This is a genomic window from Anoxybacillus sp. EFIL (assembly GCF_013096955.1).
Lineage (GTDB): Bacteria > Bacillota > Bacilli > Bacillales > Anoxybacillaceae > Anoxybacillus > Anoxybacillus ayderensis.
Map to the genome: position 1 here is coordinate 172,035 of NZ_SDLH01000004.1, position 54,047 is coordinate 226,081.

59 protein-coding genes and 1 riboswitch (1 of these 60 only partly in view) are annotated in these 54,047 nt (G+C 41.7%); of the genes, 7 read left to right on the forward strand and 52 right to left on the reverse strand.

Annotated elements, in window-relative coordinates; all coding sequences use genetic code 11:
- From fni to ES017_RS08610, 6 genes are all read right to left on the reverse strand, one after another.
- Positions 1–733, reverse strand: the 5' portion of a protein-coding gene (fni, locus tag ES017_RS08585) for a type 2 isopentenyl-diphosphate Delta-isomerase (RefSeq protein WP_042535549.1). It extends 317 nt beyond the left edge of the window; only the first 733 of its 1,050 coding nucleotides appear in the window; it begins with the start codon at positions 731–733; its stop codon lies off the left edge, out of view.
- 12 nt (positions 734–745) lie between these two features.
- A complete protein-coding gene (gene rpsA / locus ES017_RS08590) occupies positions 746–1,885 on the reverse strand; it encodes a 30S ribosomal protein S1 (RefSeq protein WP_042535547.1) in 1,140 nt (379 codons plus the stop codon).
- 148 nt (positions 1,886–2,033) lie between these two features.
- The gene (locus tag ES017_RS08595; protein WP_042535545.1) at positions 2,034–2,615 is read right to left on the reverse strand and encodes a lysophospholipid acyltransferase family protein; all 582 of its coding nucleotides are present in this window, start codon (positions 2,613–2,615) and stop codon (positions 2,034–2,036) included.
- The gene (gene cmk / locus ES017_RS08600) at positions 2,615–3,292 is read right to left on the reverse strand and encodes a (d)CMP kinase (RefSeq protein WP_042535543.1); all 678 of its coding nucleotides are present in this window, start codon (positions 3,290–3,292) and stop codon (positions 2,615–2,617) included. Before cmk ends, ES017_RS08595 begins: the two co-directional genes overlap by 1 nt.
- Before the next feature lie 75 nt (positions 3,293–3,367).
- Positions 3,368–3,547 (reverse strand): YpfB family protein, encoded by a 180-nt coding sequence (locus ES017_RS08605; protein ID WP_042535542.1) that lies wholly within the window; start codon positions 3,545–3,547, stop codon positions 3,368–3,370.
- A gap of 51 nt (positions 3,548–3,598) precedes the next feature.
- Complete coding sequence (locus ES017_RS08610; RefSeq protein WP_042535540.1) at positions 3,599–4,258, reverse strand: flagellar brake protein; 660 nt, start codon at positions 4,256–4,258, stop codon at positions 3,599–3,601.
- A gap of 128 nt (positions 4,259–4,386) precedes the next feature.
- Between ES017_RS08610 and prsW the strand changes: the two genes are divergently transcribed.
- The 3 genes from prsW to ypeB all read left to right on the forward strand — a co-directional run bounded on the left by prsW (position 4,387) and on the right by ypeB (position 7,346).
- Positions 4,387–5,061 carry a glutamic-type intramembrane protease PrsW gene (prsW, locus tag ES017_RS08615; protein ID WP_042535538.1) on the forward strand — a complete coding sequence of 225 codons (675 nt, stop codon included), beginning with the start codon at positions 4,387–4,389 and terminating at the stop codon, positions 5,059–5,061.
- Positions 5,062–5,153: 92 nt separating this feature from the next.
- On the forward strand, positions 5,154–5,987 hold the full coding sequence (gene sleB, locus ES017_RS08620) for a spore cortex-lytic enzyme (RefSeq protein ID WP_021095026.1): 834 nt from the start codon (positions 5,154–5,156) through the stop codon (positions 5,985–5,987).
- Between the two features lie 12 nt (positions 5,988–5,999).
- Positions 6,000–7,346, forward strand: coding sequence for a germination protein YpeB (ypeB, locus tag ES017_RS08625; protein WP_075039690.1), 1,347 nt, complete (start codon positions 6,000–6,002; stop codon positions 7,344–7,346).
- A gap of 11 nt (positions 7,347–7,357) precedes the next feature.
- On the opposite strand, the gene bioA is transcribed toward ypeB, so the two are convergent.
- The 4 genes from bioA to ES017_RS08645 form a co-directional block, all read right to left on the reverse strand.
- Positions 7,358–8,722: an adenosylmethionine--8-amino-7-oxononanoate transaminase gene (gene bioA, locus ES017_RS08630; protein ID WP_042894173.1), complete on the reverse strand. Its 1,365-nt coding sequence runs from the start codon at positions 8,720–8,722 to the stop codon at positions 7,358–7,360.
- Positions 8,698–9,366 carry a dethiobiotin synthase gene (gene bioD / locus ES017_RS08635; RefSeq protein WP_171335002.1) on the reverse strand — a complete coding sequence of 223 codons (669 nt, stop codon included), beginning with the start codon at positions 9,364–9,366 and terminating at the stop codon, positions 8,698–8,700. The genes bioA and bioD overlap by 25 nt, the downstream gene beginning before the upstream one ends.
- Positions 9,367–9,597: 231 nt before the next feature.
- Positions 9,598–10,578 carry a YpdA family putative bacillithiol disulfide reductase gene (locus tag ES017_RS08640; RefSeq protein WP_021095030.1) on the reverse strand — a complete coding sequence of 327 codons (981 nt, stop codon included), beginning with the start codon at positions 10,576–10,578 and terminating at the stop codon, positions 9,598–9,600.
- A 69-nt stretch (positions 10,579–10,647) separates the two neighbouring features.
- Entirely contained in the window at positions 10,648–11,913 is a 1,266-nt protein-coding gene (locus ES017_RS08645; protein WP_006319394.1) for a Glu/Leu/Phe/Val family dehydrogenase, read from the reverse strand.
- Positions 11,914–12,097: 184 nt separating this feature from the next.
- On the opposite strand from ES017_RS08645, the gene ES017_RS08650 reads away from it, so the two are divergent.
- The gene (locus tag ES017_RS08650) at positions 12,098–12,784 is read left to right on the forward strand and encodes a PIG-L deacetylase family protein (protein ID WP_021095031.1); all 687 of its coding nucleotides are present in this window, start codon (positions 12,098–12,100) and stop codon (positions 12,782–12,784) included.
- Positions 12,785–12,810: 26 nt separating this feature from the next.
- Here the strand turns inward: ES017_RS08650 and ES017_RS08655 are convergent, their stop codons facing one another.
- The 9 genes from ES017_RS08655 to ES017_RS08695 all read right to left on the reverse strand — a co-directional run bounded on the left by ES017_RS08655 (position 12,811) and on the right by ES017_RS08695 (position 19,722).
- Entirely contained in the window at positions 12,811–13,398 is a 588-nt protein-coding gene (locus tag ES017_RS08655; protein WP_021095032.1) for a genetic competence negative regulator, read from the reverse strand.
- Between the two features lie 81 nt (positions 13,399–13,479).
- A complete protein-coding gene (locus ES017_RS08660) occupies positions 13,480–14,400 on the reverse strand; it encodes a MerR family transcriptional regulator (protein WP_171335003.1) in 921 nt (306 codons plus the stop codon).
- An 82-nt stretch (positions 14,401–14,482) separates the two neighbouring features.
- Positions 14,483–15,244: a metallophosphoesterase gene (locus ES017_RS08665; RefSeq protein ID WP_021095034.1), complete on the reverse strand. Its 762-nt coding sequence runs from the start codon at positions 15,242–15,244 to the stop codon at positions 14,483–14,485.
- Between the two features lies 1 nt (position 15,245).
- Positions 15,246–15,620 (reverse strand): hypothetical protein, encoded by a 375-nt coding sequence (locus ES017_RS08670; RefSeq protein WP_171335004.1) that lies wholly within the window; start codon positions 15,618–15,620, stop codon positions 15,246–15,248.
- A 45-nt stretch (positions 15,621–15,665) separates the two neighbouring features.
- Positions 15,666–16,103, reverse strand: a complete 438-nt coding sequence (locus tag ES017_RS08675; RefSeq protein WP_042535533.1) for a YpbF family protein — start codon at positions 16,101–16,103, stop codon at positions 15,666–15,668.
- A gap of 60 nt (positions 16,104–16,163) precedes the next feature.
- On the reverse strand, positions 16,164–16,685 hold the full coding sequence (locus ES017_RS08680) for a LysM peptidoglycan-binding domain-containing protein (protein ID WP_021095037.1): 522 nt from the start codon (positions 16,683–16,685) through the stop codon (positions 16,164–16,166).
- Positions 16,678–17,268: a CPBP family intramembrane glutamic endopeptidase gene (locus ES017_RS08685; RefSeq protein WP_021095038.1), complete on the reverse strand. Its 591-nt coding sequence runs from the start codon at positions 17,266–17,268 to the stop codon at positions 16,678–16,680. The genes ES017_RS08680 and ES017_RS08685 overlap by 8 nt, the downstream gene beginning before the upstream one ends.
- Complete coding sequence (locus tag ES017_RS08690; protein WP_084555739.1) at positions 17,265–18,707, reverse strand: RecQ family ATP-dependent DNA helicase; 1,443 nt, start codon at positions 18,705–18,707, stop codon at positions 17,265–17,267. The genes ES017_RS08685 and ES017_RS08690 overlap by 4 nt, the downstream gene beginning before the upstream one ends.
- Entirely contained in the window at positions 18,700–19,722 is a 1,023-nt protein-coding gene (locus ES017_RS08695; protein WP_021095040.1) for a YpbB family protein, read from the reverse strand. Before ES017_RS08695 ends, ES017_RS08690 begins: the two co-directional genes overlap by 8 nt.
- 200 nt (positions 19,723–19,922) lie before the next feature.
- Between ES017_RS08695 and ES017_RS08700 the strand changes: the two genes are divergently transcribed.
- From ES017_RS08700 to serA, 3 genes are all read left to right on the forward strand, one after another.
- Positions 19,923–20,171 (forward strand): ferredoxin, encoded by a 249-nt coding sequence (locus tag ES017_RS08700; RefSeq protein ID WP_003394452.1) that lies wholly within the window; start codon positions 19,923–19,925, stop codon positions 20,169–20,171.
- Between the two features lie 118 nt (positions 20,172–20,289).
- On the forward strand, positions 20,290–20,790 hold the full coding sequence (locus ES017_RS08705; RefSeq protein ID WP_021094541.1) for an inorganic diphosphatase: 501 nt from the start codon (positions 20,290–20,292) through the stop codon (positions 20,788–20,790).
- 170 nt (positions 20,791–20,960) lie between these two features.
- Complete coding sequence (gene serA / locus ES017_RS08710) at positions 20,961–22,535, forward strand: phosphoglycerate dehydrogenase (RefSeq protein ID WP_021094540.1); 1,575 nt, start codon at positions 20,961–20,963, stop codon at positions 22,533–22,535.
- 28 nt (positions 22,536–22,563) lie between these two features.
- On the opposite strand, the gene ES017_RS08715 is transcribed toward serA, so the two are convergent.
- The 33 genes from ES017_RS08715 to ES017_RS08875 form a co-directional block, all read right to left on the reverse strand.
- The gene (locus ES017_RS08715; RefSeq protein ID WP_021094539.1) at positions 22,564–23,376 is read right to left on the reverse strand and encodes a histidinol-phosphatase; all 813 of its coding nucleotides are present in this window, start codon (positions 23,374–23,376) and stop codon (positions 22,564–22,566) included.
- A gap of 224 nt (positions 23,377–23,600) precedes the next feature.
- On the reverse strand, positions 23,601–24,302 hold the full coding sequence (locus tag ES017_RS08720; RefSeq protein WP_171335005.1) for an ATPase: 702 nt from the start codon (positions 24,300–24,302) through the stop codon (positions 23,601–23,603).
- Positions 24,295–24,765: an ECF transporter S component gene (locus tag ES017_RS08725; protein WP_035063088.1), complete on the reverse strand. Its 471-nt coding sequence runs from the start codon at positions 24,763–24,765 to the stop codon at positions 24,295–24,297. Before ES017_RS08725 ends, ES017_RS08720 begins: the two co-directional genes overlap by 8 nt.
- The gene (locus ES017_RS08730) at positions 24,765–25,349 is read right to left on the reverse strand and encodes a cob(I)yrinic acid a,c-diamide adenosyltransferase (RefSeq protein ID WP_021094536.1); all 585 of its coding nucleotides are present in this window, start codon (positions 25,347–25,349) and stop codon (positions 24,765–24,767) included. The genes ES017_RS08725 and ES017_RS08730 overlap by 1 nt, the downstream gene beginning before the upstream one ends.
- Positions 25,350–25,359: 10 nt before the next feature.
- Complete coding sequence (locus ES017_RS08735) at positions 25,360–25,785, reverse strand: bifunctional adenosylcobinamide kinase/adenosylcobinamide-phosphate guanylyltransferase (RefSeq protein WP_021094535.1); 426 nt, start codon at positions 25,783–25,785, stop codon at positions 25,360–25,362.
- Positions 25,737–26,333, reverse strand: coding sequence for a histidine phosphatase family protein (locus tag ES017_RS08740; protein WP_021094534.1), 597 nt, complete (start codon positions 26,331–26,333; stop codon positions 25,737–25,739). The genes ES017_RS08735 and ES017_RS08740 overlap by 49 nt, the downstream gene beginning before the upstream one ends.
- Entirely contained in the window at positions 26,291–27,040 is a 750-nt protein-coding gene (locus ES017_RS08745; protein WP_035063087.1) for an adenosylcobinamide-GDP ribazoletransferase, read from the reverse strand. The genes ES017_RS08740 and ES017_RS08745 overlap by 43 nt, the downstream gene beginning before the upstream one ends.
- On the reverse strand, positions 27,019–27,570 hold the full coding sequence (locus ES017_RS08750; protein ID WP_021094532.1) for a bifunctional adenosylcobinamide kinase/adenosylcobinamide-phosphate guanylyltransferase: 552 nt from the start codon (positions 27,568–27,570) through the stop codon (positions 27,019–27,021). The genes ES017_RS08745 and ES017_RS08750 overlap by 22 nt, the downstream gene beginning before the upstream one ends.
- Positions 27,567–28,616 carry a threonine-phosphate decarboxylase CobD gene (cobD, locus tag ES017_RS08755; RefSeq protein ID WP_021094531.1) on the reverse strand — a complete coding sequence of 350 codons (1,050 nt, stop codon included), beginning with the start codon at positions 28,614–28,616 and terminating at the stop codon, positions 27,567–27,569. The genes ES017_RS08750 and cobD overlap by 4 nt, the downstream gene beginning before the upstream one ends.
- The gene (gene cbiB, locus ES017_RS08760) at positions 28,591–29,523 is read right to left on the reverse strand and encodes an adenosylcobinamide-phosphate synthase CbiB (protein WP_021094530.1); all 933 of its coding nucleotides are present in this window, start codon (positions 29,521–29,523) and stop codon (positions 28,591–28,593) included. Before cbiB ends, cobD begins: the two co-directional genes overlap by 26 nt.
- On the reverse strand, positions 29,520–30,971 hold the full coding sequence (locus ES017_RS08765) for an adenosylcobinamide amidohydrolase (protein ID WP_021094529.1): 1,452 nt from the start codon (positions 30,969–30,971) through the stop codon (positions 29,520–29,522). Before ES017_RS08765 ends, cbiB begins: the two co-directional genes overlap by 4 nt.
- Positions 30,968–32,014: a FecCD family ABC transporter permease gene (locus ES017_RS08770; RefSeq protein WP_035063084.1), complete on the reverse strand. Its 1,047-nt coding sequence runs from the start codon at positions 32,012–32,014 to the stop codon at positions 30,968–30,970. The genes ES017_RS08765 and ES017_RS08770 overlap by 4 nt, the downstream gene beginning before the upstream one ends.
- Positions 31,980–32,936: an ABC transporter substrate-binding protein gene (locus ES017_RS08775; protein WP_021094527.1), complete on the reverse strand. Its 957-nt coding sequence runs from the start codon at positions 32,934–32,936 to the stop codon at positions 31,980–31,982. The genes ES017_RS08770 and ES017_RS08775 overlap by 35 nt, the downstream gene beginning before the upstream one ends.
- Positions 32,937–33,055: 119 nt before the next feature.
- Positions 33,056–33,247, reverse strand: a riboswitch (cobalamin riboswitch).
- A 67-nt stretch (positions 33,248–33,314) separates the two neighbouring features.
- Positions 33,315–35,078, reverse strand: coding sequence for an ATP-binding protein (locus ES017_RS08780; RefSeq protein ID WP_021094526.1), 1,764 nt, complete (start codon positions 35,076–35,078; stop codon positions 33,315–33,317).
- On the reverse strand, positions 35,075–35,791 hold the full coding sequence (locus ES017_RS08785) for a response regulator transcription factor (RefSeq protein ID WP_021094525.1): 717 nt from the start codon (positions 35,789–35,791) through the stop codon (positions 35,075–35,077). Before ES017_RS08785 ends, ES017_RS08780 begins: the two co-directional genes overlap by 4 nt.
- A gap of 351 nt (positions 35,792–36,142) precedes the next feature.
- Positions 36,143–37,318, reverse strand: coding sequence for a c-type cytochrome biogenesis protein CcsB (ccsB, locus tag ES017_RS08790; RefSeq protein WP_021094524.1), 1,176 nt, complete (start codon positions 37,316–37,318; stop codon positions 36,143–36,145).
- A 12-nt stretch (positions 37,319–37,330) separates the two neighbouring features.
- On the reverse strand, positions 37,331–38,947 hold the full coding sequence (gene resB, locus ES017_RS08795; RefSeq protein WP_021094523.1) for a cytochrome c biogenesis protein ResB: 1,617 nt from the start codon (positions 38,945–38,947) through the stop codon (positions 37,331–37,333).
- A 12-nt stretch (positions 38,948–38,959) separates the two neighbouring features.
- Complete coding sequence (gene resA, locus ES017_RS08800) at positions 38,960–39,481, reverse strand: thiol-disulfide oxidoreductase ResA (protein ID WP_021094522.1); 522 nt, start codon at positions 39,479–39,481, stop codon at positions 38,960–38,962.
- Positions 39,482–39,575: 94 nt separating this feature from the next.
- Positions 39,576–40,313, reverse strand: coding sequence for a 23S rRNA pseudouridine(2605) synthase RluB (gene rluB, locus ES017_RS08805; RefSeq protein ID WP_021094521.1), 738 nt, complete (start codon positions 40,311–40,313; stop codon positions 39,576–39,578).
- Between the two features lie 523 nt (positions 40,314–40,836).
- Positions 40,837–41,370, reverse strand: coding sequence for a spore maturation protein (locus tag ES017_RS08810; protein ID WP_021094519.1), 534 nt, complete (start codon positions 41,368–41,370; stop codon positions 40,837–40,839).
- Positions 41,370–41,963: a nucleoside recognition domain-containing protein gene (locus ES017_RS08815; protein WP_021094518.1), complete on the reverse strand. Its 594-nt coding sequence runs from the start codon at positions 41,961–41,963 to the stop codon at positions 41,370–41,372. The genes ES017_RS08810 and ES017_RS08815 overlap by 1 nt, the downstream gene beginning before the upstream one ends.
- Positions 41,956–43,068: a D-alanyl-D-alanine carboxypeptidase family protein gene (locus tag ES017_RS08820; RefSeq protein WP_021094517.1), complete on the reverse strand. Its 1,113-nt coding sequence runs from the start codon at positions 43,066–43,068 to the stop codon at positions 41,956–41,958. The genes ES017_RS08815 and ES017_RS08820 overlap by 8 nt, the downstream gene beginning before the upstream one ends.
- A 69-nt stretch (positions 43,069–43,137) precedes the next feature.
- Positions 43,138–43,914, reverse strand: a complete 777-nt coding sequence (locus tag ES017_RS08825; RefSeq protein WP_021094516.1) for a superoxide dismutase — start codon at positions 43,912–43,914, stop codon at positions 43,138–43,140.
- Between the two features lie 58 nt (positions 43,915–43,972).
- The gene (locus tag ES017_RS08830; protein ID WP_021094515.1) at positions 43,973–44,461 is read right to left on the reverse strand and encodes a YpuI family protein; all 489 of its coding nucleotides are present in this window, start codon (positions 44,459–44,461) and stop codon (positions 43,973–43,975) included.
- Positions 44,462–44,474: 13 nt separating this feature from the next.
- The gene (locus ES017_RS08835; protein WP_035063082.1) at positions 44,475–44,894 is read right to left on the reverse strand and encodes a hypothetical protein; all 420 of its coding nucleotides are present in this window, start codon (positions 44,892–44,894) and stop codon (positions 44,475–44,477) included.
- Positions 44,895–45,057: 163 nt separating this feature from the next.
- The gene (locus ES017_RS08840) at positions 45,058–46,197 is read right to left on the reverse strand and encodes an RNA-guided endonuclease InsQ/TnpB family protein (RefSeq protein WP_021094513.1); all 1,140 of its coding nucleotides are present in this window, start codon (positions 46,195–46,197) and stop codon (positions 45,058–45,060) included.
- Complete coding sequence (locus ES017_RS08845) at positions 46,175–46,798, reverse strand: IS607 family transposase (RefSeq protein ID WP_021094512.1); 624 nt, start codon at positions 46,796–46,798, stop codon at positions 46,175–46,177. Before ES017_RS08845 ends, ES017_RS08840 begins: the two co-directional genes overlap by 23 nt.
- A gap of 228 nt (positions 46,799–47,026) precedes the next feature.
- Positions 47,027–48,136 (reverse strand): ArsR/SmtB family transcription factor, encoded by a 1,110-nt coding sequence (locus ES017_RS08850; protein ID WP_021094511.1) that lies wholly within the window; start codon positions 48,134–48,136, stop codon positions 47,027–47,029.
- 27 nt (positions 48,137–48,163) lie between these two features.
- Entirely contained in the window at positions 48,164–49,360 is a 1,197-nt protein-coding gene (locus tag ES017_RS08855; protein ID WP_021094510.1) for an ATP-grasp domain-containing protein, read from the reverse strand.
- A complete protein-coding gene (locus ES017_RS08860) occupies positions 49,353–50,582 on the reverse strand; it encodes an ATP-grasp domain-containing protein (RefSeq protein ID WP_021094509.1) in 1,230 nt (409 codons plus the stop codon). Before ES017_RS08860 ends, ES017_RS08855 begins: the two co-directional genes overlap by 8 nt.
- Entirely contained in the window at positions 50,579–51,781 is a 1,203-nt protein-coding gene (locus tag ES017_RS08865; RefSeq protein WP_021094508.1) for an MFS transporter, read from the reverse strand. Before ES017_RS08865 ends, ES017_RS08860 begins: the two co-directional genes overlap by 4 nt.
- On the reverse strand, positions 51,771–52,832 hold the full coding sequence (locus ES017_RS08870; protein WP_021094507.1) for a threonine aldolase family protein: 1,062 nt from the start codon (positions 52,830–52,832) through the stop codon (positions 51,771–51,773). The genes ES017_RS08865 and ES017_RS08870 overlap by 11 nt, the downstream gene beginning before the upstream one ends.
- 182 nt (positions 52,833–53,014) lie before the next feature.
- Positions 53,015–53,881: a transposase gene (locus ES017_RS08875; protein ID WP_021094506.1), complete on the reverse strand. Its 867-nt coding sequence runs from the start codon at positions 53,879–53,881 to the stop codon at positions 53,015–53,017.
- Positions 53,882–54,047 lie beyond the last annotated feature (166 nt).

Consider the following 54,047-nt stretch of genomic DNA (forward strand, 5'->3'; position numbering starts at 1 on the left):
CTTCGGCAATCGATGCCGTCGTTGTTATTCCCCACTCGTTAAAATAAGCAAGCTGTCTTTCGCGTCGCTTATTTTCAATTTGCGCAAAATTTGTGCCTCCAAAACCGCCAACATCAACGGCACATACCCCTACGTTTTCTAACTGTCGTGCCGTTTCTTTACTCATTCCAAATCCGACTTCTTTTACGATAACAGGTACATCAACAGCAGACACAATTTGTTCAATGCGTGAAAGCGCCCCGCAAAAGTTGCGATCTCCTTCGGGCATAACGAGCTCTTGAACGACGTTTAAATGAATTTGAAGGGCATTCGCCTCGATCATATCGATCGCTCGTTTTGCTTGTTCAACCGTTGCTTCGCTCCCTAAGTTCGCAAATACAATGCCACGTTTATTGACTTGGCGAATAATTGTAAACGATTGTCGCTCTCGTTCATCTTTTAAAGCGGCCATTTGCGAACCAACAGCCATCGCAATGCCGCATTCTTTCGCAACATAAGCGAGCTGCTCGTTAATTTTTGTCGTCCCCTCGCCTCCACCGCCTGTCATCGCATTAATAAAAATCGGCGAACGGAAAGAAAGTTCGCCGATTTTTGTTTGCAAGTCAATATGGGCAGTGGAAATATTCGGCAAGCTATTATGCACAAATGTAATATCTTCAAAACCATGCAAGCGACGTTGTCCCGTTGAGAGCGCATATTCAATATGTTGTAGTTTTCGTTTTGCACGTTCCACTGCCATCACCGTTTATTTTAATTTTTTTAACTGGTCTCCGATGACTTCACCAATTTGAAATCCTGTCGTCGTCTCTGTTGACGTTGTATATTCATGATAGTCTTCTTCCACATCTTCTTCAAGCAACTCACGAATGCTTAACGATAATCGTTTTTCTTGTTCGTTTACTGCAAGCACTTTCACTTTGACGACATCGCCTTCTTTCAACACTTCATGCGGCGTGCCGATATGCTTTGTTGAAATTTGCGAAATATGAACGAGCCCTTCAACGCCCGGCAATACTTCGACGAACGCTCCAAACGGGGCTAAACGTTTCACTGTCCCTTCTAATACATCGCCTTCTTTTATTTTTTGTTCGATTCCATCCCAAGGAGCTGGCAATGCTGCTTTCACAGACAAAGAAACGCGGCCGCTTTCTTCATCAATCGCAAGCACTTTTACTTTGACGACATCGCCTTCTTTTACAACATCTGACGGATGATCTACACGCGTATGGGCAAGTTGAGAAATATGTACGAGACCATCAACCTCGCCGATATTGACGAATACGCCGAAGTTCGTCATGCGCACGACGGTCCCTTCAAGCACTTGACCAACTTGAATTGATTGTAATGCGGCTTTCTTTTTCGCAGCCTCTTCTTCTTCTACAACTGCCCGATGTGATAAAACGACGCGATTTTTTTCACGATCGAGCTCAACTACTTTTACAGTTAATGTACGTCCTTTATAGTCTGAGAAATCCTCGACAAAATCTTTTTCCACAAGCGACGCTGGGATAAATGCGCGAACACCGACATCCGCAACGAGCCCACCTTTTACAATATCTTTCACGACTACATCAAACGTTTCACCGTTTGCAAGCTTCTGTTCAAGCACTTCCCATGCTTGTTCTGCATCTGCTGCTTTTTTCGATAAAATAAGCGCTTCATCTTCTACTTTTTTCACTTTTGCGACGACTGCATCTCCGACTGACAGAACATCGCTTGCTTTTTCGATATGAAGACTTGATAGCTCGCTGATCGGGATGATGCCGACAAGCTTGCTTCCTTCCACATCAATGAGCACTTGTTTGTCTTCTACTTTCGTTACTTGACCTTTCACCGTGTCGCCTACTTCATAGACGCGCACATCGACTTGATTCATCTCTTCCATAGTGAATACCTCCTTACACTCCACACCTGCTCGACGACAGAAATATATGTTCAATGGGCGAACAACAATATGCTCGTCCATTTGACACAAAGAAAAAACTTCCTTTTTTACTAATCTGTATTAAAACATTCATTTTGTCAAGTCATAACTATTGATGCGCATGTAAAAGTTTTTGAATATGTTCCATAATGACTGCGGTCACTTCATCGGCACTCGCCTTTCTTTCGCGCCATGGTGTAAAGTCAATCGGGGCACCGTATACAACTTTTAACTTCTTTCCGATGCGATAAGGACCGACGATAGCACAAGGCACGACAACCGCATCGCTACGCAATGCAAAAAATCCTGCTCCGGCTAGCCCTTTTTTCAACTTTCCATCCTTACTTCGCGTTCCTTCAGGAAATAGCCCGAGTACATGTTTCTCTTTTAATAAGGCTAATCCTGTTCGCAACGCTTCACGATCACCCATTCCGCGACGAACGGGAAACGCATGTAAGCGAGAGACGAGTTGTTTAACGATAGGTGTGCGAAACAGTTCTTCTTTTGCCATAAAATGAACCGGGCGCGGGCATGTAATACCGACAACTGGCGAATCTAAGTTGCTAATATGATTGGCGCAAATGATAACCGCACCTTCTTTTGGAATATGTTCGACTCCACTAACTTCAATACGATAAAGTGGAGTAAGCACTTGTTTCACAAGCGCGCGGGCAAACGTGTAAAAACTCACTACCCCTTCACCCTTTCTTGGACAATGCGCATAATGCGATCAACAACTTCATCAATGGATAGCGATGTTGTATCAATTTCAATGGCGTCTTCTGCTTTTTTTAACGGAGCGACGCTACGTTCAGAGTCAATTCGATCACGCTGAGTAATTTCCTCTTTTAGTTGTTCTAAATTAGAAGGAATGCCCCGCACCATATTTTCTTCATGGCGACGTTTTGCCCGCTCTTCTACAGAGGCGAGCAAAAAAATTTTTACTTCAGCGTGTGGCAACACGTGCGTACCAATATCGCGACCGTCCATCACAACACCGCCATGCTGCCCTAACTCGCGTTGGCGTTTCACCATTTCTTCTCGCACTGCCGGATGTTTAGCAACGTACGACACGTTGTTTGTCACATCGTTTTTCCGAATGGCCTCCGTTACATCTTCACCGTTGGCAAACACAAGCTGTCCAATTGGAGACGGCTTTAATTCAATATATGTATCATGAAGGACGTTCATTAATTGTTTTTCATCATGAACATCTACTCCGCGCTGTAAAGCGCAATATGTTAAGGCGCGATACATCGCTCCTGTATCAATATAAACATAAGATAATGCTTCAGCTAATCGTTTCGCAACCGTGCTTTTTCCAGCCGCTGCCGGTCCGTCAATCGCGATCGAAATTTTCTTTTCCATAATGCCTCCCATACATCGTTTTGTTTTCAACAAAAAAGCAGGAACACTCCTGCTTCTTATATTGTATCATACCGTTTATCGTTGGTCGAATGTTTCAACCGTTTTCGTAGCGGAATTTTTCATTACCCCTTCGTAATGAATGACTTTCACAATATAAGGGGCAATGGACGAATGGGAAACGATAAGTTGGGCGATAAATAAAAAAATAAATTGAATGATCGCTAGCTTCCATAACATTCGTTCAACCGTTTTCATTCGTTTCTCCCTCTCTTTTTTATTTTTTATTATGGGAGAAAACGGTTATATTTATGCGTCCAATTGCTCCTTTTTTCTCATCTCAAGCTGCTTTTCAAAACTGTAACGAATCAATGTCAGACGGTCTACATCGTTCACTTCCAAAAATTGCAAAGATGCTTTTAAAACATTTTCTTCAAAAATGCGAACAACGCGCGCAAGAAAACGTAAATAGTGATAATCTCCTGAACGCATATGGAGTGCGAGCCAAATTTCAATGGTCATCCCGTGTTTTAATCCTGTTTCATCGTTTGGCAATACAATCGCTGCACCACCCGCACTTATATCGCTTGTCACAGTCGTAAATGGGACAAATTCGTCATTGAGCGGATGAACAGCCACGTCTACAGTCGCATCGACACGTACAAACTGACGACGTTGAATACGAATGAGATGTTGATCCCCAGGATACGACAAAACAAGAAGCGGAATATTGCGCTTTGTTCGGCCTAACACTTCTGCTTCAAACGCATAAACAGCTTCATCTTCCCCGACAAAACTTACTTTTAATTGCGTTCCGTCGATCAAAAACGCAGTGCGATTCGTGCTCATATCAATCGGATAATCAATATAAATTTTCCCATCTTCCATTTCTGCTACTTTACATTTGTATTTTTCCATTTTTTCGCTATATTTCGGTTCAAGCGTTAACGGCACCCCAATTTTAATCAACGTATAAATCCCCCTCGCTAAAAACAGTTCTTTCTTTATTGAAAAATACACCTTATAGCATTTTCAATTTGACAATAACATGATACCATCAAAATGAAAAGAAAAGAATTGGGAACGAGGAAAAAATGATGTGGGCTATTATTTCTGCAGGGATTGCTCCCGGATTAGCGCTGCTCAGTTATTTTTATTTAAAAGATGAATACGAAACGGAACCGTTATCACTCGTTTTACGCATGTTTTTATACGGTACGTTTTTAGTGTTTCCACTCATGTTTATTCAACACGTATTAAAAGTCGAGCATATGCTCCCAAACGCCTTTGTTGAAGCGTTTTTATCAACAAGTTTGCTAGAAGAGTTTTTCAAATGGTTTGTTTTTTACTATGCGATTTATGACCATCGAGAGTTTAACGAACCATATGACGGCATCGTTTACGGGGTAAGTGTATCGCTCGGATTTGCTACGCTTGAAAACATTTTATATTTATTTGCAAATGGCGTTGAATTTGCGGTTACGCGCGCCCTTTTACCTGTATCAAGCCATGCGTTGTTTGGTGTCATTATGGGCTTTTATTTAGGAAGGGCAAAATTCGGTTTACCTAAAAAAGAAAAAAACTATATATGGTTATCTTTTCTCCTTCCGTTTTTATTTCACGGCATATACGACTATATTTTATTAACGCAAGAACGTTGGATATATTACATGCTTCCGTTTATGATTTTTTTATGGTGGCTCGCTTTGCGAAAAGTCAAACTTGCGAGAGGCATGACGGTCGAGATTGCCCAATCATCAAGCCAGGCGTAACGCTTGGCTTTTTTATTTATGTGTATAAAAACGTTATTGTGACAAAAAATAGCGTCAAAAGGTATTGTTTACACATCAAGGGAGGAGTCACAATGCGCAAATGGTTCATTTGTTTATTTTTGATTTTTTCGTTTAGTTATACATCGCAGGCGCACGCGTTTTCGAAACAAGTCATCCAACGCGGAGCTGTCGGCGATGATGTCATTGAACTACAAGCACGATTGCAATATCTCGGCTTTTACAGAGGGAAAATTGATGGAGTGTTCGGTTGGCGGACGTATTGGGCGCTAAGAAAGTTTCAATACAAATTTAAGTTGCCTGTCGATGGGCTAGCAGGAGAAACAACGAAACAAAAACTCGTACGCGCTTCAAAATATTACAAATCATTTGTTTATAACAATTTACGAAAAGGAAATACGTTTACTCATTACGGCGGCGTTCCGTTAAGCAAACAAGTGAAAGCACGTCAAACAAAAACGAAAAATCAAGCAACCGCTGCAAAAGCAACAAATACAAAACAAATGGCCGTAAAACGCGTCAAATCCGCTGCAGTGAACGTTCCAAACGGATTCTCACAAAATGATATACAGCTTATGGCAAACGCTGTACACGGTGAAGCACGCGGGGAACCGTATATCGGACAAGTGGCTGTTGCCGCAGTCATTTTAAATCGCATCAATAGCCCTTCGTTTCCAAACACTGTCGCGGGCGTCATTTTTGAGCCAGGAGCGTTTACAGCTGTCGCAGACGGACAAATTTGGCTTACCCCAAACGAAACGTCTCGCAAAGCCGTACTTGATGCCTTAAACGGATGGGATCCATCAAGTGGAGCGTTATATTATTTTAATCCACATACAGCGACAAACGGGTGGATTTGGAGCCGTCCGCAAATTAAAAAAATCGGAAAACATATTTTTTGTAAATAGGAGGGGAGTTTTTTGCTACGAATTTTACTTATTGGAGCACTATCGATCGGCATCGCTGGCACAGCCTATTGGGGATACCGCGAGCACCAACAAAAAAATGCGATTTTAATTCATGCGGAAAACAATTATCAACGCGCATTTCATGATTTAACATATCAAATTGACTTACTTCATGATCAAATTGGAACAACGCTCGCGATGAATTCTCGCCAATCGCTGTCACCAGCACTGGCGGAAGTTTGGCGTCTTGCGTCAGAAGCACACGCGACAGTCGGACAACTTCCGCTCTCACTTTTACCGTTCAATAAAACAGAAGAGTTTTTGTCTAATATCGGCTCATTTAGCTACCGTGCTGCCATTCGCGATTTAGATAAGCAGCCATTGAACGCTGAAGAATATAAAACATTACAACAACTATATAAAAAATCTGCTGACATTCAACAAGAGTTGCGAAATGTACAACATCTCGTATTAGAAAATAACTTACGCTGGATGGATGTCGAGTTGGCGCTCGCGACAAACAATCGCCCAAATGACAACACCATTATTGATGGATTTAAAACGGTAGAGAAAAACGTCCAATCTTATAACGAAACCGACTTTGGCCCTTCGTTTACAAGCATCGAAAAGAGAACGAAAGGGTTTGAACATATTTCTGGGAAAAAGATTACAAAAGAAGAAGCAAAGCAAATTGCAAAAACGTTTCTCGGTTTAAAAGGAAATGAAGACATACAAGTCGTGCATAGCGGAGAAGGAGCAAGCGACGCCTTTTATAGTGTGACAATTAAACACCCGAAAACGAAAAACGAAACGTATATGGATATTACCGAAAAAGGAGGATATCCGATTTGGGTCATTGAAAACCGCCCGGTCAATAAACAAAACATTAGTTTAAATGAAGCAACGATGCGCGGGCTGCAGTTTTTAAAACAACATAAATTTAACAACTTCGAATTGTACGAAAGCACGCAGTATGATCACGTCGCTGTTCTCACATTCGTTACAGCACAAGATGGCGTTCGTATTTATCCTGAATCCATTAAAATGAAGATTGCATTAGACGATGGAAACATTATCGGCTTTTCCGCTCGCGATTACTTATCGTCGAAACGCGAACGGAAGATTCCAAAACCATCTATTTCTATTGAACAAGCACGAAAAAAAATGAACCCAAATGTCACCATTATGGAAGAAAGAAAAGCGATCATTATGAACAATATGAACGAAGAAGTGCTTTGCTATGAGTTTTTAGGAACGCTCGGGGATGACACGTATCGCATTTTTATTAATGCGCAAAATGGAATGGAAGAGAAAGTGGAAAAACTTCAAAATCCTGAACCTATATATGGTGAAATATAAGGGGCTGACCATTAGCCCCTTTTTTCTGTCGTTTCAATAATCGCCTCTTTCATGATCGCAATCATCGCCTCTAGCTGCTCAAACGTACTCGCTAACGGTGGCATGAAGACGATGACATCGCCAAGCGGACGTGTTAACATCCCTTTTTCTCTCATTTTTAACGTTGTTTTATATCCCATCCGTTCCGTCCATGGATACGGTTCATCGGTATGACGATCGCGCACAAGCTCGATGCCGCACATGAGCCCAAGCTGTCGCACATCACCGACATGATTGAGTTCATTAAACGATGCGAGCTGTTCGGCGACAAATGTCGCTTTTTGCTCAATTTGTTCAATGAGTCGCTCGCGCTCAAAAATTTGTATATTGGCTAAAGCAGCGGCACAGCCAAGCTGATTTCCTGTATAAGAATGTCCATGAAAAAACGTTTTAAACTCCGTGTAATCGCCATAAAACGCTTCATAAATCGTTTCCGTCGTCAACGTAGCGGCAATCGGCAAATAACCGCCCGTAATTCCTTTTGCAACTGTCATAATATCTGGTTTCACGTCTTCATGTTCAATCGCAAATCGTTTTCCTGTCCGTCCAAATCCAGTCGCCACTTCATCGACAATGAATAAGATGTGATAGCGGCGACATAATTGTTCGACTCCTTTTAAATACCCCGCTGGCATGACATGCATGCCACCCGCTCCTTGAATCATCCCTTCGACAATAATCGCAGCAATTTCTTCATGACGTTCGGCTAGTAGTGTTTCTAATGCATGCAACGCTTCATCGCGCACAACGTTTGGATCGTTGCTCGGATGGCGATAGACGAGCGGAAACGGTGCTTTATAGCTTGTAAACATAAGCGGTTCGTATACGGTATGAAAAAGATCAATTGCTCCGACGCTAATGGCGCCGACTGTATCTCCGTGATAACCATTTGTCAATGTGACAAATTTTTGTTTTTTATGTTCCCCGATGTTTCGCCAATATTGAAAGGCGATTTTGAGCGCAATTTCTACAGCTTCCGCTCCGCTGTCTGAATAAAACACGCGCGTTAAATGACTTGGCGTCCATTCAATTAATTTTTCTGCCAATGCAATCGCAGGAATATTCGCTGCGCCTAAAAGCGTCGAATGAGCAATTCGCTCAAGTTGAGCGCGAATCGCATCATCAATTTCTTTTTTGCGATGCCCGTGAACGTTTAGCCAAAGTGATGAATATCCATCATAATACGTTTTTCCGTTCACATCTGTTAAAAAAATCCCTTCCCCACTTTCAATGACGAGCGGATGTTGTTCATAATCTTTCATTTGCGTAAACGGCAACCATAAATATGTTTTGCTTTTTTCGATCCACTCGTTCATTGCCACCATTCCTCTCTCCATACAATGTCACTATCAGAAACGCTTGTCATATGCGGAATTTCACCAATTACCGGAACACCTGTCATCGTTTCAATCATCCGTATGTTGTCTTGTTCAATTTCATTTTTCGGTGTAGAAAAGCCGTTCATCACAATGCCGGCAATTTGCAAGCCAAACGCTTTCGCATATTCCACCGTTAACACCGTATGGTTAATTGTTCCGACGCTCGCTCGCGCAACGATAATGAGCGGAAGCGATAACAATCGAGCTAAATGAGCAACGAGAAGCGATTCGTCAACGATCGGAACAGCAATTCCCCCCGCCCCTTCGACAAGCACGAAATCATACGTTTGTTGCAGCTTTTGCATATGCTCCACAATACGTTCCGGCTCTATAGTTACCCCATCGATTTTTGCAGCTAAATGCGGAGAACAAGGGGTTTTTAATATGTATGTACATCCTTCTTCATCGGTAATATCAATGATTTTCCGATACATGTCCACATCAGGGGCAATCCATTTCCCCTCTTTCCATTGCGCTCCGCTTTGAACAGGTTTATAAGCCGTTGCGCGTATACGTTTATCGATCAGGGTGCGCAACATACAAGTGGTGACAAATGTTTTCCCTACATCTGTATCTGTACCTGTAATAAAAAATCCTCTCATCCTCTTCCTCCTCCTTTTTGTTAACTTATATTTTACGATAGTTAACAAAAAGAAACAATAAGAAAAGCGCAAAGCGCCCGCCTATCGGCGAAGAGCGCACAAGCCCCACCGAGGAGGCTGTCGCCGCCGCAGTGTGGGGCGGAGCGACTCGAGCCGATGGCGCTTGGAGCTAGACAGCTCCCCAAATCTGAAATTTTATACTTTCTTATCTTGTAAAAAAGCGTCCGAAAGTTATTCGGACACTTTTCCTTCTCTTTTTGCGATACACGCAGCAATTAAATCGCCATGAAAGCGACCGTTTTCAATAAAAATTTCATTCGCGTTATTTCCAGCGGCAATGACGCCGGCAATAAAAATACCTTCCACATTTGTTTCCATCGTTTCCGGATGATACATCGGCCGCCCTGTTTCAACATCGATATGAACGCCCATTTTCCTTAAAAAATCATGGTCAGGATGATATCCTGTCATCGCAAAAACGAAATCGTTTTTGATTGACTTCACTTCATCGTCAACGCGATAAATAACCGCGTCTTCCGTAATTTCTTGCACATGGGCGTTAAATTCCATTTGAATGATCCCTTGGCGTACAAGCGAGTCAAATTCGGGCAAAATCCACGGTTTAATGCTCGAAGAATATTGTGAGCCGCGATATAATACGGTGACGCGCGCCCCTGCTTTCACGAGTTCTAATGCTGCATCGACGCTTGAGTTTTTCCCACCAATGACGACGCAATCTGTATTGTAATAAGGATGTGCTTCTTTAAAGTAATGCGTCACTTTCGGCAAATGTTCCCCAGGCACGTTCATATAGTTCGGGTTGTCATAATATCCTGTCGCAATCACGACGTACGTTGCTTCGTACGTATGTTTGCTCGTTTCAACGATAAATGTTCCATCCGCTTGCTTCGTGACACGCTCTACTTTTTCAAACGCATGAACGCGAATGTTTTTTCGCGTCACCACTTCACGATAATAAGCAAGCGCTTGATTGCGTTTCGGCTTTCGATTTTCTGTAATAAACGGCACACCACCAATTTCTAACCGGTCACTCGAACTAAAAAAAGTTTGATGTGTCGGATAATGGTATATAGAATTCACGATATTTCCTTTTTCAATGACAAGCGGTGAAAAGTGCGCGTTTTGTAACGAGATCGCAGCAGCTAATCCACACGGTCCTCCACCAACAATAACGATTTGTTCTTTTTTCACTTGACGCTCACCTCAATGAAAAATCTCCTATCATACAATGATAGGAGATTTTTCGCATTCGTGCAAATATTAAATCCAGCCACGGAAACGGCAAGCTTCCGCCATTTTCCGCACCCCGACCATATATGCAGCTAAACGCATATCGACGCGACGTGTTTGCGACGTTTCATATACGTTATTGAACGCTTTTACCATCACTTTTTCGAGCTTTTCTTCTACTTCTTCTTCCGTCCAATAATAACCTTGGTTGTTTTGTACCCATTCAAAGTAAGAAACGGTAACTCCGCCAGCGCTTGCTAGGACGTCAGGAACAATTAAAATTCCGCGTTCTGTTAAAATTTCTGTCGCTTCTAATGTTGTCGGACCGTTTGCGGCTTCAACGACAATTTTCGCTTTAATGTTGTGCGCATTTTCTTCTGTAATTTGATTTTCAATCGCTGCTGGAACTAAAATATCACAATCTAACTCAAGCAACTCTTTATTTGTAATTGTATTTTTAAATAGTTTCGTCACCGTACCAAAGCTGTCGCGACGATCTAATAAGTAATCAATGTCAAGACCGTTTGGATCATATAAACCGCCGTATGCATCAGAAATGCCGATCACTTTCGCTCCCGCATCGTGCATAAATTTCGCTAAATAGCTTCCAGCGTTACCGAATCCTTGCACAACAACACGCGCGCCTTTTAAGTCAATGCCGCGCTTTTTCGCTGCTTCACGAATACAAATCGTAACCCCTTTGGCCGTAGCCGTTTCACGACCGTGCGAACCACCTAACACAAGCGGTTTTCCGGTGATGAACCCCGGCGAGTTAAATTCGTCAATGCGGCTATATTCATCCATCATCCACGCCATAATTTGTGAGTTTGTAAACACATCGGGCGCAGGAATATCTTTTGTTGGACCAACGATTTGGCTAATGGCGCGAACGTAACCACGACTGAGTCTCTCTAGCTCACGGAATGACATTGTACGCGGATCACATACGATTCCACCTTTTCCACCGCCATACGGTAAATCAACAATGCCACATTTTAAACTCATCCAAATGGAAAGTGCTTTCACTTCGCGTTCTGTTACGTTCGGGTGAAAGCGAATACCCCCTTTAGTTGGACCGACCGCATCGTTATGCTGTGCACGGTAGCCAGTAAACACTTTCACTGAGCCATCGTCCATGCGCACCGGAATTTTCACCGTTAACATGCGCAACGGCTCTTTTAACAGCTCGTATACTTCTTCAGGATATCCGAGCTTTTCAAGCGCTCTATGTATGACGATTTGCGTCGCTCGTAGGACATCATGTTTTTCTTCGTTGGTATGCTTTTCGGCTACCATTTGTAAACCTCCCATGACCTTTTGTAAAATATTGTCCGCCCTTCATGTCATAGTATACACCTTCTATGCGCATATGCAAAGAAGTTTTTATCGATTTTTTGTAATCGTTTTCAAAAAAAATCGCTCATTCACATCATTATACGAAAGAGATATAATGAGTGTACGCATAGAAAGGGGCGAAAAAATGAAAAAGCGAATTTTATTTTGCTTTGCACATCCGGATGACGAAACGTTTACTGTTGGAGGGTTGCTTGCTTCATTAGCGAAACGTGAAGATGTGGAAACCATTGTATATAGCGCCACGCTTGGCGATGCAGGAAAATGTGGGAATCCACCGGTTTGTACAAAAGAAGAACTACCTCACGTACGTAAAAAAGAATTAGAACAGGCGACAGTGATTTTAGGCGTCGATCATGTCATTACTGGTACATATCCAGATGGGAAGCTGCCTGAATATGAAAAACAACTTGTCGATTCGATTTGTCATATCATTGAACAATATAAGCCGTCCGTTGTCGTTACGTTTCCGCCACACGGCATTTCCGGTCATCGAGACCATCAAGCGATTCAACGAGCAACGTATCAAGCGGTCAAAGCAATGGATCATATCGTAGAACAGCTATATTACGTGACTGTCGTCGGTCGTCCGGATCGCTACGGTGATCCGATTGAAAATATTGATATTGTCTTCACGTTTACAGATGAAGAGGCAAAAAAAGTGCGTCAAGCGCTGCTCGCGCACCGTACGCAACATTTATCGGTCGAACGTGTATTTCCAACTGTTCATCATGATTCGTTTCATAAGTTTCAAAATCGCGAATACTTCATCCGCGCATGGTCAAAAGAAAGCGAGCCACCTTATCCATTTTAAAAATAACCTTCGCGTGTGAGCGAAGGTTATTTTTTCACAAAGTATTGATATAGCTGGGCGATCGCTTCATTTGCGATCAATTTTTTCCCGTACTCTTCGACACGATAAATCGTTAATGTGGACGGACTACCATATTCAGCCAAAATGGCAACAAAGTTATCTGTTTGAATGACAGATTCAGCAAAATGTAAATAAAAGCGTCCTTCATAACTGTAAAGCGAGCCACCATGGCAACCGAGCGAATAGAGACGCGTCGCTAATTGGATAACATCTTCAAACGTTTGAAATTCGAAAAATATATCATCGCTTTCATCTAGCGTGACTTGCATTTCAATATAATCATCGCTAAACTCGTCTTCCTCATCTGTCATCTCACCTTCGCTCGTTACGATGACAACCATCCCCTGTGCCGGTAAAGAGTACACTTCCACAGCGACCGACCCGTTAATTTCAAAGCCGAGCTCTTCACTTGCTTCCTCAATCATATCACGAAATAGCTCATGCACTTTGAACGTATCTTTCCATAAATCTTCTTTCGTTAAACCGCGCTCGACTAAATCGTCAAATGTGAGGAATATTTTAATTTTATTGTAGTTTAAGCGTTCAAGCCGCATAAACATCCCTCCTTACCTACACAGACTTTACTGTTAGCATATGACGAACGCATAAAAACGTTCGTCATATTACTAATGAGTTTACATCGTTTTCTCCCTTTTAGACAAGTATTTTTCATTCGATTTTAGCCATTCGTCCCATTGTTCTTTTGATTGTCCAAGAAAATGAGCACCGTACGTTTTTTTTATTTGCTCATCCACTTCATCAAACGCCCGTCCACCTACTCCAATACGAATAGATGGATACGTTTGTTTCAATTGATCGACAAGTTGTAGCGTCGCCTGTACGTTTTGTTGTAACGTGCACGATAAAAATATATAAGATGGCTTCACTTCATCAATGACAACAGGTAAGTCCTTTTGGTCAATACTTGCCCCTAAATAAATCGTTTCGTATCCTCTTCTGCGTAAGTATAAGGTAAAAATAAGCAGCCCAAGTTCATGCCATTCATTTGGCCCGCAAACTGAAATTGTTTTTGGTAACAAACGATTAACGGGTAGCATAGAAAAAGCCATTCCAAGTCGTGAACGTAAAAAAGCAGAGGCGAAATGTTCATGTGCACTCGTAATTTTTCCGTTTTCCCATAAGTCCCCGATCCGTACAAGAAGCGGACCTAATATATCAATTGCCACTTTTTCAACCGTATATAAGCTAAACGCCTCATTTAGCAATTCATGCGCTGTCCACTCTTCAAACGATAAAAGAGTTTGCAACAAACGTTCGCGAAGCCCAGTCACATGATCTTCTGCTTGCACGCGCACTTCTGAAGGTTGTTGTTCTAAGAGAGATACGGCTTGACTAATCGTAAAACCTTGATTCACTTTATCAACAAGCCATTTTAATATTTGGACTTGTTCCTCCGTATATAGCCGATGCCCAGCTTCATTGCGCGGTGGAGCGATGATTTGATAACGACGCTCCCATGCTCGTAACGTCCCAGGCTGAATGCCTAACATATTTGATACGGCTTTGACATTATACTTTCCTTCTTGCGTTGACATATAAAATCCTCCATCTTTCGCATCATTCTGTCAACATTATAGCGAACATGAGGGAGGTGTGTAAAATTTGTATAAGTTTTGCTTAACCTTTTTTATGTTCTAACTCGATCAAATGCGTCTCCGCACGCGCACCTAAACGAAGCGGAAGCGTCGTTGTTCCATATCCGTTGCTAACAAGTAGCATCGTTCCATTCACGTTTTGTAAACGTCCTTTTTCATATAAACCAAACGGACCGAAACGAATTTGCCCACCGTGCGTATGTCCGCTTAAAACGAGAGAAATGTTATGTTCTGGCGTTATTTTTTGAATGATGCGCGGATCATGACTAACAACGATGCGAAACGTCGCATCGCCCGCATCACTTAACGCCAAATCAAGCCGATCTCGCCTTTTATTCATATCGTCCACACCAAGTAAAGCGATGCGATCACCTTGCTCACTTTCAAATATGACCGCCGTATTATCTAATATTTTCACACCACTTTCAAGCAATAGGGCATCTAATTCATGGTAATCTACTTCATAATCATTATTTCCCCAAACAAAATAAACAGGGCCGAGCTGCTTTAACCATTCAATGTTTTGTTTGACACGTGAGAACGGTACTCCTTTTTCTGTTAAATCTCCGCCGATGACAACAAGATCGACTTTTCCTTTCAACGAGCGAATGAACGTTTCGGATAAACGCCGTCGATGAATATCTGAAATAAAGAAAATACGAAACCGAGAAAAGCTTTCCGGAAATGTCGGAAACGATAATGACTGAACAATGATCCGATTGCGATGCGCTTCGATCCACATGTATATGATGAAGCTAACGAACGCTATGACAACATACATCATTTCAATTTTCCCTCTCTTTGTATACACTCATTGACATCATACCATATACGAAAGAAAAGAGAAAAAAAATGACCGTTTTTTTCACATCAATGGCTGCTAATATCATAAACGTTACGAAAACACTGTACGAAAGAAAACATTCTTTTTGATTCATCGTCTCCTTTCGCCATGCCCGTAACGTATGCCAAATGGCCGTGCGAATTAAAACAGCATTGGCGATAAAACCGATCAAAAAACTAACAAGCGCAAAAAATGTTTTCATTGGATCAAAAATCATATCGGTCAAAAGCAATTCAAGTTCAAATGGTTCCACTGTTGGCGTCCAAGCAATCATAAAATAACCACAAGTCAAACCAATGATTAAAAAAAGCCACATATGTCTCCCTCCTTTTCTCACTGTATGAAACGAGAGAGCATGTGGTCACTTATTTTCATGGTAAAGCGAAATATCATATTTATCTTTTAGCCAAGCATAAAGAATATGTCGTTTTTCCCATGTTTCTTTTTGAAGTAACTCGCTACTTTTTTGAATCAACTCGCAGCGGAGTGCATGAAAATCTTGCTCCGCTTTTTCGCTTTTCTTTTTATAAAAAGAGACGAGCCAGCCAAATGATGAAATAAATGCAACAAACCAAAAAATACGTTCGTCAATAAGAGCCATCACGACTCGCTCCACAGACGTACGATGTAAAACGAAAACCGTTTGATATACATACATTCCAAATAAAGCGAGAGAAAATAAAAATAAACTGAATGACCACTTCATTCTTTTTTTCATATCGTCCCATTCTTTTTTGTGAGCGATGATGCGCTGTAAAATGACTTTTGTCACTTCATCTAATTCCATTGGGAAAATCATAGCCACCCCTACCGATCGTGTTTTACTACGATTGTATGTCCATCGGCAGAGGTGTATACCTTATTTTCCGTTCATATTTGGGATTTTTAATACTTGTCCTTTTTGGAGCTTCGTGCTCGTTAAACGGTTCCATTCTTTGATAAGGTCCATTCCTTTTTCATTTCCGTAATATTTCATCGCAATGCTATATAACGTTTCATTTTCTTGTACTGTATGATAAATAAAAGACGGCTCTGTTTCATCGGATCCATCTTCCTCTTGCTTTGCTTCATTTTCGAGCGGTTTTTGTTGTGGCATCTCTTCTTTTTGTTGATCGACGTCTATCGTTTCATAACTCTCGTCATCAATCGTCACAACTTGGATTGGGCGTTTGTCGACTAAATGGTATATGCTATAAATCGAAATCGGCAATAAAACGAAAAAGAGCGCAAGAATGCGAACGAGTGGGTGTTTTATTTTCCATTTCGTTTTTTTCTTTTTATGCACTTCACTTCGTGGTGGCAAATGAAGTTCGTCGCTCTCTTGTTGCTTATCGATACTTTCCATTTTTTTTCTCAAGTTTTCTGCTTGATCTTCACGCATCGTTATTCACCTCTTTTGTCCGATATCGAATGTGTAACGCTAAAATAAAATCAATGAGAAAGTGGGCAAAAATCGTAACCCATAAATTGCCCGTCCATTCATATATAAAGCCAATCCAAAAACTTAAACTGACGACAGCAACAAGAAGAAGCCATTTTCTCCAATAACGAATATGCAATAAACCGAAAATGACGCTCGCAAAAAGTAAGCCAACGTGCGTCTGAATGACACCGCGAAATAACAATTCTTCACAAAATGCAATTATTGCAGTCATAATAAAAATGTGCGGAACCGAGCGAGAACGAAATAGCTTTTCGTTAATCCCACCATCATCATACCACTGTTCAGGCACATAACGAATGAGTAAAAAATCGACAAAAAGAACGAGCGCTGCACAACCGCCACCATATAATAATATTTCCCGCACATCCCATTGCCATATCGCAAAAAATGTTGCAGGGGTAAATAAATATATGCCTAATGCGAGCGCAATAAGAAAAATAAGCGCTTGTGTGAAATACAAGTGATATACTATTTCCTGTTCACTTATTTCATTGGCGATCTCGATTTGTTTTTTAATCATTTGTCCTCCACCTTTATCGAAAACATCGCACGAAGCTCTTCGCGCCACGGGCGCAACCGCATTTGCGGAATATGTTTCACAGGAGCATTTACGTATATATGGGCACCACATCGGTCACAACAACGTTCATTCGGAAGTGGTTGTTGTTCAAAATAGGAAAGCATCGCACGCCGACGACAAGTTTGTTCGTGTACCCATCGTTGCATAAATATCCATTTGTTCATTTTTTCTTTTTTTCTTTGCTCGATATAGGCATACAGTTGTTTGGCTAATATGTGTATATCTTCTTGAGCATTCATTTGTTCTAACCAATATAAAAGAAGCCGTTGTTGTACATCTGTTAATCCCGTCTCTTTCTGTCCATGACGTAAAGCATCTAGCGCATAAACGATTTGCTCTTTTGTCGGAAATTCCGCATCGATCATCGCTTGTCCAAGTTGTTCGTCTCCTAGCGCATACAATAATATCGCTATACTTTCTTTTCCGTCTCGCCCGGCGCGTCCAACTTCTTGCCAATATGCTTCCGGTTGCGTTGGCAAATGAAAATGAATGACGAAGCGAACGTTCGGTTTATCAACACCCATTCCAAACGCATTCGTACAACAAATGACATCTAACTGATCATAAACGAACTGTTGTTGAATAAGAAGCCGCTGTTCGCCATCCATGCCTCCATGATAGTAGCCAACACGATGATCTCCATGTAACATGTTTGCTAACGTCTCTGCCCATTGCCGACTCGATACATAAACGATGCCTGGCTTAGGCAATATAGCGATAAGCTGTTTTAACACTTCTATTTTCTCTTCTAACGTATGGACGTATTGAACATATAAGCAAATGTTCGTCCGATCAAGTGGGTACATATGCTGTTTCACTTGATCAAGTTGAAGCGTTGCTACAATGTCATCAATCACTTGACAGGTTGCGGTTGCTGTTAGCGCTAAACAAGGCGGGTTGCCGAGCGTTTCACGAAGAAGACCGAGCTTTAAAAAATCCGGACGAAAATCGTGTCCCCATTGTGAAATACAATGCGCTTCATCTACAACAAACAACGAAATGTTTATACGCGTTAGCGCTTCAATGAGCAAAGGAGATTGTAAAATTTCAGGCGAAGCATAAATAAAACGGTACGATGCTAATTCATGTAGCACGTCTTTTTTTTCCCGATAGGAAAGAAAACGATTCAGTGCGACAACACGTTTTTCGCCGCGGTTTTTAAGCTGTTGTACTTGGTCTTCCATAAGGGAGACGAGCGGTGAAATAATTAGCACACTACCGTCCAATATGTAGCCAGGAAGCTGATAGCAAAGCGACTTTCCCCCACCGGTCGGAAGCATAGCGACACAATTTCGTCCGTTAAGCACATCTTCAATAATTTCTTTCTGTCCGATGCGAAACGAATCGTAGCCAAATCGCTCCTTTAATATGTTAATCATCTTCCTGATCCCACCTTGCTAGTGCGAGCCGAATTTCAAAATAAGAAACGTCTGGCAGCGCTTCTTTCATTGCCCGTAATTTTTTCGTTTTTAATTGTCGTGCCTGTTGTATAATGCGCTTACGTTTATTTTCCTCTAAAAATGGCGCTGTCACAAACGACGGGATATATGTCGCAATCTCTACAATATGATCTTCAATCGTTCCTTTTTTCAATCGCCGCAACTCGGCAATTTGTTCAATTGAATATCCTTCTTTTAACATTTCCCAAGTTTTTTGAGCTGAACTCGTTAATTGTGTGCGCGTTTGTTCACGCAATGAAAAGAGAAGCGGAAATGTTTCCTTTTCTTTTTCTATCGTCTCAAGTATAAAATGCAACACATTTTGAAACGATAGCGATACAGCTACATCTTCTTCTTTTATGGCATAAGCAATTTGTTCGTTCGTCCATCCGATGCGCTCATGACTTGTCAACCGCCAAACAAAAATGTTTGCGTCTTTTTCTTCTACACGGCTGAGTAGCTCATACATTTCTCCATATAACGACCGCGCGATCGTCTGCATATGTTTATGTTGAAAAAGCCATCGCTTTACAAATGATTGAATGCGCTCATCGCGATGTACGGGCTCAAACGACATACGATGAATGATGTTTGTGACCGTTTGAATAAGCAAAGAAAGTCTCTTCCAAAATAAAGAGGCTTCATTCATATATTTCCATCCATTCACGTAAGGAGGAAAGACAAAACGACGAAGTTCCTCTTTTCCACTTAAAGTTGTGCGATATATATGCTCGTCTACTTGTCTAATCCATCCGTTAGCTTCTAATTCGCGCGCCATATGAAGCAAACGAGAACGATCAATCGGCACTGTTCCAAATAGCCGACTAACGTTATACCATTTACTATCTTGCAACGTTTGCGCCGTTTTTTTCCCATTCAGCAAATGATCAATGGCAGCGAGTGACCGCTCACCACGAAAACGATCGATACAAAATAAAACGATGTGTTGTAACATGCAACATTCACTCCATTTTCCCTTTCATTTTACCAGATTAAGCGAAAGGATGTGAGGGAAAACTAAGGACTGATAAGCATTTTCAATGGAGTTTTTTATTGAAAAGTTGTCGGAACACATTTATTATAAAAGTGTGAGGAATACGTTTCCAACGTTTCATACGAAGCGATTGGTTCCATATAATTAAGGAGGGTCATTGTATGCCAAAGTACACAATTGTTGACAAAGAAACATGTATTGCCTGTGGTGCATGTGGAGCAGCTGCACCAGACATTTACGACTACGATGATGAAGGCATTGCGTACGTTACATTAGACGACAACCAAGGCATTGTGGAAGTGCCAGACGTATTAATCGATGATATGATGGATGCGTTTGAAGGCTGTCCAACAGACTCCATCAAAGTCGCGGACGAGCCATTTGATGGCGATCCAAACAAATTTGAGTAAGAGCACCGAAGGGCAAACTTCACATGAAGCTTGCCCTTTTCTTTTGTTCAGTCATTGTCACTACTTGTCCAATCGACTATAATAAAAAAGTATACATAATGAAAAGGAGGAATTTGGCATGGCGTTTGAAAACAAAGTTGTTGAAGCGTTTATTGAAATTCCAACGGGTAGCCAAAACAAATACGAATACGACAAAGAGCGTGGTGTGTTTAAGCTCGATCGCGTCTTGTATTCACCAATGTTTTATCCTGCTGAATACGGTTATTTGGAAAATACACTTGCGTTAGACGGTGATCCACTTGATATTTTAGTGATCGTCACAAATCCAACATTCCCTGGTTGCGTCATCGAAACGCGTGTGCTCGGCTACTTAAACATGGTAGACGGCGGAGAAGAAGATGCAAAATTAATCGGCGTTCCTGTTGATGACCCTCGCTTTGCTGATGTACGCAGCCTTGAAGACCTTCCGCAACATAAGTTAAAAGAAATCGCTCATTTCTTTGAGCGTTACAAAGACTTAGAAGGAAAGAAAACAGAAATTGGCACGTGGGAAGGTCCGGAAGCAGCAGCGAAACTTATTGAAGAATGCATCGCTCGCTACAATGAACAAAATAAATAAATGTCACGTTTGAAGCTGGCTTTTCGCCAGCTTTTTGTCTTTTTTCCGAACATTTATACATAAAAACGCTTTCATTTGTATGACCTTTCCGAAAGTTATTGACACATGTATACGGTTATGTTAAATTATCAGAAATTTAAAAACTTATGATTTGAAAGGAGCGGATATTTGTGGTTCGCATTTTAGTATCTGATGCGATGAGCGAAGAAGGTCTTGCCCCACTTCTTGCTGATCCAACGATTGAAGTCGTACAAAAGAAAGTCACAGAAGTCGAAGATGAGCTTGACACGTTTGATGCGTTGCTCGTTCGTAGCGCAACGAAAGTCACGGAACAACTACTTCAAAACATGCCGAATTTAAAAATTGTTGGGCGTGCTGGAGTCGGTGTCGACAATATCGACGTTGACGCAGCGACACGACATGGTGTTGTCGTCATTAACGCCCCAAATGGCAATACGATTTCTACAGCGGAACATACATTTGCGATGATGGCTTCATTAGTGCGCCGTATTCCACAAGCGCACATTTCGGTTAAATCACGTGAATGGAATCGTTCCGCTTTCGTCGGTGTCGAGTTATTCGGAAAACATTTAGGAATCATTGGCTTTGGGCGCATCGGCTCTGAAGTAGCGAAACGGGCGCACGCGTTCGGTATGCACGTCCATGTGTACGACCCATTTTTGACGAAAGCACGAGCAGAAAAAATTGGTGTCGATGTTTGCACGCTTGATGAATTGCTTGCGCAAGCGGATATCATTACAGTACATACACCGCTCACAAAAGAAACGAAAGGTCTTCTCGGCCCAAAAAACTTAGCAAAAACGAAAAAAGGTGTCTATTTAATTAACTGTGCGCGCGGTGGAATTATCGATGAACAAGCGCTTATTTCGTTTTTAGAAAACGGACACGTGGCAGGCGTCGCTCTCGATGTATTTGAACAAGAGCCGCCAGGAGATCATCCGCTTCTTTCGTTTGATAATGTCATCGTCACCCCGCATCTTGGGGCATCAACGATCGAGGCGCAAGTGAATGTCGCGACACAAGTCGCTGAAGAAGTATTAAAATTTTTACAAGGTAAACCCGTTACGTCGTCTATTAATTTACCAACATTATCAAAAGATGTGTACGAAAAAATTCAAGCGTTTTATACATTAGCTCGCAAAATGGGCATTGTTGCTTCCCAATATATGAGTGAACCTGTACAAGAAATTGCGATTACGTATTCCGGTTCCGTCGCCGATTTAGAAACGACATTTATTACACGTAGCTTGCTCGCTGGATTTTTAAAACCGCGCGTCGCTTCAACAGTCAATGAAGTGAATGCGGCAATGATTGCTAAAGAGCGCGGCATCGCCTTTAGCGAAAAGTTTTCAGCTAATGGTAATGACTATAACAACAGCATTACATTAACGGTATATGGTGAAAACAAAACGTTTACGATGAAAGGAACGCACATCGCCCACTATGGCGATCGCATCGTTCATTTTAACGGCTTTGCGATCGACTTTGCACCAGAAGGGCACCTACTATACATTCAACATCATGACAAACCGGGAATGATCGGAAAAGTCGGAAACATTTTAGGCGACCATCAAGTAAACATCGCAACGATGCAAGTCGGACGCCAAGAAGCGGGCGGAAAAGCGATTATGATGCTTTCGCTCGATAAACCGCTCGATGATGCACTCGTTGAAACACTCGAGAAAGTTGACGATATTGATGTTGTAAAAAGATTGGAAGTATAAAAGGTTCAGCCTCGTGGCTGAACCTTTTTTATCCAAGCGGAACGGCTTTTCTTTGTCCTTTCGAAAACGTCATAATTTCCGTGTAACCGACTGTTTTTGCGAGAGCGATCGCTCGATCATAATCCGCCCCAACATCTTGAGGAACATGTGCATCAGACGATAACACAATCGGAATGCCTTTGTCATAGCACATTTGCAGTAGACGAGGATCAGGGTATAGCTCTCCGACTGGTTTACGCAATCCTGCGGTACTAATTTCTACGCACGTTTTCGAGTTTGCTAGTGCTGTCGTTGCCCGATCGTACTGTTCAAGCAAAAATTCCTCATCTTCTGGCACGTATTTAAAAATTTTTACTAAATCTAAATGACCGATGATATCAAATAAGTTCGATTCAGCTAACGTCACGACTTGATCGAAATATTTTCGGTATGTATCGTATATATCCCGCCGATCCCATTCTTTTCGAAATTCAGCTAAATCAATGCCAAAGTCATCCACCCAATGAATCGAGCCGATGACATAGTCGAAATCATAAGCGCGAATAAATTGCGCCATTTCTTCATGCTTACCTGGCGTGTAGTCCATTTCAATCGACATTTTCACGTCAATTCCGGCATCCCACGCTTCGTGAAATAAACGAACGTAATCAGCCATATCATAATAGCGACGCTCTTCAATCCACGCATTCGATAAAATGTTTTTCGTTTGGTAAAAGTGATACGCATGTTCGGAAATACCGAAATGTTCAATGCCTTTTCGCGCGGCTTCGTCCGTAAATTGCTTCAAATAGTCGAGCGTTAACGTCCCGCGCTCTAAATGATTATGGTAATCTGTTAACATTGTTCTCTCCCCCTCTCTCATATTGTTTTACATTATATAGCACATCTCTCTCTTTTTCTAGTTATTTAATCCAACAAGAAACAATAAATGAATGCACGCGGCCATACCAACAACAACGAGCACTCGTTTCATCATGTCTTCCATCGTCTATTCCCTCCCGTTTGCGATAACCATATATGTTGTATGCAAAAATACGAACGGTTAGAACGATAGAAGGTTACATTTTACAATTGCTTTACAATGGGATAGAAAAGTGTTCCAGCGAGCGATTGCAAGAAATGTTGTTGCGCTTGATCATAGCTAATAAGCACACACGTAGCTGGACCAGCAGAAGCATGTAGCGGAAGGGAACAACGAAGTGGTCGTTCCCCATGCACAAGCTTCCACTCATGCCATATTCCTTTTGAGCCAACTGGAATGATTTCATATACACCATCTAACTGCAACAACGTGCGAAATAACGAAAGCGAAATGATCCGATCTTTTTTTTGTATAACCGCCTCACCAACGAGCGGCTCGCCAATGACCGCCCAACATGCATCCGTCGGTGTAACATTTATCCTTTTTCCTGTTTTGCGCACCGTGCCAACAGCTACAAAACCGACAGCTGATTGCATGAGCGGCATATTTGATTCGCTACTTCCTGTTATAGGGAGCGACAACTGCAATTCTTTCATCGTTTGTTGAACGCCTGCGACAAGTGCATGCCATGCATCGTCGTTCACAAAGTTTTGTAACACGAAAGCTTTTGGTGTTGCCCCTATACTCATCAGTTCCATCCATGCTACTCGCACCCCATAGTACGCAACAACATCGTATGGTACATTTACAACATCATCTTGTTTTAAGCCAATGCCACCTGAACAATCTGTCGCCAAAACAAGTTCGTTTTCTTCATCAAGCGGCACACATAATACGTCACGCATGCCGCTCCCCCCATACCCGTTGTAACGTTTTTGAAACGACAACAGCAATCGCTACATTGACCCCGGTAGCTAGTGCAAGAGAAGGGATGATGGACAGTACAAATGCTGGGCTTATGATCCATACAAAAGGCAACGGTGCAATCAATGCATTACCGATAAAAAAACATACATAACTAGAAATGAACCATCCTCTTCTCATCAACAAGCCAACAACGTATAAAAGAGATGCCATTTCAATAGCCACAAGTATATGAAAAGGCCCAAGCGGAAATCCGCCAAATAAAGCAGATACAATATGCCCCACACTTGCAACGACCGCCGCAGCTGTTGGACCGAGCAAAAACGCAGCGACAACTGCTGGAGCACTATCTAATGCAATACTTCCAATTGTAAAAGGAATTTTTATAAGTGAACCGATGACCGATAAACTAATAAACATAACGAGCAACGTGAAACGCCTCATTATGATTCACCCTTTTTTTCGTTTTTATCCCGAAACACGATCGCACTTCGTTCATATTCTACGTCTTTCACGTGTAAACGAGCATTGACAACGCGTGCAATGGCAAATAAATAGTCTGATAAACGATTCATATATTGTAAGACGACTTCGTTCGTTTGTTGTTGCTTCATTAGCGCAACGACACAACGTTCTGCTCTTCGAGTCACGGTACGTGCCATATGCAATGCTGCTGCTTGCGGCGAACCTCCCGGCAAAATAAAGCGTTCAAGCGGCGGCGCTTGTTGAATATATGCATCGATGCGTTCTTCTAAAAACGTCACCATTTCCGCCTTTACTTTGTATGGTATTTTTTCACCGACAATGGCCAAATCACCGCCACAATCAAAAAGTTCATGTTGAATGCGTTGCAATTCTTCATAAATGTCACGAAACTTCTCATCCTGTAATAACGTCATCGCCCAACCGATGACAGAATTCGCCTCATCAATCGTTCCGTACGCTTCAACACGTACATCGTTTTTATCGACTCGTCCTCCAACTAAACTTGTTTGTCCTTTATCCCCTGTTTTTGTATATAATTTCATGTTCTCCCTCCTATTTGATTCGTTCATTGATTCCACACCATACGTAATCGACACGGTTACATATGCTCGCTAACTGTTGATACGTCCAGCCAACCATATCTCTCCATGCCCGTTCATGCGCATCGATCGGCACGATACCTTGCCCAATATCGCAACCAATCCAAACAACCGTCCGTTCCCCCGCTTGTTCCCATCGCTTCCACGCGCACATATACGATCGAATCGCTTCCTTTTCATCGTCCGTATAAGGAAAAAAATATTCGCGAATCCAATGTTCTATTCCTTCAAGCACAACAACAGATGCGGTTTCATCATGTGGAAGCGGAAACATATTTTCATATGCACAATACCAACTGTATGATGTATGCGCGAATGAATAATGGACATTTACCCATTTTCGCTTCCCTTGAAATGCACCGCCGCTAACGAAATGCATCGCTTTCTCTCCTTCCATCGTTCCTTCGTATTATAAAGCGTTACTCCTTCGCCAAACGGAACGTGCCATTCCCAAAACGGACGGATGTCTGGTGCGTACTTCGATAATATATAACGAATCACACCGCCGTGCGTCACAACGACAACATGTGAAACGGATCGATAAATCGCATCGCTAACCGCTTGTTCAATACGAGCTTCAAACTGAGCAAACGTCTCACCGTTTGGAGGCGCATAGCGAAACGGATCGTCTAACCAACGACGATACGCCTTGGCCGTTTGCAATTGTTCATACGTTTTTCCTTCAAAATCACCAAAATTCAGTTCTCGCCAACGATAAGAACATTCAATGACGTGATTCGGAAACAACAAATGCGCCGTTTGGCGACAACGGAGCAAATCGCTTGTCATGACGATTTCTGGCTTCAGCTCATGCGACACATTTTTCGGCTGAATTACTGGCACATTCGTCCAACCGATATATTGTTTCGCTTCATTTTCTTTCGTTACAAAATGGCGAACATATGTAATAGCCAAATGACGAGCCATAAAAACGTTTCGCCTCCTTCAACAAACGCCCCAAGCACATCGCCTGTAATTCCACCAAATTGCTTCACAGCAAACGCACGCGCGACAACATAAAACAACATAAGCGCAAAAAACAATATGATCGTTTCACGCGATAATAAAACAATGAATGCGTACACCATAACGAAAGGTACATAGCGGTGATCGACATGTTGACGAAATGCGGCTGCCATCCCTGTCTGTTTCGCAAGCGGCGTCGTCAATAAAAGCAACGTCATGCCAAGACGTGAAAGTAACGGAATGCAAAAAAGAGAAAACAACGACACGTGCGCAACGGTCTCAAATAGAAAAACGAAACGGAAGCCAAGTAAAAATAAAATGGAGAGCACCGCAAACGCCCCGACGCGCGAATCGCTCATAATATCAAGACGACGCTGTCGATCGCGATATGAAAAATACGCATCGCTGCAATCCATCCATCCGTCAGCATGCAAACCTCCGGAAAGAAAAATAGAAAAAAACATGAGCAAAAATGATAAGACGAGCACAGATACATGATGAAACATGAACATGTACAAAACAACGAGAACCGCTCCAATCATCGCACCGACGAACGGAAACGACAGAACAGACGCGCGCGCTGTTCGCTCATTCCAGTCCACTTGCATACGGAGCGGAAGCACAGTTAAAAATTGTGCAGCCAACATTACACCACGCCACATGGCCATCTTCCTTTCTTTACAATCGGCAATCCGTAACGCATCAAAATCGCCACATCGCTTAATGTAACAAGATGTTGGTGCAATAAACCGAGACCGTGCATATACATATACGTTCCTCGTTCATTAGGTACACCGTCATAAAACACTTCATTACTTACAATGATTAGTCCTTTAGCTTTGTCACTTAACTGTTTCATTTGTTGAACGATGCGCGGTACTTTTCCATGTACATCCCATATATGATCGCGAAACAACTCATTTGCCCATAAATTCGTCAAGCAATCAAGCAGCACGATATCACGTTTGGAAAACATAGAAATGATGCGATCGAGATCATACGGCTGTTCCCACGTTTGCCACCGATCACGTTTTCGTTGCTTTTGATGATGCGCAATGCGCGCCTCCATTTCTTCATCTGTGCGCATCGCTGTCGCAATATAATGAAGTGAATGTGTTGCTTCCACCATTGTTTTTGCCCATTGTTCTGCAAATGAAGATTTTCCGCTACGCACCCCACCGCTAATAAATACGATCATTTATGCCACCTCCTTAAATAAGAAAGGAGACGATCGTTCTCTTCTTTCGTTCGAATCGCCAAGCGGATATATTTTCCGTCCAGTCCTTGAAAATTAAACGTATGGCGAGCGACGATACCTTGTTGCAACAAAAAAGGAAAAAGCGTCATCGTCTCATCATGCAACATATAAAAATTGACAACAGACGGTGAATAGCGATAACCGAGCTCAGTAAACTGTGAAAATATTCGTTTTCGCTCTGATGCGATATATGTTTTTGTTCGTTCGACAAATGCCTCATCGTTCAATAATTGTTTTCCGATTTGTTGAGCGATCGTGTTCACGCTCCATGGCGGTTGCTTTTCCGTTAACTTTTTTACGACATGCTCATGTGCTAACACATAACCGAGCCGTACACCTGCCAATCGGTACATTTTCGTTAATGACCGTAGCACAATTAAACGATCAAATGTGTGCAAAAAAGAAGAAACGGAATAACCATCGAGCCAAAAATCGTAAAACGCTTCATCGACAATAACATATACCCCTTCATCATGTGCTGCTTTTAATAAAGCATACATCGTTTCTTTCGGCCATATCGTGCCTGTTGGATTGTTCGGATGACAAACGAATAGCGCGTGTAAAGACGGCAAGCTTTCTATCATTTGTTCGATCGGTGGTTGCCAATGTTCATCTAACATAAACGAGTGAACGATACAACCGTAAGCTTCACATGCGCGACGATATTCTGTAAACGTCGGCTCAATGATGCCAATATGTTGACCGGCAAATTGTTCAGCAAGCAAATAAATGCATTGGGCAGCACCATTTCCGATAAATACATGGCTGCGCGCGACACGCTCTCGTTCAGCAATCATCGTTTGAAGCGATTCACTTCGCTCCTCTGGATACTCGCTCATCCAACGTAACCACTGCTGTTCTGCTAGTATATATTCGTACTGCATTGGATTGACATTGACGCTAAAATCAATATATGAGCTCGGCATATTCATTTGCATCGCTTCATATAAACGATGTGGATTAGCCCCATGTGCAGGCAAGCGCAAGCAAACTCCCTCCTATCGTAAAAGCAACGGTCGTGCGTATCATGATTGCCACCGCTCGTTTAATGTGCCGAGCAGTAAGCGGAACAGACGCATCTCCAATCGTTGGCCGGACGGATACGACACCGTAATATGTGTTTACTCCTCCGAGTTGAACATGTAACAACGCAGCCATCGCCGCTTCGCACCATCCGCTATTTGGACTTGGGTGATTGCGCGCATCGCGAAATAATAGTTTCCATGCTCGTTTATTTGCACGATGAACAAACAGCATAACGAACGCTGTTAGTCTAGCAGGAATGTAATTAAGCACATCATCAAATCGAGCCGATGCCCAACCAAATTGAGCATATCGCTCGTTTTTATAGCCGAGCATCGAATCGCACGTATTTACAGCGCGATACAACATCGCTAACGCTCCCCCGCCAATAAAAGCATAAAAAAGAGGGGCAGTTACTCCGTCGCTCGTATTTTCGGCTACTGTTTCCACGCATGCACGTACGATCCCTTCTTGTTGTAACGTTTTTGTATCACGCCCGACAATCATTCCCACGTTTTTTCGAGCTTCATCAATATCCCCTCTTTCTAACGGATCGAGGACATCGTACGCTGCGTTCGCTAAACTGGTTGGCGCAATCGAAGTAAAAATGATCATTGCTTCAATGAATATGCCGAATATAAATGAAAGTCGGTAGGCGCTAACAATCAGTCCGTAACTTATGATCAACGTCACCGTACAAACGACAAACAGCGTGAATATTCCTTTTCCTTTTCTCCATCTTCCTTTGTTCAAATGACGATCCATGAACGCAATCATTTGCCCAATCCAACAAACAGGATGAAATCGACGAGGATCAGCAAATATGCGATCGAGCAAAAGCGCAAGCCACACCGCCCATATGTGCGTCATCGACTTTCACCCTTTCGCTTTCGGTAGCGATCAATGGCTGTTTGCGTCGCTTCATATACAAGACGAGCGATTTGTTTGCCGATCGATGTAATCGTTCCAGCGTATTCATAATACGTTCCTTGTTGAGACGCAGCGATGACCGTCGAATCTGTCGATGTTCCTGTCGCAATGGTGTGGGTTTGGGGATCGATGACTTGTTTATCGTACAGCGCCTTTGCTTTTGCTTCTGTTGCGGTCATTAACGCTTGCACAAACGCAGCTTCTGATAAGTGTGCATCAATAAAAATAAACGTATTAATCGTGCCCGGAGAAGCGACTACATCTGTACGACGCCACGCCTGTGCACTATCAACCGCATTTCCAACCCCTGCCGTTACGGCAACGAAAAGGCGAACATCTTCATAAACAGACGCAAACGCGACATCATTTACACAAACAGCAGTCATCATCCCAACGGTCCACTGCTCATCAAAACCGTGTTGCCGCAAAAATTGAATCATCTCTTCCTTTGCATCATCACAACGATAATCAAGCGGAACATGCCGATTGACAAACGTTGTTGCCCAGCGCGTTCCACCGCCAACGAGCGCAGAGGAAAGCACTTTAAACGGTTTCGCTGTTTCAATGACGATCATCGTTTCATTTTGCTTGACATGCCATAGCACATCATTCATAGGCTGCTCTAAAAACGGAACGAACGTCACAAGCGGTTTTGGCAACACCGGATGCTCATATCGTTTCATGTTTGTTTCAAATACGGATGCAATCATCGATTCATTTAACAACTCTTTCGGTGTACCGCATGCAACAGCTTTTCCATCTCGCAAAAAAAGAAGGCGATCACAATAGAGCGATGCAATGTTTATATCGTGAAAAATAGCAACGATCGTCAGCTGCGATTGCTTTAATAAATTAAGCAATTTAAATTGTTGCGCCACATCCATATGGTTTGTCGGTTCATCTAAGAGCAATACATGCGGTTGTTGCGCCAGCGCTCGAGCAAGCGCGGCACGCTGACGTTCTCCACCGCTTAACTGCTCTAATAAAGCGTGTTTTTTATGCGCCAATGTCACCGCATGGAGTGAGTCGCTAACAACTTGCTCATCTTCCTTTGTCCATTTCGGAAAAAGAGTTGATTGATAAGGATAGCGACCGAGCTCAACCATTTCTTTCACTGTATATCCAAACGAAACATCTGTATGTTGCGGCAACGTAGCGATCAATTTTGCATATTGTTTCGGCTTATATGTTTCAATATGTTGACCACAAACAAAAATGTCCCCTTGCTGTAAAGCAAGTTCGCGGCTTAACAGTTTTATTAACGTCGTTTTTCCTGACCCGTTCGGACCTAAAATACCGAAAAACTCTCCTTCATATACTGTAAATGAAACATGTCGTAATACTTGTTTTTCACCATATCGATACGAAACATCCTTTACATCAATCATGTTGATCCCGTCTTCCGTCTTAAACTTTTAAACAACAATATCGCGAATAAAGGGGCGCCGATGAGGGCGGTAATGACCCCGATCGGCAACTCTCGCGGTGAAACGATCGTTCGCGCGACGACATCCGCCAATACTAAAAACGTTCCGCCGTATAAAAAGGAGAGCGGCAACAATTTTCGATGGTTCGCCCCGCAAATGAGACGAGTCATATGGGGAATAACGAGCCCGACAAATCCAATCGTTCCTGATACAGCTACCGCCGCTCCTGTAAGCAAGGAAGCGCTAAGTAAAATCGCTAGCTTTTTTTGTAACAAATGTACGCCAATATTGGCAGCGACTCGTTCACCGAATGAAAAGGCGTTTAACTCGCGAATATGTGCAAATAAACCGAGAGAACCGATGATAAAAAACGGAACAAATAAAGACACGTACGACCAGCCGCGCATCGCGACGCTCCCCATGAGCCAGCTAATAACTTGACGCAACTCTTCGCCGCTAAAAGCGACCATAAGCGAAATGAGCGAACCGAAAAACGCATTCATGATAATGCCGATTAAAACAATCGTCTCCATCGCCATATTTCGTTCCGCAAGCCGTGCAAATAATAAAACAAACAATAATGTCACGAGCGCAAATATAATGCTGACGATCGGGAGCGTAAAACGCCCGAGAATCGAAAACTGAAGATGAAAGAAAAAGACAAGCACGGCGCCAACGGCTGCCCCAGACGACACCCCGATGGTATACGGATCAGCAAGAACGTTTTTCAAAAGCCCTTGAAACGCTACCCCTGCAAGTGCTAAAGATGCCCCGATCAGAAAGGCGAGTATGACTCTCGGTAAACGAATCGCAACAATAATTTGCGAAACGGTGGCAGGAACATTTGTCGGCGTATGAAACAACTGATGTAATAGCGTCTCCCATATAGAAGAAAAGGGAATCGATTGTGATCCAATCGATACCCCTAACAACAAAGCAAACGTTGCAATAAGCGATGCGCTCATGTAATTATTTAAAAATGTCTGGATAAACGACTTTGGCAATTTCTTCGACCCCTTCAGCTAAACGTGGTCCCGGACGAGAAACTAAATCAGAATTGACATCGTATACTCGTTTATTTTTAATTGCAGGGACATCTTTCCAAGCTGGGCGAGCGAGCACTTGCTCGACAGCGTTCGGTGTGTAATAACCGTATGTTGTAATAATGACATCTGGATTTAGCGCCACTGCATCTTCTTCTGTAAACATCGGCCATCCTTCTTGATCGCCTGCTGCATTTTTCGCATGAATGATCGTTAACATTTCATCCATAAATGTTCCTTTTCCAGCGGTATAAATTTCAGGTGCAGGAGAAACTTCCACCCAAACGGTTGCTTCTTCCTTTACTTCTTTTGCTTTTTCAGCAATGGCATCAATTTTTTGCTTCATTTGCTGCACAACATCGGCTGCCTCTTTCTCTTTCCCTGTCGCTTTCCCGATCAGTTCAATCGACGCATATACATCATTGAACGATGTGGCGTTTGGCACTACAATAACTGTAATGCCTGCATCTTTTAATTGCTTTAATCCTTCCTCAGAATTGTGAGCGCTTGATGCATGCGCAAGCACAACGTCTGGTTGAAGTGAAATAATTTTTTCAACATTAAACTCCATACCACCAATTTTTTCTTTGTTTTTCACATCTTCTGGATAGTTATCAAAATCGCTTACACCGACAATTTTGTCACCAAGCCCTAACGCGTATGCAATTTCTGTATTGCTCGGAATGAGCGAAACAATTTTTTTCGGTTCTTTTTCAATCGTGACATCGCCAACCGCATCTTTTACCGTAACCGGAAATGCAGCCTCCTCTGTTTTCGCCTCTTGCTTCGTTTCTTTTGCTGGCTCCGCGTTATTGCTGCACGCTGCTAATCCGAGCGTCAATACGAGCGCAAGAAGCCACACATATTGTTTCCACTTCTTCATCGTTTTTCCCCCTTTTATGTATATCAAATAAAAAAGCTCATTCCAAATGGAATGAGCTGGAAACAACAAAAGACAGTAACTTCCCCTTGTCGTTTCGCCGTCTCACTCCCCGAAGACGCGAATGACGGTGCAAAAAGGCAGGTCTACTGACTTATGCGTCATCCTACTTTGAAGCCTTCCCGTACAAATTGTACAGTGGCGATTTTCATTTCGTCAGCATTTACAGTTGCGGGGACAGTTCTGGACTTGCACCAGATTCCCTATTAAGTCTACTAGGTTGCCCGTTCGACACCTTTTTGCAACGAATGTATGTAATTGTCGAACAATTTCTACGTTTCTATCATAGCGAAAAATATCGCTGATGACAATAAAAAATTTCTATTTCAATGGCAATGTAAACGTAAACGTCGTTCCTTCTCCTAGTTTGCTATGGACAGCAATCGTTCCTTTATGCGCTTCAACGATGTTTTTCGCAATCGCAAGACCTAAACCTGTACCTGAGCGACCGCGCGTGCGCGCTTTATCCGCTTTATAAAAACGCTCAAACACAAACGGCAAATCTTCTTCTGCGATACCTGAGCCAGAATCTTGCACAGAGATGCGCACGACTTCTTCCCCCGTATCGACAATGACACGTACTTCGCCACCGTTATCTGTATGACGAAGCGCATTATCAATTAAATTCGTCAACACTTGTTCAATGCGGTCGGGATCGAACGAAACGATGAGCTCATCGTTCATTTCAACAAGCAAACGAACTCCTTTTTCTTTCGCTAACGCTTGAAACTTATGGATGATGCGCTCGATATACGGTCTAAGCGGCACTTGTTCTTCATGGAGCGTTAAATGCCCTGCTTCCATGCGCGCTAAATCAAGCAAATCGTTCACAAGGCGACCCATGCGCAACGATTCGTCATAAATGACTTTTGCCAATTCTTTTTTCTCTTCATCTGTCGCGGCAATATCATCGACAATCGCTTCGCTATACCCTTGCAACATCGCAATCGGTGTGCGCAACTCATGCGAGACGTTTGCGATAAAGTCTTTGCGCAACTTATCAAGCCGTCGTTCCTCCGTCATATCGCGAAGCACCGCAACGGCTCCTCGAATGACCTTGCCGTTGTATAACGGCGTCATAACAATGACCCAATTGCGACCTTGTAAAGCCATTTCTATCGCTTGTTCTTTTTCCTCCACTACCGCTTTCGTAAACAATTCATTCACTTCGGGAGGAAGTGGCAATAAATTATCGCTTTGCCCTTGCTCGTAATACCACGCTTGTAAAAATCGGTCAGCTGGTGGATTTGTAATGAGCACTTCACCGTTTCGATTAAATGTAATGACACCATCGGCCATGCTACTTAAAATGCTTGCTAACTGCTCCTTTTCTTGATTTAACGCATTAATATGAAACTGCAACTGCCGTCCCATTTGATTAAAAGCCATCGCCAGTTCTCCGATTTCATCATGAGTGACGATCGGCACTTTTGAATCAAATTTTCCACGCGCAATTTCGAATGCTACTTGCCTCATTTTTCGAAGCGGCGCTGTAATGCGTGTAGATAAGAAAAAGGCGAACACGGTCGTTAACACAATGGCGATAAACGCCGCAAGAAAAATAAATTTTGTCGTCTGTCTTGTCGTTTCTTCGACCGCTTTTAACGACTGGTATACAAATACCGCGCCATTTCCATCCGATGTATGAAGCGGAACACCGACAATAAATAGTTCATTATATTCGTCGTTTCGCATCGTTTGATTTGGCATAAGCGTCCGTTTCACTACTTTTTCGCCATCAAATACGCGCCCTAACTGTTGATCTTGCTGAATGAACGATAGTGGCAAATCAGGAAGTTTTTCATTTGGTGAATACCAATAATGACGATCATCGATAATGATCATTAACTTTGACACATCATCCACCATCGTCCACGCAATCGAGCGCGCAAACGGCTCGTCATGTTCCGCGACGACCCGAGCCACTTTTGTCGCTTGTTGGGTAAGCTGATCACTTGTTTTTTCCAAATAATATTTTTCAAAAAAACCGAGCAATAAGACGGTTAAGATAAAAAGGACGAAAGCAACAAGCAACAAAATCGTCAGCCATAGTTTGCCGACTACACTACGCCATAACGCCATCATTCATTCACGACCTCAAATTTATACCCGACACCCCAAACGGTGACGATCATTCTCGCTGCAGCTGGCGACACTTTATTTAGTTTTTCACGCAATCGCTTGACGTGTGTATCCACTGTGCGCAAGTCACCGAAAAATTCGTAATGCCATACTTCTTTTAGCAACTGTTCACGGTCAAACACTTTATCTGGCGATTTCGCTAAAAAGTGAAGCAACTCATATTCTTTCGGAGTTAAACTGACTTCATGTCCGTCCGCGGTCACACGATGTGCATCATGATCAATTGTTAAATGTGGGAAAACAAGCACATCCCGTGCTGTCGTATCCGTCGGTACGTAGGAAGCGTTGGCTGTGCGACGAAGCAATGCTTTCACACGAAGCACGACTTCACGCGGGCTGAACGGTTTTACAATATAATCGTCTGTTCCTGCTTCAAACCCTTGCACGCGGTTCGCTTCCTCTCCTTTTGCTGTCAACATAATGACAGGCGTTGCTTTTTTCTCACGCAACTGTTTACATACTTCAATCCCATCTTTTCCTGGTAACATGAGATCAAGCAAAATTAAATCATAATCATTTTCAAGTGCTAACGCTAGCGCTTCTTCGCCGTTTTCCGCCTCATCAATGACATATTGTTCACGTTCTAAATACATGCGAAGCAAGCGGCGAATTCGTTCTTCATCATCCACAACTAAAATTTTAATTTCCTTCTCCATGATGTCATACCTCCTCCTTTTCTATTGTACAAAACCGCCAAACTTTTTTCTACTTCTCATAAAGAAAAGCGTAAAGCGCCCCCATTTCGCCTAAAGGCAGCCCGCGTCCTGCGGGCAACGGCGAAATGTCGCCATCCTTGGCTCCGCGAAGAGCGCACAAGCCCCACCGAGGAGAGCTCGCACCAAGCGATCGCTTGGTTCTGCGTGGGTAACATCATTGAAGTATTTCAGTGTGTCGCCGCCGCAGTGTGGGGCGGAGCGACTCGAGCCGATGGCGCTTGGAGCTAGACATCAACTCAAAATTTTATGCTTTCTTATCTTTAAAAAAACGCCTTCGCAATGAAGGCGTTTTTAAGATCCAGCATATGAGTGTAAGCCAGCAATGACTAAGTTTACCGCCACTAAGTTAAACATAATGATCGCAAAACCAATAACCGCAAGCCATGCGGAACGTTCACCATGCCATCCTTTCGATAGTCGCAAATGTAAAAAGGCAGCATAAAACAACCACGTAATGAGCGCCCATACTTCTTTCGGATCCCAACCCCAAAAGCGCGTCCATGCAATTTGTGCCCAAATCATCGCAAAAATAAGCGCACCGAGCGTAAATACTGGAAAGCCGATCGCTACGGAACGATAGCCAATTTCATCAACTAAATCTAAATTGACGTTTTTTACAAGCGGTTGTAACGCGGCTGCGATACGTTTCCGTAAAAGCAGGCGAAGCAAGCCATATAACGCAAGGCCAGAAAACAAAGACCAAATGACCGTATTTAATTTCCGCGCGTTAATGATCGCTGGCATGTCCACAAGCGGCTTCATGCGTTCTTCCGTTTTTAGCACTCCTTCATGCGGACCAACAAGCGCAGGCATATGGTATACCATTTCATCTTGCTTGCCATTTTTATCGATCCACTCAAACGTTGCTTCATAACCAGCAACGCGAAACGATGTTGTGACGATGACAAAACCAAGCGTACTAATTAAGAAAAATAATACAAATTCAAGCCAAAACGTTCGCTTACTCGGTTTCGATTGATCGACAACGCGAATTAAATAAATAAGTCCCGCGGCAAAACTAATCGCTAAAATCGCTTCTCCAGCTGCTGCTGTAATGACATGAATATGCAACCAGTGACTTTGTAAAGCTGGAATGAGCGGTGAAATTTCCCGCGGAAACATGCTCGCATAAGCGATAACTAAAATGGCAATCGGTAAAGTAAATAAGCCGAGCAAGCTCGTTTTGTAAATAAAATAAATGACGATAAACGCCCCGACAATCATCATGCCAAAAAATGTTGTAAACTCAAACAAATTGCTGACAGGTGCATGCCCAGCGGCAATCCAGCGCGTAATAAAATAACCGAGTTGAGCAATGAATCCAACGATCGTCACAAAAATCCCAATCGTTGCCCAACGGTCCACTCCTTCTTTCTTTTTGACTCGAATCGCGCCACCAAAGAAAAGCGTTGCAACTAAATAAAGAACAAATGCCACATATAGTAACGTGCTACTTAGCTGAACCACGATGTTCCCCCCTTATGACCGCTTGTCCGCTTGATCGATTGGCATGACAAACGGCGTATCTTTAAATATGCCTTCAAGCTCTTTTTTCAGTCCAAACCAGTTTTTATTCGCATGTGCGGCAACGAGCACTTCGTCGTTCATCCGTCGAATCCATACGCGACGATGGTTCCAATACATCCCTTGAATAAGGCCGATCATAAAAATCGCGCCACCAACGCCTAAAATCCAAAGTGTAAAATCACGACGAACCGTTAATGCCGATACGTTTCGTGTTTCAATATTCGCAAATGCCATCTTATATTTGTTATTACCAAGCGGCTCAATTGTTTGACGAATGGCTGTGAAACTCACTTCGCCTTTCGGACGATCTGGTGCAAACATTTTAAATACGAACGCTGGATTGTTCGGTACTTTCGAGCGCGTATTCGGATTGCCGTTTTCATCAAAATAAAAATCTGGAAAATAGCTTAATAGTTGTACTTTATATCCGTTACCAAGATCATATTCTTTTTCTGGTTGAATTAAATCAACTGTAATTGTGCCAAACGATTTGTTCGTTTCCTTATCGGTGAAATGAAACGACATACTTTTTAACTCATCTAGCTTAAAATCAACTTGGTATAATGCGTAATGATCATGTTTTAACGGTTCATTAACCCGAATTGAAAAACTTTTTATTTTTTTTAATTTCGGCTCTTCGCCCGCAACGACTGGACCAACACGTTCGTATAATACGACGTCGGTTTGATAGTTTTTCGCCATCATTCCGCTACCGACGCGATCAATCGCTGCTTGAAACGCTTCTTTCTCTTTTTCTTTCTCATATACTTCAAAAATAAACTTTTTATTTTCTAAAAAATATTTTCCGTTCGTTCCCGGAATTTCTTTTATTTCTCCTTCACGAATCCACATGCTTTCGTCGACATACATGCCCGGAACGAAACGAAGCATCGCACCGATTAAAAAAATGATAAGCCCAATATGATTCACATACGGTCCCCAACGAGAAAATCGCCCTTTTTCAGCTAAAATATTTCCGTTTTCTTCTCGAACGCGATAGCCACGCTTTGTTAGCTTGTCGACGACGTTTCGAAATGCCGTTTCATCATGTTTTACTTTCGCGCGACTAAATAGACGTTGTCTTTGTAAAAATTGCTCGTTGCGCGTCACTCGTTGATTGTTTAACGCACGATATAGCGGTACAACACGGTCTAAACTACAAATGACAAGCGATACGCCAATGAGTGCAATAAGCAACATGTACCACCAAGAACTATACAAGTCATGAAAGCCAAGCGCATAGTACCATTTTCCAAGCAAACCGTACTGCTGCTCATAATATTCCGCTGGTGATACGGTTGGCGGAATGTACATTTGTTGCGGATAAATCGTACCGATCGCGGAAGCAATGAGCGTAATGACAATGAGCCAAACCCCAACTTTGACAGATGAAAAAAAGTTCCAAATTTTATCAATGATCGTTTTATTGTACGTTTGTGAACGGCGCGCGCTCCCTTCATAGCGCATATCTAACAACGCTGGCACTTCTTCGAGCGGCTTACCACACGCTTCACAAAGCACTGTTCCGATCGGGTTGACATGCCCGCATTCACATTTTACTTGTTCCATGTTGAAAACCCCTTACGGCTTAATTCGTTCCATATATTTTTTTACATCTTCTTCTGTCATCGTTCCTGTAATAATGTCCACAATTTTTCCGTCTTTGTCGATTAAAAATGTCGTTGGCAGCGGATTAATATCGTACGCATTCATCACTTGATCTTGTTGATCAATGACAACTGGGAACGTAAGCTGAAAGCGATCAACGAATGTTTGTACCGTCACTTTCGCTTCCCCAACGTTAACAGCAATCACTTCTACCCCTTCATTTTTATATACGTTGTATTGACTATTGATGTGTGGCATCTCTTTTTCACACGGTTTACACCACGTTCCCCAAAAGTTTAAAAAGACACCTTTGCCACGGTAATCGGATAGTTGAATTTTGTTGCCATTTAAATCAGTAAGTACGAAATCTGGTGCTGAATCTCCCACTTGAATCGCTTTTTTCTCGACAAAAACGTTCGAATAAATCGTATAGCCGATCGCTGCAAGCATGATGGCTAAAATGACTGTTCGAAGCCAAAATCGCTTTTCTTTCATCGCCAACTCTCCTAATAAACCGTTTTCATCAACCTCATTATACAAGTTACCACTATATAAATAATGAAAATTATTTGAACAAACTGTGACAAAATTATGATACATACGGTGAACCAGCTAACGCAAGAGCGCGTAATTGCTTCACTTCATGTGGTGACAATTCGCGGTAATCTCCAGGATTTAAGCCTTTTAAATCTAAAAAGGCGTAACGTTCCCGCTTTAACTTTAAAACAGGGTGACCAATCGCTTCAAACATGCGACGCACTTGACGATTGCGTCCTTCATGAATGCGCAGCTCAACAATGGCCGTCTGTTTTCGCTTATCAATTGATAATACTTTTGCTTTCGCTGGTGCTGTTACACCGTCTTCTAACATGACACCTTTTTCAAGCTGTTTCATTTTTTCACGCGCTGGAATGCCTTTTACTTTTGCGATGTACACTTTTTCAATTTCATAGCGCGGATGCATCAATATATTCGCAAACTCCCCGTCATTTGTTAACAACAACAACCCTGACGTATCGTAATCTAACCGCCCGATCGGATAAATGCGCTTGTTTACATGTTTGAAAAAGTCGGTCACTACTTTTCTTCCCTTTTCGTCTTTTACGCTAGAAATGACACCGCGCGGCTTGTACAACAAATAATATACCGGCTCTTCGCGCTCAAGCGGAATGCCATCTACTTCAATGCGATCTTGTGGACTAACTTTCACTCCAAGCTCTGTGACAACTTTTCCATTTACTTTCACTTTTCCTTCGACGATCAATTGCTCTGCCTTTCTTCGCGATGCTACACCTGCATGAGCAATGACTTTTTGTAATCGTTCCATTTCATTCACCTCACTATATAGTTTTACCACATTCGGTACAGGAGTTCAAAAATAAGAAAGGAGAAAATCGCACAGAACGCGACTTTCTCCTAGCCTCTCTTGTATGAGGGAAAAGAAAGAATAATAAAAGAGAGAAACAACAACCAAACGATCTTCACTTGAAAAAACACATATACAATCAAAAGTAAAACAAGACCAAACAAATAGAAAACAATTATTTTCCTTTTCATTGATCCAGCCATTTTATTTGCGATCATGTAATATAGCCATGAAATAAATAGATGAAACACATATAAAATCAAAAACATAGCTGTAAAAACAACAATATTTGACGGACTACTCAATTCGTTGGAAAAAAGAGAATGTTCAATCATCAGAAGCAAAAAGCTATATACAAAACTTAAAAGAAGAGATAAAACTGTGATATTTAGGACAAATTTCCTTTTCACTTTATTTCCTCACCTTTTAAAGTGATACAATACTTATTATAAAGTTTTCCACCTATATTTACAACATTTCCTCTTTATTCCCCGAACATCCATAGTACGATAAAAAACGATACAACAAAGCTAATGAGGTCCGCAAGCAAGCCGACTTTCAGCGCATCACCCATTTTGCGAATGCCGACCGCACCGAAGTAGACGGTAAGTACATATAACGTCGTTTCTGTGCTTCCTTGGATCGTAGAAGCTAACCGACCGATAAATGAATCGGGTCCATATGTGGCGATTAAGTCGGTCACGATGCCAAGCGATGCCGTTCCTGAAATTGGACGAATGAGCGCAAGCGGCACGACTTCGGGCGGCAATCCGAGCGAGACGATGAACGGCTTCATATACGAAATAAAAAAATCAAGTGCACCGGAAGCGCGAAAAACGGAGACAGCTACAAGCATGCCTACTAAATATGGAATAAGGGAAAAAGCAATTTGAATTCCCTCTTTTCCCCCTTCGACAAACGCTTCATACGTTGGAACGCGCTTGTACGTCCCATGCAGTAAAATACAAGCGATGACCATTGGAATAAGCCAAAGCGACAAAAATTGAATGACGTACATTACATTCCTCCTTTTTTACGCCTCCGTATGTAAAATGCGCGGTCGATCATGATCGCTGATATCGTGGCAATGAGTGATGCAACAAACGTTGTGCCAATAATTTCTCCTGGTGAAGCAGAGTGGTATGTCATCCGAATCGATATGACGGTTGCAGGAATAAGCGTAACGCTTGCGGTATTTAAAGCGACAAACGTAATCATCGAGCGGCTCGGTTCGTCTTTTTGACCGTTTAGTTTCTTCAATTGCTCCATTGCTTTAATGCCGAGCGGCGTCGCCGCATTTCCAAGACCGAACATGTTTGCGACCATATTTGATAATATATACCCAAGAGCCGGATGGTCGGACGGCACTTCCGGGAAAATTTTTTTCGCTATTGGACGGAACAAATGAGCAAAAAAAGAAAGCAATCCAGATTGCTCGGCGATTTTCATTAAACCGAGCCAAAAAACGAGCACGCTAATTAAACCAATGCTAATCGTTACTGCTTCTTTCGCCCCTTGAAACATCGCCTCGTTGACGTCTTTCATCGTCCCGTTTATGCCTGCAAACACAAGCCCAATAAGCAAAAGCGCCACCCAAATGAGATTAACCATCGCGCCCCACCCCTAACAACCAGTCAAAAAAAGAACGTGTTTTCTTTTGTTGCTTATAAAAAATAGGTGTTTCATCGACTTTTTCGTTGCCGATATACAGTTCCGCTTTCCCGACAATCGATGGCACGCCTGTCTCTTTCCATCGTTCTTGTGGACGAAGTAATTTTCGCTTTAAATGAATGAGTGCTTCTTCTTTTTTTGTGACCGGATATATAAAATCGCGTACAACAAATAGATGTTTGTCATAAAACGGATCTCCAATCTGTTCTACAATCTCGTCCGCTTTTACCGTCACAAGTTCATAGTGCGCAAAGCCGTGTTCATACATGGCCATATGATCGTTCCAATCATCGCCTGCGTCAATCGTCACCGCAATGAGATCAAGCCCATCTTTTGATGCCGTTGTCACTAATGTACGTTTCGCTCGCTTCGTATATCCTGTTTTCCCCCCGGTACAATATTTATACAAATGCGTTAATAGCTTATTTTTATTGCGCCAAACGCGGTCCCAATCTTCCGTTGGATTTGGTGCTCGGTACAATTTCGTTCCCGATACTTCGCGAAATTGCTCATTTTGCATCGCATATCGCATAAGTAACGCCATATCGTACGCAGTCGAATAATGATTTTCTGCATCATCTAACCCGTGTGGATTCACAAATTCTGTATTTGTCATGCCGATTTCTGCTGCTTTTTTGTTCATTAAAAAAACGAAGCCTTCGACGCTACCGCCAACATGCTCAGCGATCGCCACCGCTGCATCGTTTCCAGAACGAAGCATAAGCCCATATACTAAATGTTTGAGCGCAATTTTTTCGCCCGGCTTTAAATAAATCGAAGATCCTTCTGTCCGAACCGCCCGTTCACTTACCGTCACAAGCTCTTCCCATTTTCCTGATTCAATCGCTAAAATGGCCGTCATAATTTTTGTAATGCTCGCAATACGTCGTTTTGTATGCGCATCTTTTTCAAATAACACGCGCCCTGTCGTCTGTTCCATTAAAATCGCGCTTTTCGCACTCACCGACATCGCCTTCGCTTCATTCGGAAAAAGCGAACAAAAAAAACAAAGCACGATCATCCATACAAACCATTGCCGTCGCATACACCCTCATCCCTTTGTCCGTTTTGTACAAGTGTATGCGCTAGTCAACGATGTATGACAAAAAGACCGCTACATGACGCGGCCTTTTGCTTTTATGAATCGCTGTTGCACATCGTCCCAATTGACGACGTTCCACCATTGTTGAACGTACGTTGCGCGATCGTTTTTATATTGCAAATAATACGCATGCTCCCACACATCTAACACAAGGAGCGGAACAGTCGTCCATTGCGTCCCGTTTTGATGTTTTTCCGCTTGCAAGATGTCTAGCCGTTCAGCAAACGGTGACCAAACAAGAAGCGCCCATCCGCTTCCTTCCACTTGCTTCGCCGCTTCGGTAAAATGTCGTTGAAACGCTTCAAAGCTCCCAAAATCGCGCACAATTTGTTGAAGCAACGCCCCCGTTGGACGTCCGCCTCCACGCGGTTTCATATTGTTCCAAAAAATTGTGTGCAAATAATGTCCCGAACCATGAAACGCAGCTTCCCTCTCCCAATGTTTTAATAACGCATAGTCATTTTTTTCACGCGCTTGTTGCATCATTTTTTCAGCGCGATTCAAACCGTCCACATAGCTTTGATGATGTTTTTCATGGTGCAATCGCATAATCTCTTCAGCGATATACGGCTCGAGGGCATTGTACGCATAAGGCAGCTGAGGTAACGTATGCCCTCCAATCGGTACGCGCTTCCGTTGTATTTGTTCATATATGTTTGTCACTTGTTCATGAATGCGCACGACATCTCCACGCTCTAGCTCCACGTTTAGACGTTCCACCGTTTCTGCATCAACATATGGCTTTACTCTCTCAAGCCACGCTTGCACGTTATGAATATATTGTTGCATATACACACCTCCTCCGGCATCATATGCAACAAAAAAAGAAGCTGACACACGCAGCTTCCTATTGCGATTGGATCATTTTTGTTCGGTAGTCTGTTTCATAAAATTCGAGTTCTTCTCGCATCGTTTGAAAATCAGCTTCAATCGCATGAAGCAATTGTTGTAACGATGGAGGAGCAGGTTGTCTCAATTTAATCGAATGTCTTCCTGTATACGCTGAGCGGCTATCTTCATACCATAAATCGCGCTTTGGGGTAAAAAATTCTGCCACACATGAATGATAAATTTTATATAATGCTTGTTCGGCGGCTGCTTTCCGAAACGGCTCTTCTTGAAGCACAATGCGGCACGCATCGACACCTTCTTCACCATATACAGCTAAACGGCGCAAATCCGCAAGCACTCCTTCATAATAACGACGGTCGCCTGCGCATTCTTCTTGCATTTGTTCAATCGTCGTTTCATTTAAATAGCGAGCAATTTGTTCTACAATGCGGCTTAACAACTGCTCCACTTGCTTCGTTTGGTTAAGAACAACAGTATTCCCCATATGCAAGCCTCCTTTACGGTTGCGAAATAAATAAAAGCGGTGATTTAACCGTATACGATTGTTTTTTGGCAAGCGCCTCAAATACTTCTGGTAATTTCGCTAAATCGATGGATGAAAAGTAACGTCGAAGCTCTTCTTCCTCACTAATATATACACGTTTTCGTGCCCGAAGTGATGGATCCACGAGCAAACAGACGAGCGCAACAATGTCTTTAAAATATACGTCTTTCCCACCCGCTTGAAATACAGGATCTTGTTCATACGGTGTCCATTGTGAAAAACGCTCATCGAAATAACGAACATATAGTACGTGCAATGTACGTTCTACTCCATCATCGTCAACAAACGTCACTTCCGAACGATTGAAAAAATCTTCTGACGTATTCGGCTGTGCTTTTTGTAATTCATATCCATGACACGAAATAATTTTCACAAACGATGCACCGTTACGCAAAACTTACAAAACTCTACAAGAACCTTGCAGACATTTCTGTTTGCTTCCTTGTTCATCGTGTCCGATTTTGCCGAAGCTACTCTCGTTTGTTTGACACTCCGAAGGCTTGAATTCCCGTGTAACTCACGGTACAAACAGTTATTTATGCAGGATATGTCGAGAGGTTGATGCTTGCATTTAAATCCCTGTCTATTTCAAGACCGCAGTTATCACATCGAAATATCCGTTCGTATAGTTTAAGTGTTTTTTTCAAATATCCGCATGAATGACATGTTTTCGATGATGGATACCACCAATCCGCTTCTACAAACTCGATTCCGTACCATTCACATTTGTGTTTGATTTTTTTCTTAAAAGTATATAGACGTTGTTGTTGAATAGCATTCGATAGATGGCGGTTTTTCATCATCCCACGAATATTTAAATGCTCCATGATGATTCGAGAAGGCTTGGTTCTCACCAACTCGTTCACCACTTTATTCTCATAATCCATGCGTTTATGTTCTAACCGAATTCGTATCTTCTGCATCTGCCTTTCGAGTTTTGTAATGTTGCGTGTTTTGACGTAACGGACTACACCTCCTTTTTCTTGAACTTTGTTCATTTCGTACTTCCTTGAGCATTTACGTTGCAACCGACGCAAACGCTTTTCTAGTTTTTTGATTTCTTTCGTTTTATTTATGCTTGGGAATACCCGACCGTCTGAACAAACGGCTAGATTTTGTACTCCCACATCAATTCCTAGTGTATGGCTGTGTAATGCGACAGATGGTTTTGGAACGTCATATCCTACGGATACATACCAGTGAACACCGTCAAACGTGATACGAGGGTTGTAATACTTTGTATTCGTTGGAATTTTTCCTCGTTCGGATAGACGTACCCATCCGACTTTTTCGATATACATATGCGTATCACTAAATTTGATTTTTTCTGTGTCTTGGTAGAAAGATGGCTTGCTTCTCTTTTTGCTTTTGAATCTTGGTTTTTTTGTTTTCCCTTTGAAAAAGTCTTTGTATGCTTTGCACGCATCTTTAATCGCTTGTTTGGTGATGTTATTAGAATAATCATATAACCATTTATAATTAGAGTCGTTTTGTTTTAAGGTGGTGAGCTTTTTTCGTAAATCTCCGTCTTTGATGAATTTACCACCGTTTTTGTAGTTGTTTTCTTGTTGTTCAAGCGTCCAATTGTACGCCCAACGAGCCACACCTGCGGATCCAAATAATTTTGTTCGCTGCTTGTTGTTCGGCTCTAACCTAACTTTGATCGACCGAATCATCTTCAAGCCACTCCTTTATCATTTTCTTGGCTCGGTTGGTTCTTTTTCCTTGAAGTTTACAGCTAAAAATGGAGATCATTTGCACTAAATCTTCGACAAGCTCTTGTTCTTCTGTTTTTTCTGTATGGTCGATGATTTCAATATCTACCTCATAACGTTTACAAATCTGTTCAATCAGTTCAAATCCGAAACGAACCAAACGGTCTTTATACAAAACAACAATTTTTTCTACCTCACCATTACAAACCATGTCGATTAATCGAGTTAATCCTTTTTTCGTGTAGTTGATTCCACTTCCAATATCCTCAATAATTTCAAACGAATAGCCTTTCGCAATCATATATGTGCGTACGGCTTCGACTTGACGCTCCAAATCATCTTTTTGTTTTTTACTTGATACTCGACAATAGCCAATGACTTTTTTAGGGACAATCGCTTTTTTGACCCCAAGCACTTGATGAAGCTGTTGCTCGGAATAATATCTAAATCCTGATGGCGCAACATAAGCAGGTTTTAAAACGTCATTTTTATCCCAATTTCTTAAAGTTTGCTGACTTTTTCCGATAAGTTTTGCAAATTCGCCAATACTGTAATATTTCATAACAATCACCTCTCTACACAAATAAAACCATAAAATTTGTTATTTATGTAGAGATTTTTATAAAAAATTATAGAAATTACTTAACTGCTTCAACCCCCTTTTTCAACAACGAAGCTACATTTATTTTACCATAAATTACGAATCGTGCGAAAAATTTTATCATTTTTAAAGAAAAGAAAACAGGCGCATAAAAGCACCTGTTTATATTATTATCCGTCAAAGTTCTAGTTATCGTTTTCTCTCTTTTTTTACACATAGCGTTTCTTTTAGCATTGAGCAATATCTCTCAATCTCATTTTCGTTAATTTCATAAACATGGTACCCATTTTCTTTCTGTTCCTTGATCAGATTAGATTGTTTTAACAGATTTAAATGTCGTGAAACAGTAGCAACAGTAATATTCAAATTATTCGCCATATCCTGTAACTTTATTTTTTCTTCATTCGCAATAAATGACAGCAACTTCATACGAACGATTTCAGACAGTGATTTGGAAATATCAGAGATATACTGAATCTGTCCTTCATCACATTTCATATTCATCGGATACCCACTGAAAGAAAGCTCTTTTTCATTCATATAATGTTTGATATCATAAACAATATGCAATTCCCCAAGTCCCCAAATCAAAATAAATTTTGGTGACACAAAATACGACGGATACAATTTAATTAACTTCGTTTCTCTCGTTGGAAACTGTTCTGGAATCGGGTAATCGTATAATAACTTTCGAACTACTTTTTCAATACTAGATGTTTTAAGTTCCGCTTTCAATCGCTCACTCGCTTGCTCCCACAGAGGGGATAGAACAGGTTCAACATGAACATAACATTGTTGATAAAACTGCCTCCAAAGATAAACCAGCTCATTCCAATACTGTTCATAGTTCTGTGCAAACTCAAACTGCTCAACATTGATTAATCCCCCTAAAGACACAATTTTCGAGCGAATTTCATCTGAAGGAGGAGATGTTTGTGTTAGGTAATTTTTAATCTCATCTACAGACAAGTAACGGCCGAATAAATAATACAAAAACTCATATCGGGACATGCGATCGACATATGTCATGAGTTGAGAAAACGTATGGGGGGCAGGTAAATCGACCAAAAATTCCGCCAACTGCGCCCCATACTCATACCTACCGTAAAATTTTTTCAGTAACAATTCATGTTTTTGAAAAAACTCTTCAAAGCGAGCAATAGGGAAATGATGTTCACTATCCATTTTTCCTAATGAAACATAACACTTTCTTAAACATGCCATCATTTCGAATAAAGGAGAAATAGAAATTTCTACTTTACAATGATGATTCACTTCTTCTACTGTGTATACAGCCATTGCATGCACATCCCATACTTTCTGTTTTTAATCACAAACAATTTCATACTTCAACTGTTCAATAAAATTGTCGCATAGTCGCTGACTTTCTTCAACCGTCTCGGAACAAACAATCACATGTCCAGATCGTGTATAAGAATCGACCGCCTTCTTTATATAATCCCCTACTTGATAATACATAGCCCAATTTTGGATATATTCTTGGTTAACTACAGTCTCAAGAGAAATTTGTTGTAAAACACCTTCTGGAAACATAAAAAACTTCACAAGACTTGCTTTTTTATAAATCGGTTTTACATCGCATGGCATTTGATCTATATAAGATAAAATGCCTAACTCGTACTGGTTCAGACCTGACGCTAATTGATGTAAATAAGGGATAAAATCTCCCCCCGGTCTCGTATGCATTTCAATCACCACTGGTCTATCTTCTTCTACATCCCATTTGATCTCAATATGCCCCGGTCCATATTGGACGTTCAACAAATGCAACGCTTTCATCGCCACTTGCTCGACTTGTCTGATCTTCTGTTGTTCCAGTCTCGCCGGAACAATATGCCCAGTCTCGATAAAGTGAGGTTTGCCAGTTGTTTGTTTTTCTGTTATTCCTAAAATAAAATGCGTTCCTCTCGAGGACACTGTCTCCACACTATATTCCGGACCTTTAATATATGGCTCCAAGATCCACTCGTGAGAAGAATTTTGATGTCTCTTTAACCATTTTTCCCACTCCTGTTGATTGGGAATATAATCGACCTCTTTGCTTCCAAATCCGTCAAGCGGTTTGATGATGGCCGGTCTTGAATATGGAAACTGTTTAGAGAGAACAGATACCTTGCCGCTCACAACGTCTAGTCGCAATTCTGGATCCTTTCGCAAAATCTGGCGCATCAATCTTTTATTTCTCGTATTCACCACTGTTTCAAGTGAATTCGTCGGCAATTGCAACCTTTCACTAATATAAGCAGCTGTCTCTAACCCTAATTCTGTAAAGCTTACGATGAGCTCCACTGGTTGATATAAACTCTTAATCTTCTCAACAGCATAAAACACCTCTGTTTTCTCCGCAATGTCACGAACATAAAATACAGCTTCAGCCAGTCGAGCTATTTCCTTATCAATGCTTGAGTAATGATCGGCGACAATAATAGGTTTTAGTCCGCATTGAAATGCTGCTTCCGCTCCGTAACGGCTTGCCCCTAAAATGATGATGTATTTATCCATGTATAACACTCCATTCTAATCGATCCATTGCCTGTTGTATCGAGGTGATTGCGTTTTCCATGCTATCGCCCTCTGCTATGACAAATCCTATCCTTTGGTAACTGCTTTTGATTTCATTGGCCTTAAACGACAACTTCCCTATACTTATTCTTTTTACTCCCGCTACTTTTTGTGCTTCCTCCGTCCCCCTAACCGTTTGATATATCCCCTGTTCAACAGGCAGGATAAACTTAATGGCAGCATAACGTTGTCTAGTGATCGTTATTTTTTCATATGTCCCGATTGATTGTAAAACAACATGCCTAACCATATCCACCCCTGTAGAAAACTCCACCAATTCAGGTATGCAGTCACCAGCTAGTCTAGGATTGACTTCAACCAAATATAGGTTGTTTCCGCGAACAAAAAATTCTATATGAGCCGCTCCATAGTTTAATCCCAATAGATCTAGCAGTTTTTTGCATCTTTCTTCTAAATCGGAAAAAGGATTTAGTTTCGGACCTGTTACATGTCCACATTCAACGGCATGAGAACCATACGTTTCTTTTTTCGTAACGGATATTAATTTCCATCCATCAACCGTATATAACATCTCAGCTGAAAATTCTTGTCCCTCAATCCATTCTTCAATCAGCCACGTCCTTGCCAGATCATATCCGCGCTCATTACGCTGTCTTTGCCATTCGTAGCGCAGGGACAGTTCTAAATCATGCCGATTTTGACAGATCGTCACGCCATTACTTCCGCTATCATCTACAGGTTTGATAACACAGGGAAACGAGATCTCCAAATTTATGATTTCATCAGGATGATGGATGATATGAAAAGCAGGTTGCAAAAACTCTCTAAAACGTTGGGTTTCTAGATAAGTTCTCGTTATATGTTTATAACGAGCCCTTTTCAATGCTTCGATATTATGCCCGTTCAGTTTCAAATAACTCGCTAATTCAGCAACTGGAATCAAGTGATAGTCATCAAAAGCAAGGATTCCGGCAAATTTCACCTCAGAGCGTACCAGTTCTTCCTTCATTCGCTCCGTATCATACGTATCGATAATAACGACTTGATCAGCAAAATTCAGCGGATGGTCATCTGTCATGGACTTATATTGTTCTAAATCCATCGTCCAAAAATGGATTTTATAACCTAGTTGTTTAGCGATTTTCATCGCCTTTGTACCAGTACCTGTTGTATTCGTCTCGACAAATAACAAGTGCATCATCGCCAATCCTTTCCCTCTACTTGATTTTTATTCGTGAAAAAAGACATTTTTCTATATGATAGATGAAACATATAGCCAACAAAGATCATAGTACTTATCATAGCTAGATAGAAAAAGGTTTTCTGTCCAACATACTCATACAGATTCAGACCAACGAATCCACCGATAGACTCCCACATTCCCCAAAGCACCCCTGATATTCCAAAGGCCCATGAAGAGCTTAACATCCCCTTTTTTTCTACAATTTGATGATCAATCGTAGGAACCCAAATGATTTCTGCGATGCTGAACAAGATCACGCCGATAAAGATGATCCAAAAATGATGTGAAATCCATAGCAAGAAATAAGATGTTGTGATAAGCACCAGGGCTAGCGTATACCAATACTCCATTTTCCATTTCGGCTGTATTTTTGGATAGAAACCTTGGAGAACGATAATCGTCATCGCATTCACCGTAAAAAACAATCCAATCGTTTTGCCTGAAAAATGTTGAGAAACGACAACAGGAAAAGTTGTAAATAGTTGTGTGTATAAAAACCAAAATAGCCCCGAAAAAGCAATAAATCTTATAAAGACAAAAAAATGCGGATCCGATTTGCTGTTTTTCACGAATTGTACAATATTGATCCCCTTCTCTGCATCCTCAATAGTGATGCTGGGTAATAGCAACGAAACCCCTCCAGCCAAAACATAACAAACAATCGCTGCAATGATGATACCAACAGAATTCCAATCCAATAACCATCCACCTAGAAGAGGACCAATAGAAGCACCAACGTTAACGGCGATATTCAACAATGCAAACGCTCTTAACCTCTCATCTTCCCCTAATAAGGAAATATGTGTTTTCAAACTTACATTATAAAGCGAGAGCGATATTCCCAATAGTAACACGATTACAAATATGAATGTATAAGATTGAATGAGCGCTAACATTGTGAGCAACAAAGCCGATCCCCATAGACCAACAATAAGGCTATTTTTAATTCCAAGCTTATTAACAACTCCCCCAACCAATACATTCCCTGCTTTCGAGACAAACGTAAATGCCGCTACTACCACACTCATTTCCGTAATATCGAGATTTTTTATTCTCACTAGCCATAAAGAAAGTAGTGGAACATACACAAAAAAACCAATGGAATTGAACACCCTGATACCAAACGTTAAAACTCCCTCATTAACTTTAGGAAACATACGTGACCCCTCTCGTCAACTCTTTGCATGCTGCTTCAATAATATTAGCTGCTTCATATATATCTTTTTCAGTAACATTTCTACTAACTACAATCCTTACTATGTCAGATAACCAAGGGAATAAAAGCAATCCTTTTTTCTTGCATCTATCGACAAACTGCCATGAATTTGTGTGAAGATTATTTACATGAAAAAAGATCATATTTGTTTCAACAGCATCTGGATCAATAGACAAACCTTCTATTTCTGATAACATGATAGCTAACTTTTTAGCAAGCAAATGGTCTGTACACAAATGGGATATATGATGCTTTAAAGCATGTAACGCCGCAGCTGCATACATACCTATTTGATGAAATCCGGCTCCAAACTGTTTTCTGTAAATCCTAGCTTTGCTGATCATTTCTTTTTTACCCATAAGCATCGATCCAAACGGAGCACCAAGTCCTTTCGCAAAACATATACTAAGTGAATCTACAAGTTTTGCATAGTTACTTAATGGAATATCCGTTGCTACGTGTGCATTAAACAGCCTTGCTCCATCCATATGTAAAGATATGTTCTTCTCTCTCGTAAACTCATATAATTGTTCAATCACTTTTAACGGAAATACTTTCCCTTGATAATAATTAATTGTATTTTCAATGGAAATTAATTGGGGGTAAGCGTAAAAAGGACCCCTAGGCTTAGAATGAATTAATCCCTCAACATGTTCCACATTCAGAATACCGTCATCCGTTTTGCATGTATGCAAAACAACTCGACTTAACATAGCAATTGAAGAGCTTTCGTAAAAGTTTATGTGATAATTTGTTTCTGTAATCACTTCATTCCCTTCTGTTACTTGTGATTTTATTGCCAATTGATTAGCCATTGTGCCCGTCGGAACAAATAGAGCATCTTCCACACAAAATAATTGTTTACAATATTCCTCCAATTCAACAACACTGCCATCTTCTCCGTAACAATCATCACCAACTATTGCATCAGCAATAACCTTTCTCATTTCTTCCGTGGGCAAGGTTAACGTATCACTTCTCAAGTCAATCACTGACTATCCTCCTCGCAATTACATAATTACACTATTACGAAATTACGAAATTACGAAATTACGTAATTACGTAATAATATTACTATTGATTCTTTTTTTTGTCAATATTAGAAATTTAAAAATAGGATTAATTTCACCCAGAGCCGTTACTAGAAACCTAACAAATTAACAAAACTTCTTCTCTAAAAAGAAAAAACAGGCGCATAAAAGCACCTGTTCAGACTGTTGACAAAATGGTGATAAGACGGTTGTCTTATCACCATTTTGTTCCATTTCGAGAGTTGTGTTTCTTGGTGAATGAACCAAAATAGATGTACACTCGAATACAAAAGAAAGGAGAGACCCCTTCTCCACATGTAGTTTGCCAATTTCTTTAAATTTATAGCAGCACAAACAAGCATCGCCTGCATCTGGTTTCTTTCCAATCCTCGGTAATTCGTCCAGCGCAGACCATGCTTCTCTTTTAAATCTGCAAAATTCCGTTCAATTGTCTGTTTCCTTAATTCATACAACTCACGGTGTTCTGGTACATATCGTAAATGTTCGGCTTCTTCGTAATACTCTTGCCAAACATGGCGTGTTACGACTTTCGTATGGTTTTTGCTTGCCGTACACTTTTGAAGGTATGGACACCCCTGACAGATGGCTGGATCTGATTTATACTCCCGATAGCCTTCCCGATTCGTTGTTGAATAAGATAACACTTGGTGATTTGGACAAAGGTAACAGTCAAAATGTTCGTCATATGCAAATTCGGATTTACGAAAGAACCCATCTTTCGTCTTTGGACGAGTATATGGCCAAATCGGATGGATCCCTTGTTCTAATAGGTATTTCGCAATCGCTGGCGTTTTATATCCGGCATCGATGCACACATCTGTTGGGCACCCTTTGATTTCTTGCTTCACTCGTTCAAACAGTTCAAAAAACGCTTGGCTATCATGAACATTGGCGGCGGTGACATACGTGTGTAATATCCAACCATGTCGGTCACAAGCGGTGTGATAAGAGTAAGCAAATACTCGTTCACGCTCATTTTTTACAAACATCCCACTGTCTGGATCTGTTTTACTGACTTTGATTTCTCGGGCTCTTCACCACAAGTTGTACTTGATCATTTAAGATCGGTGTGCATATAGAAAATAGGGGTACAAAAAATGCGAATTTTCCTGTATGGTAAAGGTGACCAAACCAAACCATTGGAGGAAAATTCGC

Coding starts and splice junctions, on each gene's coding strand:
- ES017_RS08725 (WP_035063088.1), bottom strand. CDS start 24,765: ATGAGGCGTTTCACGTTGCTCGTTATGTTTATTAGTTTATCGGTCATC.
- bioA (WP_042894173.1), bottom strand. CDS start 8,722: ATGGAGAGAGGAATGGTGGCAATGAACGAGTGGATCGAAAAAAGCAAA.
- ES017_RS08845 (WP_021094512.1), bottom strand. CDS start 46,798: ATGAAATATTACAGTATTGGCGAATTTGCAAAACTTATCGGAAAAAGT.
- ES017_RS08685 (WP_021095038.1), bottom strand. CDS start 17,268: ATGATTAAAAAACAAATCGAGATCGCCAATGAAATAAGTGAACAGGAA.
- ES017_RS08815 (WP_021094518.1), bottom strand. CDS start 41,963: ATGGTTAATCTCATTTGGGTGGCGCTTTTGCTTATTGGGCTTGTGTTT.
- resB (WP_021094523.1), bottom strand. CDS start 38,947: ATGGAACAAGTAAAATGTGAATGCGGGCATGTCAACCCGATCGGAACA.
- ES017_RS08695 (WP_021095040.1), bottom strand. CDS start 19,722: ATGTTACAACACATCGTTTTATTTTGTATCGATCGTTTTCGTGGTGAG.
- ES017_RS08715 (WP_021094539.1), bottom strand. CDS start 23,376: ATGTTAACAGATTACCATAATCATTTAGAGCGCGGGACGTTAACGCTC.
- resA (WP_021094522.1), bottom strand. CDS start 39,481: ATGAAAGAAAAGCGATTTTGGCTTCGAACAGTCATTTTAGCCATCATG.
- ES017_RS08750 (WP_021094532.1), bottom strand. CDS start 27,570: ATGATCGTATTTATTAGCGGTGGGGTGCGTAGCGGAAAATCTTCATTT.
- ES017_RS08705 (WP_021094541.1), top strand. CDS start 20,290: ATGGCGTTTGAAAACAAAGTTGTTGAAGCGTTTATTGAAATTCCAACG.
- ES017_RS08740 (WP_021094534.1), bottom strand. CDS start 26,333: ATGGCTCGTCATTTGGCTATTACATATGTTCGCCATTTTGTAACGAAA.
- ES017_RS08690 (WP_084555739.1), bottom strand. CDS start 18,707: ATGATTAACATATTAAAGGAGCGATTTGGCTACGATTCGTTTCGCATC.
- ES017_RS08745 (WP_035063087.1), bottom strand. CDS start 27,040: ATGGCCATGTGGCGTGGTGTAATGTTGGCTGCACAATTTTTAACTGTG.
- ES017_RS08675 (WP_042535533.1), bottom strand. CDS start 16,103: ATGATTTTCCCAATGGAATTAGATGAAGTGACAAAAGTCATTTTACAG.
- ES017_RS08775 (WP_021094527.1), bottom strand. CDS start 32,936: ATGAAGAAGTGGAAACAATATGTGTGGCTTCTTGCGCTCGTATTGACG.
- ES017_RS08825 (WP_021094516.1), bottom strand. CDS start 43,914: ATGCAACAATATATTCATAACGTGCAAGCGTGGCTTGAGAGAGTAAAG.
- ES017_RS08850 (WP_021094511.1), bottom strand. CDS start 48,136: ATGGCTGTATACACAGTAGAAGAAGTGAATCATCATTGTAAAGTAGAA.
- ES017_RS08820 (WP_021094517.1), bottom strand. CDS start 43,068: ATGCGACGGCAATGGTTTGTATGGATGATCGTGCTTTGTTTTTTTTGT.
- ES017_RS08605 (WP_042535542.1), bottom strand. CDS start 3,547: ATGAAAACGGTTGAACGAATGTTATGGAAGCTAGCGATCATTCAATTT.
- ES017_RS08720 (WP_171335005.1), bottom strand. CDS start 24,302: ATGCGTGACGTATTATGTGTGCCGCTTGATGAAGAAAACGAACTTGTT.
- ES017_RS08645 (WP_006319394.1), bottom strand. CDS start 11,913: ATGGTAGCCGAAAAGCATACCAACGAAGAAAAACATGATGTCCTACGA.
- ES017_RS08730 (WP_021094536.1), bottom strand. CDS start 25,349: ATGAAATTATATACAAAAACAGGGGATAAAGGACAAACAAGTTTAGTT.
- ES017_RS08700 (WP_003394452.1), top strand. CDS start 19,923: ATGCCAAAGTACACAATTGTTGACAAAGAAACATGTATTGCCTGTGGT.
- ES017_RS08670 (WP_171335004.1), bottom strand. CDS start 15,620: ATGTGGCTTTTTTTAATCATTGGTTTGACTTGTGGTTATTTTATGATT.
- ES017_RS08660 (WP_171335003.1), bottom strand. CDS start 14,400: ATGTCAACGCAAGAAGGAAAGTATAATGTCAAAGCCGTATCAAATATG.
- ES017_RS08680 (WP_021095037.1), bottom strand. CDS start 16,685: ATGCGTGAAGATCAAGCAGAAAACTTGAGAAAAAAAATGGAAAGTATC.
- ES017_RS08780 (WP_021094526.1), bottom strand. CDS start 35,078: ATGATGGCGTTATGGCGTAGTGTAGTCGGCAAACTATGGCTGACGATT.
- ES017_RS08860 (WP_021094509.1), bottom strand. CDS start 50,582: ATGATGCACTTGTTATTTGTCGAGACGAATACAACAGGTACTGGTACA.
- bioD (WP_171335002.1), bottom strand. CDS start 9,366: ATGAGAGGATTTTTTATTACAGGTACAGATACAGATGTAGGGAAAACA.
- ES017_RS08735 (WP_021094535.1), bottom strand. CDS start 25,785: ATGCATTTCGTTAGCGGCGGTGCATTTCAAGGGAAGCGAAAATGGGTA.
- ES017_RS08865 (WP_021094508.1), bottom strand. CDS start 51,781: ATGTTTCCTAAAGTTAATGAGGGAGTTTTAACGTTTGGTATCAGGGTG.
- ES017_RS08665 (WP_021095034.1), bottom strand. CDS start 15,244: ATGATGTATGTTGTCATAGCGTTCGTTAGCTTCATCATATACATGTGG.
- rluB (WP_021094521.1), bottom strand. CDS start 40,313: ATGGAACGATTACAAAAAGTCATTGCTCATGCAGGTGTAGCATCGCGA.
- ES017_RS08855 (WP_021094510.1), bottom strand. CDS start 49,360: ATGGATAAATACATCATCATTTTAGGGGCAAGCCGTTACGGAGCGGAA.
- ES017_RS08650 (WP_021095031.1), top strand. CDS start 12,098: ATGAAAAAGCGAATTTTATTTTGCTTTGCACATCCGGATGACGAAACG.
- cbiB (WP_021094530.1), bottom strand. CDS start 29,523: ATGACGCACATATGGGCGGTGTGGCTTGCGCTTTTGCTCGATCGCATA.
- ES017_RS08840 (WP_021094513.1), bottom strand. CDS start 46,197: ATGATTCGGTCGATCAAAGTTAGGTTAGAGCCGAACAACAAGCAGCGA.
- rpsA (WP_042535547.1), bottom strand. CDS start 1,885: ATGGAAGAGATGAATCAAGTCGATGTGCGCGTCTATGAAGTAGGCGAC.
- prsW (WP_042535538.1), top strand. CDS start 4,387: ATGTGGGCTATTATTTCTGCAGGGATTGCTCCCGGATTAGCGCTGCTC.
- ES017_RS08875 (WP_021094506.1), bottom strand. CDS start 53,881: ATGTTTGTAAAAAATGAGCGTGAACGAGTATTTGCTTACTCTTATCAC.
- sleB (WP_021095026.1), top strand. CDS start 5,154: ATGCGCAAATGGTTCATTTGTTTATTTTTGATTTTTTCGTTTAGTTAT.
- ES017_RS08765 (WP_021094529.1), bottom strand. CDS start 30,971: ATGATTGATGTAAAGGATGTTTCGTATCGATATGGTGAAAAACAAGTA.
- ES017_RS08810 (WP_021094519.1), bottom strand. CDS start 41,370: ATGTACGTCATTCAATTTTTGTCGCTTTGGCTTATTCCAATGGTCATC.
- ES017_RS08655 (WP_021095032.1), bottom strand. CDS start 13,398: ATGCGGCTTGAACGCTTAAACTACAATAAAATTAAAATATTCCTCACA.
- ES017_RS08830 (WP_021094515.1), bottom strand. CDS start 44,461: ATGGGGAATACTGTTGTTCTTAACCAAACGAAGCAAGTGGAGCAGTTG.
- ES017_RS08785 (WP_021094525.1), bottom strand. CDS start 35,791: ATGGAGAAGGAAATTAAAATTTTAGTTGTGGATGATGAAGAACGAATT.
- cmk (WP_042535543.1), bottom strand. CDS start 3,292: ATGGAAAAGAAAATTTCGATCGCGATTGACGGACCGGCAGCGGCTGGA.